The following is a 57,671-nucleotide window of genomic DNA, read 5'->3' as shown; positions in this document are numbered from 1 at the left end:
CACCAATCAATTAATAGCAAATTCAACCTATTCACCATCCAATATTATGTTTTGTTCCCACCCCTCCTTGTTAATATTACAGAGCTACGCCCCATATTTTCACGTGGTTTTATTACCTTTTCGGGCATCAAACCTTTATAATTAATTCCTTGTAATATTGATATCGTCCGTGCCTATGACACTGTTGATACCTAAATTCAATCTTTGTTCCCAGCAATAAATTGCCAGGCTATTATTTCGGTCATACCTACAGCATTTTCATCAATCCATTTCAGGCATCTTTTTCCTAACAACGCAGTCAACCGATAATTCCCCCCCCAATCGGTAATTGTTTAAGGGTTTAGAGAAAATAACTTTTCATAGCCTATTATTGACCAATAACATATAACTAAATTAACTTATATCACTAGCTAACTCCTCAAATTAGATTACAGGGCTACGCCCCTAAAATTCATCCAGATACACATTTTTTTTCTACGAAGATATGTGGGCTATGCCCCCAATCCCTACACATTAGTTATTTAATATATCAAGTTCCCTAGTAAGCTAACTGCTAATTATTCGCACTTCACCAGGGGCGTTAGCCCTGTTTTCTTCGTAGAAAATCAAGGAACAAGCCAATCCAAAAGGGGCGTAGCACTGATTTCTTTTCCGGGAATTCACAGGGTCAATCCCCCCTCCTTCGTAAGATTACAGGGCTACGCCCCTTATTTTCACGTGAACTATATTACTTTGCTACGAAGATATGTGGGCTATGCCCCCATTAACTTAATCAACTATTCCCCTAATCAACTGAAAACTAACACACTGAACACTTCAGCTTCTATTGACCGTTGACCGTCGTCTGTTCATCAGTTTCAATTTAACACCAACACCCAGTCGTTGCCATCCTGCACCTCCCCGTCTGGTTTGAACTTATGGGTTCCTTTGTTCTCGATTTTTCCGATTTCTGAATATGCTCCTGTTCTTGGATCGAACCATTTGGCTTCAATGGTATATCCACCGAATGTCCCCAGTTGCAATTCTATTTCCCTGCCTGTATAGGTGTAAACCAATGCATAATCATTTCCTCTGGTCGCTACCAGGTAATCATATTTTTCCCCTTGATTGAGAATCAAAGTTTGGTCTGGAATTCTTTCGAAATAAGGGAAATCAAGCATCAGTTTTTTGAGGTGAACCATTTGTTTTGCTCCCGGAGCATCCATGGCTTCTTCCCAAAGAATATTGTTTCCATAAGCACTTGACTGATCAGTTGATCTATGCATCTGCATCACAGCACTGTGTCCATAAGTGTAACCAGCAGCTCCCGCAAATACCGACCAATAGCCATATCTCCTAACAGCTGCATCGTCCCATAAGGGTTCTTTTGGGTCATGAAGTCCCTGTGGAATTCCTTCATAGGAAGGTTCGGCATCAAGCGTAGGTTTGGTAGGATTCAATGCATAATCCACCTCTACATATTTCCAATTGTCCTCCCCATAAGCCTTGCCCGAGGTATCTTGGTCATATCTTCTATGTCCAGATTGGATCATATTGAAATCGAGCCATTTTTCATTGTGAAACCAATCCGATGACTGGGTTCTTCCCCTGGGATGGAAAGTGATCAAGTGGTCAGGATTCAATTCCCGGAGATTATGACCAATCGTTTGCCATACTGCTGTGGAATCAGCACCATTGATGTCTCCACCATTGAGCCAAATCACGTGCTTACTATCCTTGTATCTCTCGGCGAGAAATTTACTGTAAATTTCAGCTTCACTGCTCGTCACCTGACCTGCTTTGACTGGCGATCCCCAAATAGGAACGAGCGCCATATACAAACCCTTTTCCCCAGCAAGATTGACCACATAGTCTACATGATCCCAATAATCATACTGCCCTTGCTCCATGTCAGTGCCCTCTATAATTTTCGGTGTAGCTACATTTCCATTGACTAAAGCAGTGTCTCCATAAACGTTTACAGCTTCTGTGGTATGTAAAACCATCACTTGGATCACATTGAATCCCTTTTGCTTTCTGTCTTCTAGGTATTTCTCAGATTGCTCCCTATCCAATTTGCTAAACAACAACCAGCCTGTATCTCCAAGCCAGAAAAAAGGGTCTCCATTTTCAGTTTCAAAATACCTTTGGTTTTCGGAGATCTTGAGTGCGGTAATACCTTCATGGGATTTATCTACCTGATCTTCAATGTCTTTTTGTCCACAGGAAAGAAGAATGAATGCTGCTCCAAACAGCATGGTGATGATGTTTATTTTCGAGTTTTTTAAGATCATGGTTTAATTATTTCAATTTTGTTTTCATATTCATTTCTTAGGTCTCACAAAGACAGCAGAGGAGCAAAGGGTGCAAGATTTTTTTTAATTCTCACGTGTCACGTGCTGATTTTACTTGAGACTTTTTCTTTAATTCTGAATAATTTTCAATAGCCTCCCGAAATTATCGGAACAGGCTCTTCGGGGTTGTGATGGGGTTTCCATTACTCCTCCGGGTTTCAAACTGGGGCTTCTCCACGACCACCTTTTTCAAGATTCAACCACTTCGTGGTTGGTAGAATCGTGCCTGAATTTCTTTTCATATTCCCCGCATTTCATACGGGGCTAATCGAGGTTTAACCCCTTCGGGATTGGTTCTTTCGCTTCTATTATCATTCCCTTTCCCCAGGTTGTAACCCGGGGCTATTCAAGGTTTAACCCTGCCTGCAGCAGGCAGGCACTTTGTGGTTGATCTATTCTTTGTCTTGAATCTCACGTCTTGTGTCTTGCATCTTATATCTCGCTTCTTATCTTCCGATATTTATCGGGACAGGCTTCGCTTCACTTAACTCTGACTTCTTCTTCCCCAAATCAAACTTTGCATATCTCTGCTCCTTTGCGATCTCTGCGTGAAACCTTTACTCTTTAACTATCCATAGTACAAGTGTTTGCTCTTTTGGCTTTTTTAGATATGTTTTGCCTTTGAGTTTCTGCTTTGAATTCGCTACTGTTGCTCCGGAACTTGGATCAATCCAGCGGAGGACATAAGTGGTCTCTTTTGTTCCAAAGTCAAGTTCGACATGGTCTTGGGCGTAGATTAAATATTGATTGTCAATCCCTTCCATTTTCCAGTTGGTATCTTCGATCTGGGCATTGTAAATGGGTTTCATATTCGCCAAGCTCTTTGCAAATCCAGGTTCTTGTATCTGTGGAATGGGAGGCAAAGAACCTCCTGCAAACAATATCGCCCAGCCGAAATCGGGTGCTTTTGGGGTATTGTAAACCACTGCCTTTTTGGGATATTTTTGCCTGTATTCACTGATAGCGCGGTAAACCTCCACTGGCGTTTCTTTGCCTGATTTGAGTTGCCGGGCATGCTGTCTGGGGGCTAGATTTTTCCCACCTTCTGGGGCATATACATTTCCATCTTGGCTATAATGCCAATAGCGGATATCAATCACATCAATGTGCTTTGACCGCTCCGGATCCTGTAAAATGGCGTCCTGTACATCTTTGGTAGCACTCAATCCCAAAAGTGCATTTGAGCCAGTTTCCTTTTCCCATTGGATCACCTCATCTACCCAAAACTCCATAAATGACAAAGGACCGGTATATTCAGCACTGGTAAATTGAATCACATTTGTATTATTAGCGAAGTTTTCCAGCCCTTTTCTGATATATGCCTGATGCAATTTTCTCCGCTCAGGATGTTGGACATCGTAAAATTGTTCGGCGAGAAAAATCCTTTTGTCACCAGCATAGGGAGGTGGCTCAGGAAATCCTGTTTGGTTGACATTGTTGGCTGGTCGCCATGGGGAATCCGACCAATGGGCTCCTGCTTCCAAGATATTGTGCTGAAAGTATTGCTGATGAAATAATACCAGCCCAAGCTCTGAACCCAGATCAGCAAAATCCTTGAGTCTTTGCCAGTACCAAGTATTGTATTTTGTCAAGTCATATTTGCTCAATCCATCCCAAGCTTTTCCCTCGCCAGATCTGGCAAAAGGTTGCTCGTAAAATGGTGCCCAGACTTCTCCATCCATTCTTCTGACCCTTTCATGATCATCTCTCCTTCTGTCATACCAAAGACCATAATTATGATCCAAGGTCACAATGCCCTCTTTTTTCAATTCCAAAGTCATGGAACCCAATTCATCGGTCAATCCAGGGCCATCCTTGCCTGGCACAAATCGCGTCACGTGCGGTTTGGCGGACTCTACATCCCGATCCCTCAAGCTTCCTCTCCACCAAGACACTTCCTGTCTCTTTCCGACCAACAATCCAAAATCGGCAACCAAAAGCCCGTTGGATAAGCGGATATTTGCATTTTTGGTTGATTCTGAATTGGGTTTCTTTGATTTAGGTTTAAAGACTTTGCCCCCTTGGGTGTTAATACGATTTCGCTCTGAAGCCAAGGAAATCCATTCCTTCAAAGTAATCAATTCCTCTTGTGCTGCACGGGTCAAATCTGCAGCTTGCTCATAGCTTGGGCTTGTAGATGCCTCAGAATCCATGGGCAACAAATCAGGCTGAAAAGGCAATTTCCCAAGCCTTGCTTCCAACTGGGCATAAAACAGGCTTTTGGGATTGATGTGGTTGTTGGTGTTTTCCCAATTTCCATTGCCTTCGAACTGTCCCCAAGTTCCGTAAGCCCAATTTTGGGCAGTTGGAGGGGAAAAACATGAAATAAGTGAAGCCGAACATTGCCAAAGCATACTATTGCCACCCGTCCAGCCTGCTCCTCTTTGCCTTTGTCCGAGATTCTTAAAGCCTAGTCCATGACCATCTATTTTTACATTGTCAAACAATGTTCCTGATGACCAGCCATCTATTCCTCCACTGTGTCCATCAGGCAAAAATGACTCGCAAGAAAGGAATACATTGGGACCGGCAGCATTCAGCCCAACCGAAAAGTCATGCATGCCATATTCAGCATAACATCTTTGAAATAGATTTTGCTGACCTTGGGTATAAAAAGTGCGGCGTCTATGTCCTCCAATTTCGGATATGGGATCCAATGAAATACAATCTTCCACGGTGATCCTTTTGCCTGTTGGATGAATAGCTACCGCCGAACCTGCAAAATGCTGGAAACTCAACTGTCTTACCCAAGCATCCTGGACATTTTCCATTGAAATAGCCGTCCATCGATGGGCTTCATCTTTGTTGTTTTCAACATCAAACGTGGAAATCAACTGCATATTCTCTACACCAATATTGGCTGTTCTACCTTCCCATTTGTAGGTCTGAAGATATGCTTTGGAGTATTTGGGATCCAAAGCCATGGTGATTGGCGCATCTAAAAAAACAGTATCTCCCTTGATTTGGAGGATTTTTCTATCCCAAACTTGATCATGATCACCCGGCTTCCAGCCTATCCATCCCGTCTCTCCACCAAAGTCAACCATCTGCATAATATCAATCCACTCTTGCATAGCTGGTCGGGTTATAAAAATATCTTGCCCAACTTTGAGTTTCCCCGCTTGATCTACCAAGATAAAATCATTGCCCAAAGGATGATAAAGTTCTTTAACATCCAACTTTTCTTCTACAACCGCATCACCTGTCCCATGTACTTTGATCAAATCATTTCTTTTGGTACCAGCCCCGATCAATCGAGTTCCACCTTCACCAGCGCCACTTCCCCTCAATACAATCCCATCATTTCTTAAAAACAATGTGCCTTCAATCTCAAAATCACCTTTATCCAATACAACTGCTCCCCGTAAACCATTTTTGTCCAATGGCATGGTCGCCACCTGATCCAATGCCTCTTGGATCAATGCGGTGGCATCTCCTTCAACCGGAGAAATTATGAAAGCAGGTTTGACATTTGGTATTGGGACTTCGCTCAATCGATATCCAGCAAATGAATAATCCGGAATCTTATTTCCCAAATCATCTGCCCCATAGACCAATTTGCCTTCCACGAGCGAAAGTTTAGGCTGTACATCCTGTCCAAAAACTACTTGGCAGCATGTGAAAAAGGAAAAAAGAAATATGGATTTCAATTTATTCATTGGAGGAAAATAAGTGTTAAGGGAGTAATATGTTGATTTTGGGTGAATTATAGGTTAGTTGATATTTATAGATATTTGGATATTGGTAGATATTGTTTCTTCTACATAACTATTTGATAATTAATCACTCAAGATATCAAATTACATTTGATATTGATCTTTTTTTGATATTGGATACTGCTTGAGAACTTATTCGCTGAGGTGTTTTGTTTTGGACGCTAAGAATATTGAATTGACTAACAGGGAAATCACTTTTAACAATTTCGGAACGAGGCTTCCTATATTTAAATTGATCTCTTTTGGTCTGTGGGGACACAAACCAAGGTAATGCTTTTGGTCTGTGGAGACACAGACCAAGGAAATGGAATTGTTCTCAGTGGAACTTTTCCAAAGTTGACAATTGGCTTCACAGTATACCCGTTGATCTGAATTTAACTTTGGAAAAGTTGTCCTACCTACTGTCAACTTACTTATTTTTATCCCTCATTTTGGCTTCCATAATTTCAGATGCCTCTTTCAGGTTGTAGCCTTCACTAGCCAGGTAATTATTGATTCTTCCTTTGTATTTGCCAAACCAGCCATGTTTATCTTTTGAACTTCCTGCCATGAAAGCATGCTCTCTGGCTTCTTCCAAGTTCTTCTTGACAAATTCCTTTTGGTCGGTAGTCAAGTCAGGAAGCATTTCCAAATATACTTGGTAGGTATTGGGAGCCACGTGATAAGTCAAGCCATTTTTCACTTCAGTTACTTGCTCATCATTCAGGTCTTTTTTCAGTTTTGACAAAAAAGACTTTCTCAACTTATTCAATTCCTTTTGTGACTTCTTTTCCAAAGACTCTTTTTTCTTCTCCCACTTTTCAGGACTGCCTTTCAATGCTTTCTTTTCGGCATCCAATCTAGCAGATTGCTTGTCATGAAGGCTGCTCAGATTTCTGTATTGCTTGGCTATGTTTTGCTTTACACGCTCCTTTTTTGTCTCCTCAGAAATATCCAAAGTTTGAACGATCTTATCAGCTCTTTCTAATGTCACCTTGATGTATTCAGGATCTGTATCCTGTGCATTTGCCTCCAATATTTGGAAAAAGCAAAAGGCTGATAAAAGCAAAATTAGGTTTCTTATATTTTTCATTAGTTCATAAATTAAGTAAAACTATTATGCTGATTTTGGGTCACTTATTTGGTATCAAACTTCCGAATTTCTTATACCAATCAGCCAAGGTATCGGAATTGTTTTTGAGGTCTTTCCAGTCCACTTTTTTCTCAGGATCGATTCCGTTGATGTACTTTTCCAAATTGGTATAACCATCTCCATTGATATCATTGTTGGCATCAGAAGGATCATTTGGATTGAGTCCATATCGTTTTTCCCATGCATCAGGAATTCCATCTCCATCTGAATCCAAATATGGATTCCCTTTGTATTCTGGATAGCCACCTACCTGAGATATTTCAACGATTATTCCTTTCTTATAAGAATCCGGCAGAAGTCTTCTCTTAACATATTCACTTCCTAAGCTTGATTCCATGTTATCTTCGTACTCGACTTTTCCGGTTTTCACCTGCTTGACAATTCTTTCATCCACAGGATCTCTTTTTGGAATGGTTGCCCCTGCATTTTCCAATACAAATTCATATGCTTCCTCCGCATCCATGATACTCAAAGGTGACATTGCAAAAGGCTTATCCACCCTAATATAATCAATGTAATCTTTCAAATCACCACTTCCAATCTGTACTCCTCCAGCCCAGTTATCTTTGGAAATTTCTGGGTGTCCGTCTGCTATATTCCCTGCTACATAAGCCCTTCCATATACAGCAGTATCACTTTTGGATCGATCGGATTCGGGTTTGAGAAAACGGTATCGGATTGCTCCTTCTTCAGGTGTGATGGGACCTGGTTTGAGGTAGTTGTTGATGATGTTGAACAAAGACCTGTGGTCTCCACCATCCACCGTCCTGTTCCAATAATTGAACAAGACATTGTTGACAAAGGTGAAATCTCCATACATCCCTACCGAAGGATTTCTGCTGATATTACTTGCCCAAAGATTCCTCATAAAGGTACTGTTATAGCCACCTATGGTACTGCCAAAACCATGGTTGTACACGTCCAATGCTTCGGAAGAAATGCTGTTTTGGATCGTAATATTGGAAGAAGGCAACTTTTGCCTGCCTTTTCCATCACCTGCATCATACATATTTCTGTACATGGAAAGGTTCTCATCCAGTCCCCAACTGATGGAGCAATGATCGATGATCACATTTCCCTGTGTATCACCACCCAAAGCATCGTCACGTCTTGTGACATCAGTCGCTCCCCTTCTAAACCTCATGTGTCTAACAATCACATCATGTGTATCAATTGCAAATGTCTCACCAGCAATACAAATACCATCACCAGGAGCCGTCTGTCCAGCAATGGTTAGATAAGGGGCTCTGACAGATATTGGGGTTTCAAGCTGAATGATTCCTGCCACATTGAAGACAATCGTACGTGCGCCACCAGCTTCACATGCTTCCCGTAGCGTACCTGGTCCACTGTCAGCCAAACTTGTAACCACAAAAACTTTCCCTCCACGTCCTCCAGGAGTGTACATCCCTCCACCTTCAGCACCGGGAAAAGCTGGGATATCAGCTTTCACCAAATTAAGTGGATAGGCTGCCCAGGGAACATATGGTCTACCTGATTTGGCTTCTGCATCGATGATTGGCAAAACTTTCTGGAATTGGGCTTCCAGCCTGCTTTCTTCCAGTTCCATGATAGAATCTGTCTTGGCCTGAAGCTCAGGTGGAATAACCGGATATTGTCCGTATGTAGGGGAGACGAGTACTATTGTACAAAATAGATACAACAGTCCTGCCATCTTATATTCAAATCTCATGGGTGTTTTTGGTTTAGTCAATTGCTTTCAAATGTAAAATTAACACATCCTCCAGCTTAACATACCTGAACCTACCTGCCTCAGGGGGACTTGGTTTATTGAGTTATCAGTTGATTTAGGAATTGTTAATTAGGAGAAAGTGATTAGGTAATTAAGTTATTGGTCGAATAGTAAAAAGTAGATAGGTATTTGGGATGTAGTTTTGCTATTTGAAAAAACCAGAAAATTAACCACAAGGGACACAAAGGTTTTCACAAGGGGCACAAGGAATTTAAACTATAGCACCTCGTGTCCTCCGTGCAACCTTGGTGTTCTCCGTGGTGAAATCACCTCAATACCTTTTGGATATCGAAATAAGAAATCAGGGGCGTAGCCTATACTTCTTGGTAGAAAATCACGAATCTAGTGGGGTTTTTAGGGGCGTAGCCCTGCCATCTGAAATACCAGGAAATGATTAACCACAAGGGACACTAAGGTTTTCACAAGGGGCACAAGGAATTTAAACTATGGCACCTCGTGTCCTCCGTGCAACCTTGGTGTTCTCCGTGGTGAAATCACCTCAATACCTTTTGGATATCGGAATAAGAAATCTGGGCTGGCGCTCCTAAGGGAAGAATCTCAAGAATGGTTGAATAAGTTATTAAGCTATCGGTTGAATTGGTGGTTTTGTATGGCATATCAATCCCGAATGCTAAAGAAGGATTAACTTGCAATAGAATTTCTTAAATCTAAGATTTAGATTTTCGTCCTCCACAAAAAAAAAACAAGCCGTAAGTATCAACCTACGGCTTGTTACAAATTTTCTTGAATAGCTTGTTTTAGTATCCTGGGTTTTGACCGAATTCAGCGCCATTGAGGAGTGCATCTATTTCGTTTTGAGGAATTGGTCTGAGATAATGATGATCCCTGAATTCTGTAATATTAGGATTGTAAATTGCAATTCTTGACCCAATAGTCCTTGTTCTTTTCAAATCATACCATCTGACCATCTCACCACAAAGCTCTCTAGCTCTCTCATCCAAAACAAAATCCAAATCAACCTCTGCTGCTGTTACTGCCATCTGCCCTTCAGCCCCATCCTTTGCTGCTCTGTTACGAATTACATTCAAGTAGGTCGCTGCTGCTGCAGCATTGCCCAATTGAACTTCAGCCTCGGCAGCTATCAAATAAATTTCTGCAAATCTCATGACAAATACATCCAAGAAGCCTTCTCTTTGATTTTGATTTGTTCTTGTAAGTGGATCTCTAAACTTCCATAATTGCACGAAATTATCCGGTTGGTTCAAAGATCCATCAGACTCGTTATACGTTCTGTTTCGATCATAAATCACATAAGGTTTGAATTCCTTATTGGGAACACTCTTTTTTGTAATGTACAAAGCTGTATCTATACCTGCCCTTACCTCTGTACCAATCAGACTTGGATCTTTTCCATGTGCCTGAACATCTTCGGCTGTCCATGTATAAGATTCATTTGCTATCCAAACTTCCTTAAATGAAGCCTCATATCTAGCATCAATATCATCATCATAGAAATCCAATAATGCCCTTGTAGGCATAAGCCTCCTTGTATCTTCATTTCCATATTCCAAAGTTCTAACAAGTCCTTTGAATCTTGCATAATTAGTCATGTAAAACTGGTGAAGTCTATTCGCTCCTCCTCTATTTAATGCAGGATTCAAAGAATAGCTTACTGTGTGCAATGATTCCTTATTGCGTTTGTTGTTGGTAGGATCCCAAAGATCATTGACATCATCCCATAACTCAATACCCAACTCTCCGCTCCTAGCGATTATTTCCTCAGCCAAGTCCCTAGCCAAAGTGTAATAAGTGGCTCCATCACCATAGTAACCCCGTGTCAAATATACTTTTGCCAACAAGCCCATGGCAGATTTTTTGGTAGCCCTACTATATTCATCACCATAACTTATTGGAAGGTGTTCAGAGGCAAAGAGCAAATCTTCTATCATCAAATCATAAAACGCTTCCACTGGTGATCTTTCTGCCGTCAATATTGGTTCTCTTGTTTCAGTAGTTCTCAACATCACGCCTCCCCAAGTTTCTACGATATGGTAGTAATAAAACGCCCTTAGAAACCTCAACTGGCCTTCCATTTCATTCTTAGTGGCCTCAACCGTAAAACCGGCATCATCTATTCTATTGATCCCAGCATTGCATTGATTGATGGCAGCCCACATTCTTGGCCACTCCCCTATATTTGGGTTACCTTGGGTAGGAGTTAATCCTGCATATCTGGTCAATTGGTTAGCATAGTTTGCATTCTCTCTGTTAAACCATAGATCAGTACCTGACTCACCCAAAAATATCCCATTTTCTCTACCGTAAAACTCAGTGCGGTAATCATAAGCCGCATTCACTGCTGTAGCAAAACCCTCTGGAGTACTCCATGCTGCATCCGCTGTTGTTCCCGTAGGATTAAATTCATCAAGATCGCAGGACCACATTATCAATGCCGTACTTGCGATTATTCCTATATTTTTAAATTTGTTAAATTTCATGTCCCTAATGTTTTTGGTTATACAATTGAAATAACTCCCCATTTAAAAGCCAATGTTGAGCCCCACTATGACCTGTCTATTCAAAGGGAATCCCTCTGGACCGCCTCTTTCAGGGTCATATTCCCTTAGCAAATGACTTCTTGAATAGGTAAACATGTTATTGGCAGTCACATAAATCCTCAATTTCTCCAAGGAAAGTTTATCTGTCAGATTTTTTGGCATAGTATAACCCAAACTCACATTTCTCAATTTGATAAAAGAGCCATCCACAAATGTCAAAGTCTGATATCCTGCGTAATTTGATAGCGATGCATTTCTCGATGGTCTTGGATAATCATTTGTTGGATTTTCAGGTGTCCAATACTCCATAAACTCAGGACCATTTCCTTCTCCTCCAGGATTGTACCTCCCCAAAACTTCAGCATGGATCATCTGCCCTACCCTTGCAAATAAAAACAAACTTAGATCTACATTTTTGTACCTAAAAGTGTTTTGGAATCCACCATACCATGAAGGCACATCAGAACCTATGACCATCCTGTCGTCTGCGTCTATCACGCCATCTCCATTTACATCTTCCAACTTAATGTCACCAGGTCTGAAAGGAGTTCCTCCAAAAGTCAATGCAGCTGCCTGATCAGCTTCATCAAGCTGCCAAATACCAAGTTTGTTCCAAGTAAAGTATGATTGTACTGGATGACCTATCATCAGCACATTTCTTTCATCTGTAATAATGTCTTCCCCATCTACCAAGTCAGTTATTTTTTCTCTGTTGGCTGATAAGGTTAAAGTTGAATTCCAAGAGAAATTTGCAGCTCTGACATTTTCAGAGTTAATGGTTAATTCAACACCCCTGTTTTGTGTAGAGCCTACATTTTGGAAAACCCTTCTCACTCCTGTAGAAAATGGAAGTGTTCTAGCCAAAAGTATATCAGTGGTGTTCGTATTATAGACTTCCAAGTTGGCATTGACTCTGTTATTCCAAAGTCCTAAGTCTATCCCAAAATTTGTTGTAGCTGAAGTTTCCCAGCCAACATTTGCATTTCCGATTTCCTGACCAAACATAAACCCTGGCGAAGCAACTTCACCAAATGAGATCCTATTGTTGACAAAAAGTAAACTTTGGGTGCCGTATGCTGGAATAGCTGAGTTACCTGCGAGACCATAACTTGCCCTCAGTTTCAAGAAGCTAATTCCGGATGCATTCTGCATGAAGTTTTCATCACTCATAATCCAGCCACCAGCAATAGATGGGAACATCGCCCATTTATTTCCTGGAGCAAGTCTTGACGCACCATCGTATCTATTGGTGACAGTAAATAAATACCTTTCCTTGAAGATGTAATTTAATCTACCCGCAAAAGACATCATGTTGGTCCCTGTATAACCAGAGGCAATATTTCTACTTTCAACATCTGTACCTCCCAAATTATAGAACAACTGTGAAGGAAGTACTTGATTGATTCCACTGGCTGAAACAAAATCTATATCTCTTTGGATGTAGTTAGTTACTCCAGTTATGGTAAATGAGTGATTTTCAATTTCCTTATTGTAGGTTAAGATATTGTCAAAATTAAAAAACCTATTGTAGGTCATTTCACTTGAAGCTTCGGATCGAAGAACATTCCTTTGTCTAAAAGAGGTTGCATCATCGTATCTTCCTTGTCTGTCATTAGTGAAATTTGTCCCAAAATTAGATCTAAATGACAAGCCTTTGATAGGTTTGTATTCCAAAAAAGCATTTACCATAATATTGGTCCTGATGGTGTTGTTTCGTTGAATATTTGGCCCTCGTTCGTCAGTCAATGGACTTACTGTACTTTGATCAGCAAAAATCGGGAACCTATTAATTTCACCATTTTCATCATAAGCTACGCCAAGCGGACTGGTATTCATCGCATTCGACAGCACATCTTGCCTTCTATTGATATCAAAATAGGCTATTTGACCTAATGTTCCAACTTTTATTTTATTAGAGATTTTGTGCTCGACATTCCATCTACCTGTATATCTGGTAAAATCGTCATTTCTCAGCAATCCAGTTTCCTTGAAATAACCAGCAGAAATAAAGGCTTTGGTTTTTTCATTACCACCGCTTATAGAAATATTATGGCTTTGTTGGGTTCCATCACGAAGCAACAAATCCACCCAATCTACATACTGATTGTTTTGCACAGCTTCCCATTCACCAGGACCTTGAAAAGCAATTGGATCATCTGAAGGATCATTCCAATCACCCGAAGTCCTGAATGCTTCCCTACGTAGATTGACATAACTATCTCCTGTCCTAACCTGTGGAAAAGCAGTCAAACCATTGACGCCAAAAAACGAATCGTAATTGATTTTTGTTTTACCTTCCTTACCACTTTTTGTGGTAACAATGATGACACCATTAGCACCTTGTGCTCCGTAAATGGCCGTTGCCGAAGCATCTTTTAACACTTCTACAGATTCAATGTCATTTGGATTGAGGTTATCGATATTTCCACCTTGAAATCCATCAATTATATAAAGAGGTGTACCTGAAGCGTCAATTGATCTATTACCTCTCAATTGAATATTAGCACCAGCGCCAGCTTGTCCGGATGCACGTGTAATATCTAATCCCGAAACCCTACCTTGGATGCCTTCCAGGGCATTGTGGGTAGGTGTCAATATAAGATCTTCTGATTTCACTGAAGACACCGCTCCAGTTAAATCCCTTCTTTTGGATTCTCCATATCCTATCACAACAACCTCCTCCAATACATCAATATTAAAAGACATTTGCACATCAAGTTGAGTTTGATTCCCAACTTCAATTTCTTGTGTGACAAAACCGACAGAAGAAAAAACCAACACCGTTCCTTCTTGTACACTTAAAGAATATCTTCCATCAATGTCAGTAACAGTTCCCGAAGTAGTACCTTTAATTAGGACATTGACTCCAGGCAAAGTTTCACCATCTGAACTATCAGTCACAACTCCTGATACCACTTTAGCTTGTTGTTGAAAAGCCATCGAAGGACTAATCAACATCATCATCAAAAGAGTAAATAAGAATCCACTCTTAATTAAGACTTTTGGTCTAAATCGTACTTTTTTAAACATATCAAATGTGGGTTAAAATGGGTAATTTGATTAAATCGGAATTTGTCAACTAGATCCTGTGACACAATGATTTAATCCTCTTAAACGTAAATTTAAGACCCTCAAAAAATTAACCTACCTGTACTTGCCTGACTTGAGATTCTGAAAAATCAAAAAATATTGAAAGTACGGCTTCTAAATCTTTCGACTTAGAAGCGTACTGACAATACAACTAAATTAACCCCTACTCATTTTCTTTTGGTATTTTTCCCACTGAAACCACCCTGTATTACCATTTGGAGGCGGTTTCATTATGTGGTTGCTAGTAGTCTATCAAAACAGACTCTTCTTGCCCTCAAGTGTGTCTTTGTTGTTTGAGAGATTCTTCCAATCCACTTTTTTCTTGGGATCGATACCATTGATATATTTTTCGATATTCGTATATCCATCTCCATTGAGGTCACCGTTGGCATCGGATGGGTCATTTGGATCCAATCCGTATTTGATTTCCCATGCATCTGGCATGCCGTCTTTGTCTGTATCTTTATATGCTTTTCCCTTGTACTCAGGATAGCCTCCGACCTGCCTGATATCCGTGATGATCCCTAGCTTGTAAGAATCGGCTGGCAATCTCCTGTGTTCAAATTGGTAGAATGATTCTGGATCAAGTCCCTTTACATATTCAGCCTTACCTGTTTTGACAGTCCTGATCACCCTTTCATCCACCGGATCCCTGCGAGGCAAGGTTGCACCGGCATTTGCCAGTACATATTTGTAGGCATCTGCTGTAGGTTTGATTGTCAAACTAGGCATTGGAAAAGGTTTGTGCGATCTGATTCTTGGAAAATAAACTTCCTTTGCTTCTTCAAAAGGAACATTTCCATCTTTGTTGTTCAGCTGGATTCCTCCTTCCCAGTTATCCGCAGTCACATTTGGAACTCCTTCTACAATATTCCCCTCTACATAGGCTCTACCATAGATGGTAGTATCCAACCTAGTCAGTACAGCATCCGGCCTCAAAATCCTAAATCTGATATCGGAATTTTCAGGAGTGACTGGCCCTGGCTTGTAGTAGTTGTTGATGATGTTGTACTTGGCCATGTAATCCCCACCGTCGGTAGTCCTGTGATTCCAATTGAAAACCACATTGTTCACAAAATTGAAGATTCCATTCCAGCCAATTGATGGGTTTCTACCTGCATTGCTTGCCCAAAGATTTCTCATAAATGAGCAGTTTTCACCTCCCAAGGTACTGCCCAGGGAGTGGTTGAAGGTATCGAGTCCTTCAGAGAAAATACTGTTTTGGATAGTGATGTTTACTGTTCCTCTTTTTTCGGTAGGATAATCTCCTCCAGGACTGTACATGTGTCTGTAGATTGACATATTTTCATCCAAGCCCCAACTAGCGGAGACGTGATCTATCATAATATTTCCAACGGGATTCCCTCCAATGGCATCATCTCTTCTGCCTACAAAGGTCTCCCCTCTTCTGAATCTCATATGTCTGATGACCACATCATGTGTATCGATCCAAACTGTCTCACCAGCTACGACCACCCCATCTCCGGGAGCTGTCTGGCCTGCTATCGTAACATATGGTGCCCTGATGATCAATGGGCTTTGGAGTTTGATGATTCCAGCTACGTTGAATACGATTATCCTTGCACCACCTTGCTCACATGCTTCCCTTAGGGTGCCGGGACCTCTATCTTCCAAACTGGTTACGGTGTATATTTTCCCGCCGCGACCACCATAAGAATACATCCCTCCACCTTCAGCACCTGGAAAAGCCGGGATTTCGGCTTGTTCCAAATCAGTAGGCCTAAATGCCCAAGGAACATAGGCTTTACCTTCGGAAGCTTCCTTGAGTACAATTGGCAGGGCTTTTTCCCAAGCCAAATCCGAAAGCCTTTCGGCCTCATTCATGATGGAATCTGACTTTGCTTTGGCTTCTGCCGGGATTTTGGGATATTGGGCAAGTACTGGGCTGCTTAGACCCATTGCCAAGGCAATGAGCATATACTTCATTTTCATAGAAAATCTGATTTAATCTTTTTCTTTTTTTGTTTCCTTATTCGATTGGTGGACGAGGAAGTTTGGGTCACAATTTTAGACTTTTCGTTTATCTACCATTAAGGGGAAAAAAGCCTTGAAATCTCATCACTGGTTTTGAAGGAATTTCTTGGAAATTGTAAAGAAACCTAATGGCAGCTTATAAATACCCCGAAAAAGAGTGGTGCCATTTTCAAAAATCAATACCACCAATGTCTCACCAAATATTATTTTTCGATGCAATCCAGAAAAGAAAAAAGGGATGAGAAAAAACAAAAGAAGTTATTCCTTTTACTTTTTTCCTCATCCCTGCCCTCCAGAAGTATTGATCACAGCATATTATCTTTTGAAATAAAGTAATTGCTGCTTATGGGACTCCTATTGGTAAAATAATTATTCCCTTTTACAACCAACGAGGATCTCCCTGTCCGGCAGCTTTCACTTCTGCACTTCCGACAGTGAAGTTTCCACTTTCGGCATTCGCATATTGGGGATCTACAGCAAGACCATTGGTAATGGTAGCACCTGCTGTAATATTGCCTGCATTGGAACCGAATACATTGGTATTTATCAATTGCAATGAAGCTCCATTTTGCATTCTGTTACCATGGTTTGTGATTTTGTTTGTAACGATTGAATTTCTTACAATCACACTCCCATTTGTCCTCAAATCGACGAATCTACCACCGTTACCAAAGTTATTTATGGTAGAGTTTTCCAAAGTCAAAGTGGCTGTCGCCAGGAATACCACATCGGCATCTGCCCGGAATAATGCCCTGGCACCATTCCAGAAAGAAGAATTCTTAACCAGGATATTGGAAATAGCACCTGATCTGAAATCTATAAAGTCACCACCTGCATTTCCGAAGTCATGGAGTAGGCAGTTTTCAACCACAAGGCCAAAAGTAGCTGAACCAGGTATAGCCTCTGGTGCACTTCCTGCCCCTACAGTCTGTGAGAATATCAATCCGGACTCAGCACCGCTCAAATCACAGTCCGTAAGTTCCAGGCTAAAAGTCCCTGTCACATAAGTAACTCCAAACATGTGTTTGTTGTAATCAGTATTTCCATCGGTTACTGCTTTGCTGTTAGAGAGGATTTTGATTCCTTTGATTTTCAAATAACCTATATCCCCTTTTAAATCAAAGTTTTTGAACCTAATCTCGGGCATATCCCCAGCCGTATTGGCAGGCTCTATGGTAAGAGACTTTCCATCGATGAAAATGGTTGAATACAAAGGATCGGTAAAATCGTAAATGGCAGCACCGACTTTGATCACATCTCCTGACACAGCATCATCAATAGCGTCTTGTAGGAATTCATAGGTTTTGGAATTTCCCGATATGGAAATAGCCGCATTTATATCCTTTGTCGTAAATGTAATTGTACCTTTATTTTCATCAGCATCAAATATTTCAGCTGAATAATTCCCTGCTGAAACCAACCCTTCTATCACTACGCTTCTCGAACTTATTTCAGAAGTGCCCAATTCAATTGTCCTTACATTTCCGTTGTCCAATGAAGTCAACACTATATGAGACACACCTCCTTGATTGGGGGCTTTCCACGTCAGCTTGACAGACTCCACATTTATATCAGAGGATTCGAGGGGCAAAAACAAGCTTTCAATTTCAGCAGATCTGAAAACCAATATTGCTGGGTGGGGATCTATCAGACGGTTTCCTGTACGGCTTTGTACTCTTACATGGTATTCCACCAGAGATTCCAAGCCCTGAAATCCGTACTCCCTTATATCCACACCGATGGTGTCGGTTACAATAGCGTTTGCAAATGTTGGTTCTTTTGAAAGGTTAATTATAAAGTACTGTACCTGATCCTGATCATACTCCCATGAAACAGTGGCTGTCCTTGCTTTTTTATCTTCCACTGAAAGGTTTTTTGCTCCGGGTAGGGCATAATTCATTTCAGTTTCATGATCCACACAAGCTCCGATTATAAATGCCATAAGCACTATAAATGCTAGGTTGTATATTTTTGATGTCATAGTTTTATTTTTTTGCTAATCGATAAGTTATTGGTTCATTGTAGCCAAAAGCACATAGTCTTTTGAAATGTTGGCCTTGGTATATATTTGGCACATTTAAACTATTTCGATTTAGGGAATTGGGTCCACAATGCAGCTGTATCCACTGGAAAGAGGTAAAAGCCTATGAGGCATTTATCTATATACGCGATTTTTACAAGTAGCATTGTGGACTATAACCCTAATTATTTTGCTAGTCTAATGGATCAAAGTAACCTGCCTCTGTTACCGGATCCCAACCCAAAGTCTGTTGGAGATTCTCATTTCTGGCTATATGGCTAGTCGCTATCCCATAGAAGTAATAATTCTGTTGGAAATTGATTGGAAACTGTGTGTCCAAAACTGCGTAAGCCGGCTGGAAATAAGTTTCATAATCAGTATCTAAGTTTAACTTCTCCCTGAGCCTAACACCAAACTCATCCGGAGCTTCCAATTGGGCTGCTGTAAAAGGAGCTTTGACTTGTATAAGCAATGCCTCCCTACGCTGGCCGTTAAGCAGGTGGAACCTTCTCGTCCTTCGAAGATCATCATATCGCTTACCTTCAAAGGCAAATTCTATCCGTCTTTCCTCCATAATCGCCTCATCCATTTCCTCTCTTCCCATACCTGCTTCCAAACCGTAATTACCATCTTCATTCGTGATTCCGGCACGCTGTCTGATCATTTTCACCAAATCATATGCTTCCGCAATTCTACCGGTTGCATTGGCTGATTCAGCAAGATTCAAAATTACTTCCGCAAACCTCATTTCCACCCAATCTGTTGTACCTCGATTGGAATCCACTGCCAATGTACTTGGATTCACCCCTTTTCTGCAGTAAAACCCTGTACTGGTCTGTCTATTCCTATCTTCTGCCACATCACGGTAATTCCACTGCTTTCTGTTGGATTGATTGCTCAATTCCCAAATGGCTCCATTGTAGGCAACTGTTGCATAGAACCTAGGGTCTCTGTCTTTCCAGTAATAGAGTGTATCAAAACCATTCAATGCCTCTCCATCTTTGTATGCAGGCTTACCGTTTTTCATTGGGAATGCCTTTACCAAATTCCAAGTCGGATGATGTTGCCCACCTCCATTTGCTGTCTGGGAAAATGGTCTGGCCTGATGTTCAAAGGTGTTGGGAACACTGGCTCCATCATATGACCTTAAAAATATCACCTCTCTGTTGTTGGCACTGCTGTTGGTAAGAACCCCTTCAAAGCTGGGGAACAAGGCATAACCTGTCTGGGTAAGTTCATCGTAAGCTGCCTTATTGGCCTGATAAGCCCTTTCCCATCTGGCTTGGTCAACCTGGGGATTAAATTGGGCACTTGCCCAATAAAGTAAGATCCTACCTTTCATCGCCAGAGCGGCATCTCTAGTCACCCTGCCTCTATCACTTCCCATAGTTGCCGGCAATCCATTTTGCAGGAGCTGGGCAGCCATATCCAGATCTTCTATGATGAAGTCGATACACTCAGATGTCTTGTTTCTAGCAACCCTCAAGTCATCCTCTTGCCAATCTTGGGGATGTGTTATGATTGGAACACCTCCATGGACTTTTACCAAGTTGAAATACACCCAAGCCCTTAAGAAGTAGGCCTGTCCTTTAATTCTGTTTTTGCCATCTTGAGGTATTGTGCCAGCTTCAATATCCTGAAGGATGATATTCAGCCTGCGGATAAACAGGTAGGCATTGGAATTGTTAGCCCCCATAAAATCGTTCACCTGCTCCACTCCAACTGTCCCATATAAAGGCCTGTTATCTCCAAAATTGGATTCATCCGAAATATTGTGGATTGGGGTAGGCAATGTGGCCGCACTTCTCATATTAGGCCATGCGGGCATGACCATGGCGTAGGTCTTGTTCAGAAACAAAGTAGCAGTGGCTTCATCATTCCAGATCAGCCCTTCATCTACCCCAGTCAAGTCTTTTTTGTCTAGATAATGCTCACAGGATGTCAGCAGAAGACAAATCACGATGAATTTTATTATATTTTTCATTTTATGTCTTTTTGAGTTTATAGGCTAAAGTTCAAACCAAAGGAGAATGTCCGCATAGCTGGATAATCAAAGGAATTGTTCGTCCTTGAATATTTATAATCTTGTTTGTTGACGATATCCCAAAGGTTGGTACCTGTAGCAAATACCCTGAATTGCGGTACCCCAAATCTTCTGGCCAAACTTTCCGGTAAAGAATAAGATAAGTTCATGTTGTTGATCCTCATCATTGTAGCACTGGTGATCCACAAATCGTAAACCTGGCTAGCAAACCTGGCATCGAGAGCCGGCATGGTTCCTTCTGGGTTCAAGACTGACCATGAGTCATTCCATATAGCTAATGCAGACCTGTTGTGCGTAGGTATCTGACGGGCATTATTGTCATATACCCTGTAGCCACCGACACTCCAACTCCAGTTGACACTTAGCTTGACTCCTTTGTAGGATAACCCCATGTTATGTCCCATACCAAATCCGCCACCTTGTCTGTTGACTATCCTGGTACGGTCTTCACTCGTGATACGCCCATCACCATCTATATCTTCAAACAACATCCAACCCACCCTTGGTATCTGACCATCAATGGTATACCCTGGATTTTGCTCCAAAAATGCATCAAGTTGCTCTTGGGAAGTCACCAAACCAATAGACTTATAACCTTCAATACCATTGTCTGTCCTTCTTCCATTGGTATCTCTCCAAGTTCCTGCATCCCTGTCACTGATATATCTTCTCAAGACCCTATTGTCACTTCTCCCTGTGATTATCCCGATATTATAGTAGACATCTCTACCTATTTTACCATTGTAACCCAAATTCACTTCAAGCCCCCATGATTTCAACCTTCCGTAGTTCTGATCTGAGATCACCCCACCAAAAGTAGTCGGTACGGTTGCAGTAGGTGCATTAAACATATCGTAGTTCAATCGATCATAGAAATCAAAACCAAAATTCAGTCTGTGGTTGAATATCGTACCATCCAACCCCAAGTTTTTATACAATGCTTTTTCCCATGTGATCTGGGAGTTGGGGGTACGTGCATTGTCCAAACCATTCGTCATTGCATTGCCAAACAACATCCCCGTAGTCTGGGTATACCTGGTTCTCCACTGGAATGCCGCAACTTGATCGTTTCCGGTAAAGCCCACCTGAAACCTTAGCTTTAGGTTGTTTATAAAACTCACATTGTCCCTGAAGAAATTTTCCTCTGAAAGCTTCCAACCTACTGCCACTGATGGGAAATATCCCCAATCAGAACCTGGAGGGAAATTTGGAGAAGCATCAGCCCTAAAAGACGATTCCAAAAGGTAACGGTCTTTAAAGCTATAGTTCAATCGACCAAAATAACTCATCCTGGCATTTTCATTCCCACTTCCTCCATTGTCCCAGTTGTTTCTGTCCAATGAAAATGCAAAAATCTGATCCACGCCGGGCACACTTTGATTGTCCCTTCTGGTGAAGAAATTGTCACCGTAGGTTTCACTTTGCTCAGCAGCAACCATCACGCTCAAATAATGCTCCCCAAATGACCGTGTATAAGATACAGATTCATTCAGCTGATAATTCATTGAGTTATTATGGCTTAGATATATCTGGTTGCCATTCCTGATTTCCCTGATGGCATTGATCTGATTGGTGAAAATCACATTTTCAGTTTGTCCCGCACCAGATGTGGGGTGATTCCCCTCCCGAATAAATTCATATAGATTATAGGAAGCATAATATTCCTTTCCGAAATTATTCCTTACGTTTTGGCCATATTGCACCCTAAAAGTCAAACCTTCGATTTTTTGGGGCTTATATTCCAAACTGGCATTTACAGTGATCCCATTAGATTTCGAACGGTTATAGCTACCAGAACCTGGCAATTCCTGAGGATGCCATCCTGGAGTTGAAGAAAATACTGGTTTTCCATCAATGTATGGAGGAACCCAGGCTGGTGTAAGCAACAAAGAACTAAAAGTCTCACTCATTGTCTCGGCATTTGCGGTAATTCCTTTTGGCTGGGGTCTGTTGACCAATGAGTTGTCAGTAGCCAATGAAACTGTGGCATTTAGGCCTTTGACGATTTCGGCATTCATCCCAAAACGGAATCCAAACTTATTCACATACAAATCCTGTAGATTACCTGTTTCCTTGTAATAGTTGGCTCCAGCGAAATAGGTTACTTTGTCTGATCCCCCACTTAGGTTGACCGTATGTCTTGAAAGGTGTGCATTGCCCCAAAGCCCATCTAGCCAGCTATTGTTGGTGTTTCTCAAATATTCCAATTCCGATTCTGTATATAAGCTGTTTTCGGGACTGTTATTGGACAGATTCAACCCATTCAATAACATAGCATGATCATATCCAGATAACATTTGGGGCATCTGGGTTGCCGTAGAGATACCATGGGTCCCGCTATAGTTTATCTTGATTTTTCCTGGCTTCCCTTTTTTTGTGGTTACCAATACAACGCCATTTGCACCTCTCGAACCATAGATCGATGCTGCTGCATCTTTCAGGAAGGTAATGGATTCCACCATCGTAGCGTCTAGGTTATCAAAATCCTCCTTGCTCATTTGGAACCCATCTATCACATATAGTGGCTCTGTGCTTGAGGAAGCACTGAAAACCGCGGCATTTCGAATATTTATGCTGGTATTTGCACCAGGACGTCCGGAGGCTTGGCTTACTCCTACACCCGGAACCCTATTGATCAAGGCACTTCCCAAGTTTGCCATCGGCAGATCTTCTATGTCCTCTGCCATTATGGTCTCTACCGCTCCCAGTACGTTAGCTCTCTTCTGCTCCCCATATCCGATGACTACCACTTCCTCCAAAGCCGAATCATCAACTTCCAATTTGATTTCATAAATGGTCTGATTTGGCAATACTTTTAACTTACTGGTTATAAAACCAATATACGAGACTACCAAAGTCGCATTTTCTGGGGCAACTATGGAAAATTCGCCATCCAAACCTGTGGCGACACCATTGTTAGTACCTTCCACCCGCACAGTCGCCCCTGGAAGTGGTACACCTTCATTATCATAAACCTTCCCCGTAATAGTCACATTGACCTCTATTGGGTTTTGTTTATTTGGCTGAAGGCTTTTGACACTGATCCGCTCATTTACCTGTTGGAAAGATAACTGATGGGATGCGGATAACTTTAACAACACATCCTCCAATGACTCTCCGTTGCTTTTTAGGCTAACAGGTGTTAGGTTGTTTACACTTTTGCTGTCATAAACGAAAGAAAACTCGGTTTTTTCGTTCAGGATAGAAAATACCTGTGGTAGGCTTGCATTCTCAACTTCAATATTCACAAAGACCTGCTTGAGGCTTTTTGATTGGGCAGTCAGATTTGCTGCCAATAGGATTGGGATGCAGCAAACCTGCAACAGGAACCCATACAGATAGTATCTGCCTATCATTTTCGAATAGTAAAGGATTTTTTTCATAATTATTAGGTTGTTTTGGTTTATGTCAATTGTCTATTTATACATTTAATTAGCTTTGCAGACTGCCAATCTGCAGATTGTCATTGCGCCATATGCATTTGGGTTCCTTTTAATTCCAGTTTCCCCAATCACTTCATTTTGATGATTACTTTCTTCTTGTCGATATTAAAATCAAAGGCTGAAGAATATGCAATACTTCTCAGTACATTTTCCAGGTTATCCTTTCTGAATTCCCCCGTCACTTTGCTATTGGCGATTCCCTTTCCCGAAACTGAGATCTCAACTCCATACCATCGTTCCAAGACCTCCACCACTTCCGGCAATGGAGTTTCTTCGAAAAACAATATACCTTGGGTCCACAATAATGCCTTTTCAGTATCAAAAAGCACTTTCTTGAAATCATGGTTGGTCAATAGAGCTTCTTCACCAGGGATCAAATAAATGGCATGGGTTAAGTAACCATCTTCGTTTTTATGCTCCACAGATACTTTTCCGGTGAATAATTTCACCTCCTGTTTTTTTTTATCAGGAAATGAGCTGACCGTAAATGATGTCCCAAGAGCAACCGTGTGAAGGTTTTTGCTTTGTACACTAAAAGGCAACAAGGTATCGGAACTAACCTCAAAGTATGCCTCCCCTACCAATATCAATTCTCTATGCTGTTGTCCAAACCCGGTTTTGTACTTTAGCTCGCTATCAGAATTCATGATTACCTTGCTGCCATCCGGCAAGTGGATTTTCTTCTTTTCTCCCTTATTGGTGGTTTTTGTGACCCAATTGTCTTCAAGGACTTCAGTAAGGCTGTCGTTGGATTTCGGGAAAAAATTGCTGGAATTGAGAACCAAAAAAGCACTGATGACAGAAGCAATCAATATCATCGCAATCCGAATTGGCGTATATCCCAATACAGACCGGAATGACTTCGATTCACGCTCAAGCTTATCATCTTTTGATCCAAGAGAATCTCCATCTAGAATGTCCGGTACTTCCATATTGTCAGTGATGGCATCCCAAATCCTATTTTCAGAATCCTCTTCCAATTCAGGCGTATTTCCTTCCAATGCCCACACCAACTCTTTGGCTTCCTGCAATAGACCAGCTTTATCAGGATTAGCCTTGACCCAAGCATCCCAGTAGAGGCTACGCACTTCTTTCTCATGCAAAACCCAATGCCTAAAGGAGCTATCAGCTAAAAATTCTTCTATATTTCTGAATTGTTTTTCCAAGTCTATCTAATTATAAATAGAAGAGGAGCAACCCATTATAATCTCATCGTAAAATATGGGATTTTTTAAAAAATATTTTGATTATTCAGAAAAATGCTGAGGAAACTTGAAGCCTCAACACTTAAAAGCTGCTTGCAAAGTGGTCTAAATGCAAAAAATGCCAGGGATACCCCTGACATTTTTTTGCATTAACTTCAATCCCCAATCAGAACCATCTTGGGTCGCCGATTGAAAGTGCTTTTACTGTTGCGTTATTCACTGTAAAATCTCCGTTTACGGCATTTCCATATTGCGGATCCAAATCTATTCTGTCAGTCAGGGTAGCTCCCGCTGTAACATTATTGATGTTTGTTCCAAACAAGTTACTGTTGTGGATTTCCAATGAAGCTCCATTCTGCATTCTGTTTCCTTGGTTTGATGCTTTATTGCTAATGATTGAATTTCTTACCACAGTCTTACCTTCTGTCCGCACATCTACGAATCTTCCTCCATTACAAAAGTTATCAATTGTAACATTTTCTAGCAAGAATCCATTGGTGCCAGTAAATATAACATCTGGGTCTGCCCTCAAAAGTGCTCTAGCACTATTCCAAACAGTTGAGTTCTTCACTACTACTCCAGAAACAGATCCAGATCTAAAGTCGATAAAATCCCCTCCTGCATTACCAAAGCCAAAGAGCAAACTGTTTTCTATAGTGACACCGAATATTCCTGTTCCCGGAATTGGTTCTGGTGCACTTGCTGCACCTACACCCTGTGAGAAAACCAATCCTGATTCTGCACCAGTCAATTCACAATCAGTGATCTCCAAACTAAATTGTTCCGTCACATATGAAACCCCAAATATATGTTTATTGTAGTCAGTGTTCGCTGAATTTTCCGCCTTACTGATACTTTGGATTTTAATACCTTTTATTCTCAAATAGCCAACATTTCCTCTCAAATCAAAATTTCTGATTTTGATATCAGGCTTAATACTACCCTCAGTAGCGGCTTCGATCGTCAAGGACTTACCATTGATGGTAATGGTTCCATTCTGCAATCCACTAAAGTCATAGGCGGATGCCCCTACCCTAATAATACTCCCCGATGAAGCAGCATCAATCGCAGCTTGCAGGTTTATGTATGATTCCCCATCTACAGTAATTGCAGCATTGATATCCAAAGAAAAGAATCTTAACTCTCCCCGATTGATCTCTCCATCAAAAATCTCAGCAACGTATTCCACTCTGCTTTCACTTAATCCTTCTACCCTAACCTCTCTTGAAACTATTTCTTCTTGGGTCAATTCAACAGTGATTTGATCCCCATCTTCAATTGGTGTCAATGTAACTCTTGTAACCGAACCTTCTGAAGGTTCATTCCAACGCAGCAATACCTGACCAACTCCAATATGTTCATTTGTCAGAATTCTGAAAATATTCTCTATCTCATTCGAAGTAAATGAAATAGATGAATAATAGGAATTGGTCAGAGGATCGGGGTTCAATGCCCTGACCCTCGCTGCATAAGTCTGCTCCGATTCCAAATTTTCAAACAGAAAACTTTTTTCACTCACAGCTATGGTATCAATGGACAATATGGAAGAAAACTCTGAATCTGTCCCCAATTGAACCTCATAGCTATCGATTCTTGTGTCTGGACTCTGTGTCCAAGACAAAGTAGCATTTCTGCCATCTTTGGTGATCTCTAGATCTGTTGGGCTTGAGATGGTGTCCAAGGAAAACTCATCTAAATCCCTACAACCAGAATATATGATTGTAGATAACACTAGGAAGGTAAGCTGAAAAGCCAGTTTTCCGAGATAGATTTTATAATTCAAATATTTTTTCATTTTTTAGATATTTTGGGTTGGTAATCATCAGTTCCATATTGGAAAATGCTACTGATGATACTCTTGAATAACTCTTTGATTAATTCAGTTTCTATATGATGTTTAATAATCGCTTTAGAGATATTTACAATCATAAAACACTCTTTCAATCTTAAATCAATCTGCAAGTGGGTCGAATGTCCCATTCTCCCAACCGATGGTTTGTTCTACTTCTGGGCTTCTATCCCGGACATTTTGAGGAATACCGAAGAAGTTGTACAATGGCTGTGGATAATTGATGGCAAACTGCTGATCTTTCACCCAAAGTTCCATCTCAAAATATTGGTCATAATCATTTTCCAGATCAATTTGGTCTCTTATCGTAGCAAAGTCGGTAGGATTTATCCCTGGTTTCAACCTGGTAATAATACCGTGTCTTCTTGTTCCGTTCAGTTTTTGCTCAAACAGATTTCTCCTTCTCAAATCCCAGTACCTTTTATCTTCAAAAGCCAATTCAATCTGCCTTTCATGTATCACAGCATCAACCAATTCAATCTTGGACATAGCTTCCTGTAACCCAAAAAACCCATCCCCAGAAGAAATCCCTGCTCTTTGCCTTAATGCAAATAATTCATTATACGCTACATTCAATCGGTCTGTCTCTGCTGCAGCCTCAGCAAGGTTCAGCAATACCTCCGCAAACCTGATTTCTACCCAATCTGTATCTGCTTCGCCAGTAAACTGCTGCTGGATATTCGGATTGGTCGCCTTTCTACAGTAAAAGCCTGTAGTCGTAGCTCCTGGATTATCAATAGGGTTATCACCTACATAATATGACCATTGTTTTCTATCTGGATCAAATCCAGTTGCTGTATAATTTACTCCATTATATGCTATAGTGGCATAAAACCTTGGATCCCTGTCTTTGAAATAGTAAACTGAATCATATCCCGAATCTGGAGAATCTATGGCTACTCCATTACTCATAGGAAATGCTTTCACCATTTCCCAAGTTGGATTACTGCCTGTACCTCCATTATTGCCAATTTCCCTTGGCCTTACGGAATTCTCCCATCCATGCGTCTTTCCTGAATTGAAATCAAATAATCTTGCAAAAACAACTTCTCGGTTACCTTTGGTGGTAAATACCTGTGCAAAATTTGGATGTAGGCCATAACCATCCTGCATCAATAATTCTTTAGCTTCAAAGTTGGCTTGATACGCCCTCTCCCACCTGCTTTGATCATTCGTTGGATTAAACTGGGGACTGGCCCAAAACAGCAAAATCCTACCTTTCATCGCCGCAGCTGCACCCCTGGTGATTCTTCCGCGTTCATTATTCGGCCAAGAAGCAGGCAAACCCTCAATAGCTTCATCCAAATCTGCTACCAAAATTTCGATACACTCCCTTGCAGAGTTTCTAGGCAAGTTGATTGCTTCTGTTTCATAAGGATCTTGATCCTCCAAAACCATTGGGACTCCTCCATAAAGTCTTACCAAATTCCAATGATCCAAAGCTCTCAGGAATGTCATTTGGCCTTTTAGGCGACCTATTGCATCTTCTGGCAATGTACTTGACTCCAATGCTTTTAGCCCTATATTCGTATCCCTGATTCTTCTGTAAAAATTCACACTATATAAGTCGATGTCATTCGCAGTCAAATTTCCATAAATCGTATTGACTATAATATCACCAGTTCCATAAGTCTCATCAGAGAGCGGTGAATTGACACCAAAACCGGGACCTGGCAAACTCATTTCATATAATCTATTGACATACAAGGAAGCACCTTGCTCATCATTCCAAACGTCTGTATTGACTCCTGTGACATCAGGTATTTCTAATATGTCTCCACATGCCCCTATCAAAATTGAACACAAAATAATTATGTATTTTTTCATCGTCTTCATTGTTTAAATTGTGATGTTCAAACCAAAATTGAGTGTACGCAAAGTTGGATAAGAATCAAACCTACTGAGCGTAGGGTCTTTGTAATCAAATGGATTGATGATTCTCCAAAGATTTCTTGCAGTGAAATATACCCTTAACTGTGGGACGCCCAGCCTTTCAGCAAGGTGGTTTGGAAGGCTGTAGGATACGTTTACTATGTTAAGATTCATTGTAGTACCATCCCTCATCCAGAAAGTAGACCTGTTATTTTGTCCTCCATACATGGTAGGTCTGGGAAATGCTGCATTTGGATTTTCAGGAGTCCAGTGATCATTCCATATAGCAGGCATGTTCAGTAGAGAATTGTTTCCCGTAACATTCACAGGGTTGTAAGTTTGTTGATCAAAAAACACCTTGGTGCCAATACCACTCAACCCCAACTGCGTATCTACCCTCAAACCTTTGTAAGATGCTCCCAAGTTAAAGGAGAAGCCTATGTTTGGTACTGCAGGAGCGATCATCCTGACATCATTCCCATCAATCACCCCATCAGGACCATCGGTTCTATCGGGACCTCCTACATCTTCGTACATCATCATCCCCAATTGAGGCTCCATACCAAATATGGTAAGCCCGGGGTTTTGTTCCATAATCTGATCCAGCTGCTCTTGGGTTCTGATGATACCAACCGCAATCAAACCGTCTTGTCCTCCTGTAGCCAATCCCTGCTGATCCACCCATGTCCCTATAACCGCAGGGTTTTGGTAAATTGTCAATTGTCTGTTTCTGCTCCAGCCTCCAACTATACCGATATTATATCCGAAATCTTGTCCCACATTTCCTGAATACGAAAATGATGCATCAAATCCCCAAGCATCCATTCTTGCGAAATTCTCACCAGGCATCACATTGATTCCTGTGCTGGTAGGGACTGTAGAAGCCCTTGTGGTCAGGATATCATAGGTATATCTGTAAAATCCATCTAAACCAATTTTCAACCTGTTTCGCAACAATATATCCATACCTCCATTGAAAAACCTGGTCTTTTCCCAAGTTTGACCATAAAGTGCTAACCCACCATGTCTGGGATTGAGTCCATTTGTCATCCCATTTCCACCCAAATAAGCTCCTCCTGTCTGACCATAAGTATATTCCCATTGTCTATTGCTAATATCATCATTACCCAACAGACCACCAGATACGCGTATTTTCATGTCGTCAACAAAATTGATATTGTTCCTAAAAAAGTTCTCATCAGAAATCCTCCAACCAACAGAAGCTGATGGAAAGAAACCCCAACGGGTTTCTGGCGGAAACTTAACCGACCCTTCATACCTAAAAGCACTTTCGAAAAGGTATTTCCCATCGTAAGAATAATTAAACCTACCTACAGTACTGAGTCTTGCATTGTTGTCTGCCCATCCATGGGTACCATCCCGTGCCTCATTGAAACCCGGCTGCAGGTCATATCCAGGAATCAATTGGTTCTCACGCATGGCTCTGAAACCATGGGACTCTCCTTCCGCAATCTCATATACCAACAACCCACTCACATCATGCTTTCCAAAAACCCGATCATAAGCCACATGTGCATTGAATTGATAACTTTTTGCATTGTTATAATCCTCCTGCAATCTTTCCTGGTTATTGATCAAAGTAGAACCAGTTGGCACATTTGTAATCAAATTCCCCCTGCTTCCAATCATTTGGAAATCATACAAATGATAGTTTTTCCTCAATTGTCGGTTGTATCCATGGGTTTCACTCTGATTATAAGCCACTTTCAGCCTCAAACCTTCTACTATTGGCACCCTATATTCCAAAGCTGCATTGATAATCAAATTACTACCAGTGTTTTCAATGATGCTGTTTACATTGCCAATCTCTATTGGATGGGATTGGATAGCCCCTCCATACCTTACTGGAAGTCCATTGACGTAAGGTGGAATCCATTTAGGTGTACGCTGCAGTTGTTGAAAAGCACCATTCAATGTAGCCGCATTCCCATCATTTCTGTTGTGTGGCCTGGTATCATTTCTTTGGTCACCACTTAACGTCAATGAAGCAGTCAAATCTTTTGTAATATCTGCATCGATTCCCATTCTTAGGGAATACTTGTTCAAATCAGTACCTGGTAGATTTGCATCTTCATTGTAGTAAGAAGCCCCTCCAAAATACCTTACTTTATCACTTCCACCACTGACATTGACAGTATGTCTCATTACCATGGAACTTTTCCAAGCATAATCCATCCAATTGAAATCGTAATTCTTAAATGCCTCCAGTTCGTCATCTCCAAAGAGCCTTAGTCCATCGTTGTAGTCATCAGGGTTTGATATCCTGTATTGATTGTTTTTGAATACAGCCTGGTCATAAGCACTCATCAGCTCCGGAAAACTGGTGGCATCTGCAAAACCGATCGATCCCGAATAACTTACCGTGGCCTTCCCTTCTTTCCCTCTTTTGGTAGTCACCAAGACTACCCCACCGACCCCTCTGGCTCCATAAACAGCGGCTGCGGCATCTTTGAGAACTGATATGCTTTCCACTTCTGTAGGATCCAGCACATCAAATGCTGCCTGATCTCTGATAAAACCATCAATCACAAACAAAACGGGTTCTTGATTCAAACTACCACTGCTTCCACGAATATTGAAAGAGGATGGCGTTCCCGGCCGACCAGTTGGTCCACCTACATTGACGCCTGCCATTCTGCCTTGTAACAAGGATGACATATTGGCCGCAGGGATATCGACCAATTTTTCTGTAGTGATACTTTCTACTGCTCCCAGCAGATTTGCCCTCTTTTGTTCTCCATAACCTACCACCACTACCTCTTCCAGGGCTGAATCATCAAGCTTGAGTGTGATTTCGTAATTGGTTTGATTTGATACGAGTTTTATTTTCTGTGTCTCGAACCCAATGTAGGAAACAACTAAAGTTGCATCTTCGGGGGCATTGATAGAAAACTCTCCATCTATCCCCGTTGCTGTACCATTGGTGGTACCTTCCACACGAACTGTAGCGCCGGGAAGTGGGTCTCCTTCACTATCATACACTTTTCCCGTGATAGTCACATTGACTTCTATGGGATTCTGTTTATTTGGCTGAAGGCTTTTGACACTGATCCGTTCATTGACCTGCTGAAAGGACAGCTGATGGGATGCAGAGAGTTTTAACAGCACATCTTCCAAGGACTCGTTGTTGCTCTTTAAGCTAACTTGCTTAAGGGTGTTTACATTTTTGCTGTCAAATACAAATGAAAACTCGGTTTTCTCATTCAGTATAGAAAACAGCTGTGGCAATGTCGCATTTTCAACTTCAACATTTACAAAGACTTCCTTTAGGTCTTTTGACTGGGTTGTTGGGTTTGCTGCTAATAGGATTGGAATACAGCAAACCTGCAACAGGACTCCATACAGATAGTATCTGCCTATCATTTTGGAATAGTAAAGGACTTTTTTCATAATTATTAGGTTGTTTTGGTTTATTTCAATTGTCTATCAATACTTTCAATTTGTCCAAACAGCTTTTTTGCGCGTCCAAATTGCCCCGAATTCACTTTAAGATTCTTCTTCTCAATGTTTCTCTATCACTTCATCTTGATCATTACTTTCTTTTTGTTGATTTGAAAATCAAAGGCTGAGGAATATGCGATACTTGTCAGTACATTTTCCAAGTTATCCTTCCTGAATTCACCCGTCACTTTGCTATTGGCGATTCCCTTCCCTGAAACTGAGATCTCAACTCCGTACCATCGCTCCAAAATATCCACTACTTCAGGCAAAGGGGTTTCATCGAAATACAAAATCCCCTTGGTCCACAGCAGTGCCTTATCTGTGTCGAAAAGCACTTTTTTGAAATCATGGTTGGTCAATAAGGCTTCTTCACCGGGAGTCAAGTATAAGGCATGGGTCAAGTACCCATCTTCGTTTTTGTGCTCCACGGAGACTTTTCCAGTAAATAATTTTACCTCTTGTTTCTTTTTTTCAGGAAATGAGTTGATGGTAAATGATGTCCCGAGTGCAATAGTGTGAAGGTTTTTGCTTTGTACAGAAAATGGCAACAAGGTATCGTAGTCCACCTCAAAGTATGCCTCCCCTACCAATAACAATTCTCTATGCTGTCGTCCAAAACCAGTTTTGTACTTTAGCTCGCTATCAGAATTCATGATTACCTTGCTGCCATCCGGCAAGTGGATCTTCTTCTTTTCTCCTTTATTGGTGGTTTTTGTGATCCAATTCTCAGTTGGGATCTCGCCAGGAGGCTTGGAAAAATGGGGTGAAAGATTGGTTGAGTAGAGGGTAACTATGGCTATTAAGCCTGAAAAAATCAAAATAAATGCAATTCGAAGGGGAGTAAAATCAAAGGATGGGAACCAGGGCTTTTGTTTATTATCATCTATCCCATCCTCCGGTTTCAAATTTCCGTCATTGGTGACATTTGAATCTTCTATGTGTGTGGAAATAGCGTCCCAAATCCGGTTCTCTGACTTCTCTTCCAATTCAGGATTGTTCCCTTCCAATGCCCAGACCAACTCTTTTGCCTCGTGAAACAACTCGTCCTTGTCAGGGTTCGCTTTAAGCCAAGCATCCCAGTAGAGGCTTCTGACTTCCTTTTCATGCAGAACCCAATATCTAAAGGAGCTGTCAGCCAAAAAATCTTCAATATTTCTAAATTGTTTTTTATCCAAACCTACTTGCTTTATATATAGTAGGGTAACAGCTCGTTACAATCTCATCGAAATCTGGGGGATTTTTGAAAAAAAACATAAGATTATCCGTATTTGGTGGTATGGGATAAAAAAATTGTCAATAGAGCGGGTTATAGTAGAAAACTGTATCTAAGAGCTTGAGCTTTTAAAAAAGCACAAAAAATGGGATAGAGTCTAAATACTTTCCAATCCTCCCAGGGAAACCGCTTTGAAGAATTTCAAAACGAAGCTCCTTTGTGGATTGACCATTATTAGGTTTTTCTGTGAGACACAGAACAAGGTCGTCTGAACTTTTCTAAAGTTGTGAACTTTAGAAAAGTTTAACCAGCTTGTACAAAATAACCTGCAGCCAAAGCAAAAAATTGAAACAGGACAAAATGTCCCCCTATTTCATTTCACATTCAATATCAATTTCTCTTTTTTCATGATCGTTTTTAAAGACTTCATTGCCTTCATGATCAAGTTGTAGAGAGAAGGGACTTGCATGTCCAAAGTTGCTGCTATCTCTTCATAGCTCAATTCCACAAAGTATTTGAGGTAGATCGCTTCCCTTTGCCTGGAGGTCAATTGTCCGATGGCTTCATGAAGGTCATTATCGGTTTGGAGTAATTCCTGATTTCGAAGATTCAACTCCATCTGGGAAATCTGCACAAAATGATTTTCAGAACAATTTTCCAGTCCCCCAAACTTTCTTTCCGAGGAAACCCTTCTGATCAATTCTCTCCTAAAAGCAGTAATCAGATAAAACTTGATGGATTTTTCAATTTTTGCCTTTTCCCTACTATTCCACAAACCAATAAAAACATCCTGAATTACATCCTCAATAAGTGATTTGTCCGAAGTGAACTTCCACCCATATTTAAAAAGATCCTTGGCTAGTGTTTTGAAAACAAAACCAAATGCAGTCCGATCCCCTGTGGATATCAGCTTCCACAACTGTTCATCTGTTAAGGTTTTATAATCCATGATTATTGGGTTTAATTGTTGAAAACTGAAACCATACTAAAAATTGAATAAATAACCTATTCAATTTAAAATACCATCAATCATCTCTTTGATAAAATAAGTTTTTATCAAATCGAAGTATTTACAAAATTAAAACACCTTAAACAGGAACTTCCCTGTACCTCCCTGCAACCGGAAAAAAAGTCTTAGGATTGAAAAATTTCCCCGACCCAGTTACAATGTTTTTTATTGCAAAAAGCTCAAGGGTATAAAAAAGTGTGTTGTCTGATTAGATTCTTGGAGCCCTCTTATGTTCTTTGTAAGACCATTGAGTTCCTTGCGGTCAAAAATGGTTAGAGTAGTTCTAGCTGTCAAAAACACAGGTAAACACCACAAAAGTTTTATAAAATTAAGAGTCATGAAATTAGTTGACAGTTTTTGTATTGTTTTTCTTTTGTTTTCAATCCTCTTAAATACCTCTTAGTCCAAGTAAAGAGACCTCTCCTGCCGTCGAGGTGACTTGGTGGTCATTTCGAATCTACCTCCCGTAAGGGAGGCGTGGAGCCTGCCCCGTAGAATTACGGGGAGAAATCTCGAACTGAAATTTATATATACTTTTCATTTTCCCACTTCCTTGTCCATAGACGGAACAAGACCTCTCCTACCGTCGAGGTGACGTAACCGCAGAAAGCATACTTTGTCTTGAATCGTGGATCTTGCTTCTTTGTCTTTTTCTTCACATATCAAGCTTTGCTTTCCATTGGGGATAATCTTTTTCCAAAAGTTTTTCGGCATAATTTCCCAAATAGCTATACCCTACCCTCCGTTCGTGTTCTATCTCTGAAAGATTATACTTCACGATTCCATTTCTTCCCACAAACATAGGGCGGTTGGTGTCAATTTCATAGAAACGAGCCCAAAGTGGTTGGCTGTTTTCCGCATCTTCCACTACTATTCTGTCATAGCCTCTTTCTAATGTTTTGTCTTCTTTTTTGACTACTTTGATCCCTTCGATTTTTACTTTTTCAAACCAAGCTACAGCACTTTCAATTGCCTTCTGAACCTCAGGACTTGGATCATCCAGGCTCATCAAAAACCCAACGACACCAACACTTTCTCCTCCGCTGATAGATGGTAGCTCATAAGCTCTAGCTTTGGCTGGCCTTAAGTCATGCCTATTGTGCTGTGCACACCAAGCGGTCAATTCACCATCCACTTTTATTTGCATTTTCAATATCACTTCCACTCCTTTTTCCAATGCCAAGTCAATCCTTTTCTTATAAGAAGCTTCTACAAATTCATAAGGAGAAACTTCATCGCTTATGTCTTTGAGAATACTCATTACTCCGATCATTGCATGGTCATTGAAAGTAATATGTTCATAGTAACCTTTTCGCTCGGGGTAGTATTGAGCCCAACCACCATTCTCATATTGTGCTTCCAACAAATAATTGAGCCCTTTTAAAAACCCTTCTTTAAATTCCTCCTGTCCAGTTTCCTGATACACTTTTGCCAAATACCGCATCTGCGTGTGGGTAGCGTTGTTATCTATGGTAGTTCCTATTTTCTTTGATTTCTCTTTTTTCAACTTGCTTCTCTCTTTGTCATCCAATTCATTTGCCATATCAATGTTTTTCAACCAACCTCCGTTATTGTTCTGATAAAGCAACACATTTTCTGCAATTCTGACGGCTTCATCACTCCCATACCATTCCTGATTTTGATGCTGTGCCTGGCTCCAAGAAACTTTCTTCGAAGATTGCGCTAGACTCTGGGTGACAACAAACAACACCATTGGTATCCATAAAGCCCAATTAAAAATTATCGATTTGTTGAGGGTTTCTTTATTGCTTATTTTAAAGTTTAAAATTTTCATGTTTGAAATCTTTTTTGTTTTACTTTCAAATTTTAAGAAATCTATTCAACCACTTCTAGTTATCATTCTTTTGAAATTTATCACTGTCCCAGCCTGTGGGTCTTTTCGGAAAGCTATTGACAAACTCAATTTTATCAGTCAAGTCTCCCTCTTTTTCCACGTATATTTTTCCTTCAGGATTATTGAATGAAACTTTTTGGAAACGTATATCCCGTGCATCCAACAAATACAAGACAGAGTCTTGGCTGGTTATTTCCAAGTTGCTTAACACCATGTTTTTGGCATCATCTGCCCTGAAAAGTTTTTCGCTGTTTACAATCGCATTGTCCAAAGTAAAATCTTCCAAAGGAGATTCTGGAATTCCCGTTACATTGATAAATGTTGCCGCATTTTCGATAATAATGTCTTTGGCATAAATATGCTTGAAAGCAGGTGTAAGTGCATCCTTTTTCCTTAGAGGAAATCTTGAAGCCAATTCACCAACATACATCTCACTTCCCAACATATCCCACCTGAAAGCCGTGTGTCGTAAGTTCATCCTGATCCTTTCGTAATGCAAATTTTCACCACCTCCACCTCTTGGTCTTCTGGTTTTGAACCTGATGCCTACTCCTGTATTGTCAAACACGCAGTCATGGACGTATAAATTCCTGATCCATCCGGCTGTTTCACTTCCTACTGTCACTCCTCCATGACCTTCTTGGGCCAAGCAATATCTGATGACCACATTTTCTGTTGCCCTATTTACACGAACACCGTCTTCTCCCCTTCCTGCTTTGAGTGTAAAGCAATCGTCTCCATTGTTCAGGGTAGAATATTCAATCAGGACGTTTTTTGAAGATTCTATATCAATCCCGTCACCACGTGGAATCCCAACAGAATTGACGGTCACGCCCCTGATAATGACGCCATCACAATACACAGGCACAATATTCCAAAAAGCTGTCCTTTCCAAGGTGATTCCTTCAATGAAAACATTTGTGCATTCAGTAGGAGAAATAAACATCGGAAGGAAAATCGATTCTCCATCAAACCCTTCATAAATGCGCTCTTCTACTGGCAAATTCAAGGGAACAAAATTTTCCACCACATCTTCGGTCATCATCTGTTCACGAACATTACCTTCTTCTGGACCATAGAGTGTTCCTTTGCCCGTAATGGCAATATTATCTTCTTGATAAGCATAAATACAAGCTCCCAAAGACATCACCTCTACACCTTCATGTCTGGTAAAAACAGCTGGTCGGTAATCCGCCAACTCTCCACTGAAGTAAAGTTTTGCACCATCTTCAAAATGTATATTCACATTGCTTTTGAGGATGATTCTTCCAGTTTTCCATGAACCACTTGGAATGATCACTTTTCCACCCCCTACGCTATTGACCGAGTCGATGGCTGTTTGAATCAATGTGGTTATTTTTTCCTCTGGATTAGCTCCTAGGGTAGCAATATTGATGGAAAAATCTGGAAATTCTGGTCTTTTGAAATCAGGCATCCCAAATGGTGCGTGAACAGGTGCTATTTCCTTGGGAAGATGCAAAGCACCAACTTCATTGGCTTGGGGAATATCATTCAACCTTTCTTGATCTACCCAATCTACTTCACTAGAGCTACAGGAAGAGATACCCATAACCAACCCTAGGAATAACCATTTGTATTTACCTATCATTTTCTGAATTCTCATCTTCTGAATTTTTCACTGATTTCTAATGAAGTTTTTTAGTACTTCAAATACTATTAACCACAAAGGACTCTAAGGTTGCACAAAGGACACTAAGATTTTGACTCTAGGACGAAGCTTTGTGAATCTTCTGAAACCTTTGTGCTCCTTGTGGTTAAATCGAAATATGCATTAGCTCTTTATTTGAACACCTTACCAAAGGTTAATTCAAGTAATAAACCACCTTAACCTGACTCCTTTGTTTTCTCAGGAGAACAAACCACTAAGGACTCTAAGGTTACACAAAGGACACTAAGACAAAGCTTTGTGAATCTTGTGAAACCTTTGTGCTCCTTGTGGTTAAATCGAAATATACATTAGCTCTTTATTTGTACACCTTACCAAAGATTATTTCAAGTAATAAACCATCTTAGCATGACTCCTTTGTTTTCTCAGGAGAACAAACCACAAAGGACTCTAAGGTTGCACAAAGGACACTGTGGTTTTTACTCTAGGACAAAGCCTTGTGAATCTTCTGAAACCTTTGTGCTCCTTGTGGTTAAATCGAAATATCGATTGGTTCTTCTATCTTCCCAATTTCAATCTTTTGGTATTCACTTCACCACCATTGATCAGGTGCAATAAAGGCACTGGTCTGTCTGTTCCCTCCACAAATGCCGGCCTGGCTTGCCAAGGTGTTATGGACAAGACATTGGTGAAATCCATCCAAAATTGCAATCTGGCAGGTTTTAGTCCCCAAGTCATGTGAAAATGGTTGGATGGAGCATACTGCTTGTACTCGGTCATGCTGGCATACTTTGGCACCACAAATGTATGTGGCCAAGTAGGGTTTGCAGTCTGTCGGATAGCTTGGGCGATATCATGTGGCAGTTCCACCGTCTTTGCTTCATCCCAAACCATGGAGAACATTCCTGACAGAGAACTGTATGCCAACCTAGCTGCTATGCCTTCGATTCCGCCTGGAGAAATGTAGTGGACAGAATTGCCCAAATAATAGAAATAATCCACGGCTTTGGGGAAGGAGATTTTGGACATGATCGTATCCTCATCCGAACCTGGTAATGCCGCCCAATCGAAAGAAGCCGAGCCTGAATTCACTCCATCCACAAAACCTTTTTCAATCCAATCATCTTCTTTGGAAACTGGAAGGTTCTGCTCTTTTGTAAACTCTATAAGATCATCCTTTTCCCAGACTTTTCTGAAATCCATAAACAAAGGAGGATTTCCACCCGAAAGCCAAGTCATAAACAACTGTGTCAACAGTGCCTGTACATCCGCTTCGGTTGCAAATGGAATTACGGGCTTGGGACCATTATGGTCGAAAGTTGAATTGAAAAGCGACTCCATGATGTCCGCTACAGGTTGCTGAATAGCACGGGAATCAGATCCCCATTCCAATTGGCTCATAAAGCCACCACCCACAGCATCCAATTCCACCATCAGATCCCTTACGATAAGGTATAAAGCCAAACTTTTATCCAACAACTCACTGTCTTTCTCCAATTCAGGCAATTCAATCCTGTCTTTTGCATGCCCTTCGAGCCATAATCTCAGTTTCTTGAGCTCTTCTTTGTCATAGGATTCCTTTTGGAGCATATCAGAAAGCAGCTTCATATCGAGCCTGGTAATCTCCAAACCAAATTGATTTCTGGTTTCCAACACATGCGCCAAGGCAGTTTCCATTCCCATGGAATCATGACCAAAAACCACAACCCTTCTGCCTCTCAAGCCTATAAAAGTAATTGCTGCATAACACCAATCCACCAAGTTTCCCAAAGTCTGATCATCCATTTCAGGTGATTGTCCAGTATCTGGCCATTTGCCTACATTGATATGGGTCAACTTGCCAAATTGGGCAATAGCCCCAGCAGTCGCATGGGTATAAACTACACCTGGTCTTGGTGCGCTGTTGCCTGTGGTAAAATTGATCGGGGTATCCTTTGGAAAATGCGCCATCAGGGATAATGTAGTCAATTGGGGAAAGGACCAGGTATCGGGAACACACACCAGAATGTTCACTCCAGCTTCCTTGAACTGACGTGCTACCTGATCTGCTTGGCTTTCTGCATCTATCAAAATATCAGAATAGACGATCTCGACAGCTTTTCCATCAGGCTGTTTGATTTTGCTGGCCAACTTCTGTGCAGCACTTTTCACGATGTTGATGCTTCGTTCCCTGCTGGCTTGATCTATTCTTGGATCACAAGGAGCAAAAACCCCGATAACCGGTGCACCTGTGCCTTTATTTACCTCTCTCGATAATAATTTAGCGTTCATATATGTTTCTTTTGATTTTTTTTGGTTTTGGTGATATTCAGAAATGCCATTAGTCAACAGTCATCGGTTGACCGTTAAATCCACCGATCATATTATGCCACATCCAGAAATAGATTGACACTTTTTTCTTTCAATTAGAGGAGTTCAACCCCTTTGGGGTTGTTGTTTCCTGTATCTTCATTACTCCCCGGGTTATAACCCGGGGTTATTCAAAGTTCAACCACTTCGTGGTTGTAGTTTTCGTCTTGAATCTTGTGTCTTATATCTTGTGTCTCGTCTCTTGCTTCTTATCTCTTATTTTTTTCTCGTCTCCCCCTTCTTTCTCCCAATTCCACTCAGGAGAAATCCAACAAGAAATATCACCAATGTTCCTACTACAATCGTCAAGTTGGCGTGGAGAGGGTTTTTGAATTTTTCCAGCATTTCACCTTCCAAGAGTATAGCTGATAAACTCATCCAAGAGATCACCAACACACCGATAATGACTCCTATAAGCGCTTCGATTTTTTTCACATTCTTGGCTAAATATCCCAGTAGAAATAAGCCCAATACCCCTCCACTGAAAATGGATGACAATGCCCACCAAGCATCCAGTGCACTTGTGACTCCTGTCATCGCAAGGGCAACAGCTATGCTGATCAAGCCCATAAACACCGCAGAAATCCGCAATACCCTTAAACTTGCCCCCATACTTGGGTTTTTGGAGATGTATTTTTTATAATGATCTGTGAGGATTATTGTCGAGGAACTGTTTAGGCTTGTGGAAATGGTACTCATCCCAGCCGCAAAAATCGCAGCGATCAACAAACCAGTAAATCCTGTTGGTAGGCCGTTGACAATGAAGTATGGAAATATCTTATCTGCCGCATCCAAAGTCCTTAAGCCTTGGGGCAGTATCGTTAGATCTGATTGATAATAGACATACAAAGCCGTCCCAATCATAAAGAATAAAAGGGAAACCGGAATATAAAGCAAGCTGCCAAACCATGTGGATTGGATGGCTTCCTTTTCGTTTTTTGCACTCATATATCTTTGGATGTAGTTTTGGTCTACTCCGAAGTTTTGGAGATTGATCACCAATCCATATACCAATATCACCCAAAAAGTAGAGGTGGTAAAATCCAATTGGAAGCTCCCCAGACTAAGTTTGTCATGGGCTTTGGCAACTTTTATAGCCTCTGTTGTTCCACCGGGGATTTGATTGAGGATTACCAAAAGACAAATAACCGCTCCAGCAATCAGGATAATGCCCTGTATGGCATCTGTCCAAATCACTGCCTCAATTCCACCCAAAGCTGCATAAATGATCACGCAAATACCCGTGATGATAATTATCCAAGCAATATCCCAGCCCAATAAGGCATTCATTGGCAATGCTAGAAGGTACAGAATAGAACCCATCCTTGCCAATTGTGTCAGCAAGTAACAAATGGAGGCATAGACCCTGGCCCAAGAACCGAACCTTACTTCCAGATAGTAATAGGCAGAAACACTGTTGATCTTTCTGTACAGTGGGATAAACAGCTTGATCGCAATATATGCTGCAATGGGAATCGTCAAACTAAAGACGAAACTATTCCAATTGCCCAGATAGGCACTTCCTGGCAACGCCAAAAAACTGATGCTACTCACAAAAGTTGCAAAAATAGACATTCCTATCGCCCAGGTTGGCAATTTCCCACCACCTGTCACATAATTTTCGGGAGATTTATTTTTTCTGAAGTAGAATGAAATCCCAAACAAAAGAATACCTGCCATGTATCCAAAGAAGATAATCAGGTCAAGTATTTCGATTTGATCAGCCATTATCCTATCATAGACTTGATGTTCTCGACGGCTTTTGCAACCTGGTCTTTCTCAGACTTCCCAAAATTATGCAGTGGCGAAGCCATAAAATCACTGCAAATACCCAATACAGAAAGTGCAGCTTTCACTCCCTTCAAATAGGAAGATCCATACTTCCCGATTGTGTACAAACTGTCTGAAATCAACATCACCTGATCGTGGAGTTTTCTGACTTTTTCCAAATCCCCTGATTTTGCTGCCTTGTATAAAGCCACATATAATTCAGGGAAAATATTGGCACCTCCATTGACTCCACCAGAAGCGCCCATCAATACTGCTTCTGCCATGATTTCTTCCGGACCTACCCATAGGGAAAAGTCAGGCTGACCTTTCATGGTATGGATAAGCTTGTTGAAGTACACACTGTTTGCGGAACTGTCTTTTAGGCCTATAACCCCGGAAAGTTTGGAAAGCTCTGCCACAGTCTTGGGTTCTATCACTGTCTTGGTATGAACAGGCATGTTGTACAAAAACAAAGGCAAAGGAAGTCTTTGGTTAAGGTCCGTGTAATATTCCAAAAGCTCCTGCTGGGACAAAGCATAATAATATGGCGGTGCGGCAACTAAAGCCGATGCACCTGCTTCCTTCGCAGTATTGGCTAACTTCACACTTTCTACAATAGACGTGTCAGTGATTCCCACCAAAACAGGAATCCTTCCATTTACCAATTCACAGGTTTTCTGGGTAAGTTCATGCTTTAGTTTATTGGAAAGGTTTGTCGATTCGCCTGTGGTTCCGAGGATAAACACCCCATTGACGCCCCCAGCAATGACATGCGCTATCAATTTTCCCAATCCTTCCAAATCCAAGCTGTCATCATCCAGCATAGGCGTGACTAAAGGAGGAATGATACCACCGGAAAAATCAAAATTGGACTCAGTATTCAGTTTCATGGTTATAAAGTTTAGCAGCGAATAATTCTTTTTACAAACTTAATTTCTGATTGGCTGAAGCCATCCTGTACTTACTTGATTGATGATTAGCTGGTCTCTCGCAAAGGCCACAAAGGTGCAGAGATACGCTGAAAATTTAGTGAAAGTGAGAGGCTAGAGGTTAGATACGAGTCTGCTTTCTCTTGTCTCTTTGTCACATCCTGATTTTACTTGACACTTTTTCCTGTTGTTTTTCTTTTGTTTTCAATCTTCATAAATGCCTCTTAGTCCAAGTAAAGATAACTCTCCTGCCGTCGGGGTGACCTGGTGATCATTTCGAATTTACCTCCCGTAAGGGAGGCGTGGAGCCTGTTCCGTAGGATTGCGGAAAGAAATCTCGAACTGAAATTTATATATACTTTTCATTTTTCCACTTCTTTGTACAAAGACGGAAGGAGACCTCTCCTGCCGTCGAGGTGACGTAGTCGTATAAAGCACACTCATTTCTGTCACTTGTTTCTTTCCTCTTGTTTCTCGCTTCTTGTTTCTTGCCTCTCGCTTCTAGCCTCTCACTTCTCTCCAATCACTTAAAAGGCATCCAAACCAGCATTTCTCCTTCTCCTCGGTTGGCCCAGGCGAAGTATGGGATGAGGGTGAGGGTTGCTTTGTCTGTTTTGCTTTTGTTCAGTGGACTGTAGAGTTTTTTGTCCCAGTTTCTTTCGGATTGGAAGATGGCTTCGCCTTTCAATGCCAAAAGCTTGTTTCCATCAACTTCCATCCATTCTGTTGAAAATTCACTATTTGTATCAAAAATTAAATCATCAACTTTTTTTCCTTCAGGCAAATCCATCGATTCTGCACAGTACACTATCGGTCCTCTTTTGACTACTATCTGGTTTTTGCTTTCTTCTACCAATGGATGGGATTCGAGCAATTGAACAGGCATTTCCAAGACCAATTCTACCTGATCTCCTTTTTTCCAATTTCTGGAAATAGCGAAATAGCTTCCCGATTCCAACTTTTGGTTTTGGAGCTGACCATTCACTTTAAGGGAGGCTTTTTCACACCAACCGGGGATTCTCAAATGCAGGGAAAATTCATCTTTGGGTACCCTATCCATTGTCAATTTGATGGTTTCATCCCATGGATATTCGGAAGTTTGGGTTAGGGAAACCTTGTCTCCATTGGCAAATTCCGTGTTCAGGGTATTACTTCCATAGAGATTGACAAAAATCCCCTTTTCGGAAATGCTATAAGCATAATTATTGACCTGTGCGAGGGTTCTTGCGACGTTTGGAGCACAGCAATTGCTTTTGGAAATGTAGCCCTCCCTGATATTTGGCCACCTCAGGTTGTAAGGCAAATCCAGCTTGGCACTCAGGGGGTTGTTGTAGAAAAACTCTGTCCCTTTCAAGCTGATTCCGGAAAGGATGCTGTTGTAGAAATTCAATTCCATGACATCTGTATGCTTGGCATCCTGGGTCAATTGCAGCATTCTCCAGTTCCAAAGCATGTTGCCGATATTGGCACAAGTTTCATTGTGGGCTGATGCGTGGGGCAATTGGAAAGGTTTCCCGAAAGATTGATGGGTTTTTTGGACTTGTGAGGGATCATAGGATGTGCCATCGGGGGAAACTCCATCGTACAAAGCGCCACATCCACCGTTGACGTACATTTTTCTATACACCACATCTTCCCAGATCGAAAGGAGATTTTCCAACAGGATCTCCTCCCCAGTTTCTGCATACAGATCTGCTACCCCAGCATAGAGATAAGTTGCCCTGACTGCATGCCCCATAGACACTTTTTGTTCCCTAAAAGGATAGCGGTCTTGGTTGTCATCTGTTCCATCATCGGTCGTTCCCCTGATATCGATCAGATTTTGGGATAATTCCAAATATTTTTCATTTCTGGTAGTCCGATACATTTCTGTCACCCCCATGTAGTGGGAAGGACAAATGGCATTTCTAGCCAATTCGGGCGAAGCATCTTTGTAAAAATCATACAGAAAATCTGCAACTCCAATGGCTACATCCAAGAAATTCCTTTTTCCCGTAGCTCTATAGTGAACACAGGCAGCGGTCATCAAATGCCCCATATTGTACTTCTCGAAACTCAACTGCTTCTGAACCTCTTCAGGTCCGAGCGTTCCCCACCTTTCCTCTATCAATACAGGTGTATGGAGATATCCATCTTCCCTTTGGGTTTTGGCTATCAATGCAATCGCCCTGTCCATTTCTTTGTCTATATCAACATCTTTGGTCACGGCATATAGGGAAGCCATGGCTTCGAATACCTTATAAAAATCCCCGTCGTGGAAAGAAGGTCCTTTGAATTTCCCTTGGATTTCTCCCGCTGCTATCTCAAAATTCCGCACCGCATGGTTGATATCAGCATCATGATACAGACTCCACATAAATGGGATGGTTTTTTCCTTGGTCACATCAAAACGTTCTTTCCAAAACCCACCAGTCCAAACCACGTCCTGCATGTCCACACTTTTGAGCTTGGCAAAAGGACTTTCATCGGTATTGACCAAAGCCCTCTGCTGGGCAATTATCTTGCTGGAAAAAAGTAGGCTTCCCAGCATTCCTAAAATTAAAATCAAAGAAATTTTATTCATTATTTATAGTTTTATGATGGTCTAAATTTGCTTTTGGTTGACTGGTTATTAGTTGAATTAGTTAATTGGTTGATTAGGTTATCGGTTAATTGAGTTATTGGTTGAATTGGTAATTGGTTGATTGGGTTTATCGGTTATTGGTTGATTAAGTTATCTGTTGGCTTGGAACCTGGTGAGCTAATAACTGATAACTGATCACCGATAACTGTTAACTAATAACTGTTAACTTCTATCTGAAAACCGATAAACTATCCCTCTATCAATATCTAGTAAAAACCAGTATCAAATAATATCCAATCAATATCAATCAATATCCCCCAACTCATTCTTTTCTTCCAGGCTGAAATCCAAGAGGTTGATTATGTCTTTTTCCCGATGTGCTGGAATTACTTGCAGGTTTTCCAATTTTCCGTTTCGCAAACTTCCTGTGATAGTTGTCAGATAAGCAGCATGTAGCTTGAAGTCTACATCCCAGTCCTTTGGCCATGCGGGGAAAAGGTAAATTTTGTCTTCCAATGTCTGAACAAGCATTTCCTGAATGCCAATCATGCCAGATCCCCCCCAATTATGATCCGGAACCCAATCGAATCCAGGTCCCCAAAATGCAGGAAACCTCCTGCCTGAATCAGCCATTTTTTTCAGTGTCCATTCGGCTGCTTCACCCACCATGCCCATACGGGCTGCGAAAATATTGTCCTGCTTCCAGCCGACATGGCTTCTGAATTTTTCCACATCGGGATCATGATGCCAGGTGTTCCAAGCAAAATCCAGATTGGGCAAACCCAAGCCATACAGCTTCCAAGGATAAACTGGGTACATCTGTGGAGATTCGGTATTGTTGACCCTTTCCCAGAGTTTTGCAGGGGAAAGGACGGTATGTCCGTTGATTTTCCGTAAGTTCAAAGGTGGAATCGTAGCCAAGAATTTTTCCCAATGGGATTTCTGATCCTCTCCCAAGTATCCTGCTGGCAATTCCAATAGTCTTTGGGTGATGACTTTCAGTCCTGAAATGGTCGAATTGGCATTGTAAGCCATCTTGTAGGTTTCATTCGCAGTGCCGGGATAAAGCACCAAATGCCCATTTTGGTCATAAACCTTTGCTCCGCGATTCCTTGCGAGGTATTGATAATGTTCGTCAAAGAATGTCAAACAGCTTTCTATAAATGGGATGTATTTGCTGATATCCTGTCCATCATATCTCTCCAATTCGAGCATCATCAGGCAAAATTCCAATACGGTATCCCACTGATATTCCAACCATGCATTGTACTGCATACCCGGATCGTATCCTTCAGGTCTTTTCCAGCCATATTCTGCCGGATTGGGCAAAGCGAAATTTTCCAACTGCTCCGTGAAACTCGCCCCTTCATGTCCCCAGTAAACCTTGCTGCGCAATTCTGCATTTTTCAGCAAATTCAAGTAAAAATCAAGTTGGGAAGGCATCATGTCAAAATCCCCGCTTGCCAACATGGGGAAATAGACCAACCGCTGGTTTTGGGCAGTCATGGTTCCCCCACCCCAATTTCTATGGTCGGGGGTAAGTCTGTAAGTACTGTCTGTGTAGAATGGATCTACCGTGAAAAGTCCCCCATTGAATTTGGTCGGATAAGCTCCGTAAGCATTGCATGCCAACATGTAGCGGAAAAGCTGATAATTCTTGCCTACATTCCAGACTGAGTCATCTTTGCGCTTATCCGGATCTATCACCACATGGCTTCTATCCCAAAAATCCCTCCACCACTTTCGGGTTTCAGCTTTGTTTTTCTTCCATGTGTTGGGTTTATTTTCAGCCTTGAATTGTGCCAATTCGTCCAGCCATTGTTTTTGGTCAGTGGTCTGATTGGTATGTAGGTAAATAACCATCTGATGCTGCTTAGATGGCTTCTCGCTTTTCAACTCCCAAGCTTCAAAGTCCGTATCCTGATATACTCCGCTGCTTTTTTGGGATGCAACCAAGCCTTTTCCCTCAATCCATCCACCAAAAGTGAGGTTCGATATGGGATTGTACAATTGTTCTTTTACCTCATCCAACTTTTGTTGGGCAACTACAATGTCAAAAACAGTAGGTTCCGCTTTGTTTCGGTGAAAAAACAACACGCCATTTTCCACAAAATCTATCTTATCGGCATAAGTGATCACCTCCCCTTGGGGCGCCCATTTGTAGCTGTTGGCATTATTGGCTTTGCCTGTAACCGTGCGGTCTTTGTACCTCCATGATTCATAGCTAGCCGTCATGCTGATCGCTTGCTTGGACTCAAGTTCGAGGTGGATAATGGGCCGATGAACATCTACCCATATCTCGATTTTGGTATCCCTGGCTTTTATTTCGAGGAAACCATCTTTCAAAACCAGTTCCTGCTTGAAATTATCCGAGTTATCAAAAGGATTTGGAGATAGCTTGATTCGGGTTCTACCCAGTTTGAGCAACGTATTGTTTTCATCAAAAGCACCCGATCTTCCGATATAAAAAATCAGTTCCCCATCCTCTACCCATACATTCAAGCCAATATCTCCCCCACCCACAGGCATGGACTCCCCGGCATTCGCACTGGGCGAATTCCAGACAGGATTGTATTGATCCAAAAATGACAAGTCCTGTGAATATGCATTTCTGCACAGCACAAGCACCAAAACCAAAGTACAGTAAAAGCGGAACGATTTCATCGAAGGTCAAATTATCAAAAGCGGTTTGCCTTTCTTTCCTGTGGTGTGCTGTATGGGGGATTCAGGTATACTTACTTATGGTGGGATGATTCACGCAAAGGCGCGGAGAGAATTTATGGTTTTATGGTTGTTTTTGGATTTTAGGTAAGGGGTGATTTACTGTTCGGGAGATTATTCCTATCTATATTGCATTGATGTCCTTTTCAATTAGCCTATACTTGTCTTTTACATCTTCTCCTGAATAAAAGTCTAGTAAGTCTTTTTTGGTTAGAGTTCCTTGGTTTAGAAAACGTTTCAAATATTCTTGGTTGAATTCCATTAAAAGAATTGATTTTTCTAATTGTTTTAAAATCGCTTTGTTGTTTTCAATGTTATTGTGAACCAAAGATTTTATTGTCAATACTTCATTGATGTCTTTGATGATTCGGTTTACCATCATTGCCAAAATATCTTTGTCGAGTTCAATTTCTTTAGCATTTAAAGCAATGTCTCTTGCTAACATATACGCAATAGCCAAATTACTGTAATCTCCTTTTTGTGAATTAATAATGGCAACAAAACCAACTCCGGGAATGTAACCCACATTTTCGAAATTCCTTAGAATCGAGTTTTCTACTAAGGAAATGTCAAAAACAATTAAACTTACTTTACTGTCTCTATTGGCTTGTGCTTCTATTAATTGACTCCAAGCAGTATCAGATTTACGAGTAAAAATATCTTTGCTTTCAATATTTCCTAAACGAACACTTTTGTCAAACTTACATTCAATAGCTATTTTTAAATCAGGCGTTCCGTTTAATTCACAAATTATATCACCTGTTTTGTTTTTCGGTAAATTCCCTGCTGCATTGCCAGTTAAAAACGCTCTGTCTTTTAGTTTTTTATCTGCAAAATATTGGTTTAAAAACTCTGCAATTTCATCCTCCGCTAAAACACCTTTTATTGTTGATTTATAGAAAAGTTCTTTCTTCATTTCAAAAATCATCTTCAAACTTTCGAGTTCTGTTCCTAACTCATTGGATGTTTTTGAAAGAAAAGAGGAAATTCGGTCTTCCATTAGAGCCAACACTCCAATGTAAATTGCTCTTAGCAATTTATCATCTCTATCACTTGCAGGAAGATTGTCAAAGTAATTGAAAACGATTTGATTTTCGATTTCAAATTCTTTAATTTCAATTCGTTTGAGTTGTTGATTTATTTTTATTGTTGCCATTTTTAAAGAGTAATTGCATTTTCTAGTGCTTCAAAATGAAGTTTGTCTTTCTTCTTTATATGTTTTATTAATTCCCTACAAGCAACAGGAATATCCGCCACATATTCACTTTGTTTGCCAATTCTATCTATGTTGTCTAAATGACTAAAATAATGGAATGGCTTACAAATTCTCTTGGAAATTTCAGGGGAAAAAATCTTGTCAGCTCTTCTATCTACATTTTGATCACTTGGATATTTAGTTAATGTGTACATTTCCAAAAACCTTCTTAAGGTATTTGGTATTAAAAATAGCTTGTCTGATTTTAGAGGTTTTTTTAGTTTGTTAAATTCGTAGATTTCTTTAAATAAATAATGATACTCAGATTTATACTTGTCTAAAATGGCAGGCAATTCCTTGATAATGGTGGTATTGTCAGTAAAACTCCTTTCAATATAGTATTTTGACTCTTTGCTAGGCTTCTCCATTGGTAATTCTCTCAATAAATTGAAAAATTCGAAGTTATGAGTTGAAAAAAATAATTGAAGACATTTAAGTTTCCACTCACCTCCAGGATTATCATTGGAAAAGAGCATTTCTTTTAAAATCGAGTTTATTTGAAAGATGTGATTCCCATCTAAACTTGAGATTGGATCGTCAATAAAAACGATATAATCTTTAAAAACCCCTTTAGACTCTAACGATTTTATGGTAACTAAAAAATGAGAAAATGCTATTGAAGTTTTTTCGCCCTCACTTAAATTTGATGCATTCTCACTGCCTCTAAGTAGCAAAAACTTTTTAGATATTGGCTCTAAAATTATTTCTATATCATTTCGATTTAAAAAGCTCTGAATAAAGTATGTATATCTTAAAGCACCTTCAGCGTCACTAACCTTTTTCGATTCATAAAAGTGAATTTGCTTTTCATAATCACTTACTTGGGTATTTAGTTTCTCAATTTGTTCAATTGCAGAATTGCATTTCTTTTCCTTATCAAGGTATTTTTCTCTCATTAAAAATGAGGCAATTAAATGATTTTTGTAGATGTTTCGTTCATTTTCAATACGGTGTTTGAAACCTTTTGAAAAATCATTATTGCTTCTAATTACATTGTTTAGCTGTTCAATTTTATTTGTAATTAGCGAAAAATCAAATTCCTTTATTGCATCTACACTAACGTGTAAAGACTTGCTTAACTTCAAATCCAGTTTTGCAGCAAGAGTTTTTAAGTGCTTTTTGTAGGATGTAAAAATTTTATCAAGTTCTTTTTTTAAACTTAAATATTCGTCAATGTACCCTAAGTTTAGGTCATTACTACTTGAAGGAAAATTAATTTGTTTTGAATTATCTTCTTCTTCAATGATTTGGCTTTTTAGATTGTTAATACCTTCTTTTGTAGTTGAAGCTTCACTATTGAAAAATTCAGTTAAATATTGAAACCTATCGGGTTTTATTTCATTATCACAAAACAGACATTTATCAGATTTTGAATGAAGCTCCTTGCCCTTCTTTACCCAAGTATATACTTCTGAATTACTATTCAATATTTTATCTAAATGCTTTTTATCAGGAATTTTTACTAATAAATCATTTACCGATTTTATTAATATTTCATAGGTAGAGTTGAATGAAATTTCTTCCAGAACCTCTTTGGGTTCTTTTGATAAAACTATGGCTTTGAGTTGCGCTAATTTCTTTTTGTCGGTTATTATAAACTCAGATAAATTGTATTTTACCTTAGATACGATTGGTTTTAGGTTTGCCTTGGTAAAATCAATTTCGCTTCCAAAATGATCAATTTTGATCTCTTTTGCGAAATGTGTAAACTTGCCTGTTGTTGATCTGTCATAAATTTCGAACTCATCAATAGTTTTCAGGTATGGGCTTTTTTTACCTACGGTAGTTTCAGTACCATTTATTAATTCAATTTTGTTTTTTAGCTCTATTATTTTCTCAGTGTATTTTGCATTATCCCCAACTTCAAATAGAATGGTCTTGGATTCAGAAATTTCATCCTTATGAATACTGAAGTTAAGATTGTCTTTTATATAATCAGAGTTAAAGACAAGGATTTCAAATGGGAAGCTTTGTAAGGTTGATGAATCAAAATCACCAGCAGATGTATTTACTTTGAAAAAACTATTATTATAGCTATTGTGTAATTTTTTATCACGTAATGAACTAAATATTCTTGATATAGTTGTTTTACCAGAATAATTCCAACCATAGAATAAGTTTTTATGATTGAAATTTTTTAACCCAGTAACAGAACTCCAAGAAAAGTTCTTGTAAACACCAAAATCCTTTATATTGTCAATTCTATTTATCATATAGATTCTTTACGTGTATATTGATATAGGAATTTAAACCGCTTCCACTTTTTGCAAGTCGTTTCAAATTCTCCACGTGATTTTGTCCAGCCTTTCGATAACTATATCTATATGTTCTAGCTGTACCAGAAAATTTCACAAGGATATAATCAGAACCTATTTCATAGGCTGAAACTCCTGAACCACCACTTGAATTTCTATATCTTTCCATAATTACATTTTTTGAAACTCATATCCTGCTTTTTTAATATTTCTGTCAAAATATTGACCGTGCGAACTTGCACTCATCAATTCTTCATAAACATTTTCGGGAACATCAAAATATTGATAAACACCACCGTGATTAAATTCTATTTCAAGAATTTCGTTTTCTACATTATATCCAACAGATGCAAGATTTGAGGATTCTACTGATTGTCTTTCCATATTGCTTAATTTTTATTACTAAAACTATAATCATCTTTGATTCCATATGCAATGTCTGCAAAATATAAAGAAGCATTTAGCTTCTTCCCACTTTCTTTCAAAGCAACTTTTCTACAAAAAAAATTAGTAAGTTTATTCAAACCGATTAAACTTCCCAAACTTACCCATTCCAACCCATATATAAAATACCAACTACAGGGTATTTTTTAAGAAAAATCAACATTTATTTGTGCGGAATGAAGGTAAGAGACCGAAAAAAGTTGATGTTATCAGAATTCTATTTTAAGCGTGTAACCCAATTATCAAATTTTCGCGGATCATTTCTAAAGTCAGTTTTCGCTTTTTGTTCATTATTTCGCTTACTGGACTTTTGAAACCAATCATATCAACCAATTGCATCGGGACCTTTCACACTGGGGCGTTAGTCCTTACTTCTTCGTAGAAAAACAACACAAAGCAAACCTAGAGGGGCGTAGTCACTTGGTTGGAATGGTTGTGATTACGTTTCATTTGAAAAATGTGAAGAATGTAAATAGGTTAAATATCCTACACCTGCATTTGTCATTTGATGGATGCTCTCAATCTTTGGTATCAGGGGCGTAGCCCATCCTTCTTCTTAGATAAAAAATCCGACGTGATGGGATTTAGGGGCGTAGTCCTGTGATCTTGGGTTTGAATCCAATTTGCTGAGATTTCAGGGCTAACGCCCCTCATGGGAATAATGACATTTCATTTTTCTACGAAGATATATGGGCTACGCCCCTATTTTTCGACCAACTGTCTTCTCTTGCTTCTCGTCTCTATTGTCGCTCCTGAAATTAGTTGACACTTTTTTAAACTTACCTCCTGGTTTTATAGCCAAGTCATATCGACCGCAAGGAGCCTGTCCCGAATTGCGGAAAGATATCTCACTTCGTTCGATATGACCCTGTCGCATTTCGGTACATGACACTTGACAAATGCTTCTTGACTCTTTGTCTCGTCCTGAATTTACTTGACACTTTTTGTAATCACAATCGTCATTTGAACTCGACCCTAAATATATCGCCGAAGGCTTTTATCTATTTATATCGCGAAGCTTATATCGATTCTTTTGTCTCACATGACACTTAATTTTTTGTCTCTTGTATCTTGCGTCTTGACTCTCTCTCCTACTTAATCCCTCCAAATGCCCCAAAGCACATGTTTTTGTGCAGGATTTCTACTTTTTTGAAGCCTACTTGTTTCATCAGATCCAATTGGTAGTTCATAGACCTGGGGGAATCTTCTTTTTCTACATAGTCCAGAACATTCTGACGGTAAGCTTTTCCGCCCAAACCTTCCAAATAATCCCCGTACCGTTCCCAGATATAGTCGTTGAGCAATTCTGTGTCTTGTCTGATCAAGTCCGAAATCATCAGACAACCTCCTGGCTTGAGCAATTGAAACAGTTTTGCAAAGGTTTTTTCCCAATCGGTATCATCTCTAAGATGATGCAAAACAGCACCTGCCAAAATAATGTCATAATGGTTTTCCTTTAACCCTACTTCCCGAATATCTCCCTGCAAAATCGTGACTTCTCCATTTGTTTTCTGAGAGACCCGTTCGAATGCCTTGTACAGCATGGGTTTACTCAAATCTACCAGGGTACAGTTGAGCCCTGGGATTTTTGTAAGCATCATCAATGAATAATTCCCTCCGCCACATCCTACATCCAAAAGATTTTGGGCATTGGGAACAATCCTCTTTGCAGCTTCTGTAATGAGTTCCAATGAAACCCTGGCATCGATTGTGGACTGCTGTCCCGTATCCAAATTTGAGAACCGCTCCACATCATTGTCAAACCGCTCTTTTATCTCTTCTATAGTTGATTTTTTCATTTGTTGTTTTTTATGTATATCCGTTTTCATACCACTAGCCACTTAAATAACGTACTTTATTTGCAGCTGCTGTTGACAGTTAACGATTATCCGTATCATTCCGAGTGTTAAATATGCATACTGGTATCATTTCGGATAATCATATTTTGTTTAATCAAATCCGCCTGATACGCATATTTTTTGCCCTGTAATCCAAGAAGCATCATCTGATGCTAAAAATACAGCTAAGTTTGAAATATCTTTTGGCTGTCCAATTCTTCCCAATGGGGTTTGTCCAACAATAAAATCTTCCATCTGAGAACCTATGATCTGGTTGCCCTCAGTTTGAGTTGGACCGGGCAAGATTGAATTTACACGGATATTTCTTGTCCCAAGCTCTTTTGATAAGGTTCGGGTAATTGCATCTACGGCACTTTTACTTGCAGAATAGATCAAAGACATGGGTGTTGCCTTAACACTTGCCACTGAACTGATATTGATAATACTACCTCCATTTTGATTAAAATATCCCAAGGCTTCTTGGATGGATAAAATCGTTCCCAAGACATTGCTGTTGAATTGGCGATGGAATTCTTCTTCGGTGATGATTTCTACAGGTTCAAATTTGTAGACACCTGCATTGTTAATTAATGTGTCAATCTGCCCAAATTTTTTCCCAACTTCTTCAAACAATCTTTTAACATCGCTTGCCTTTGTAACATCTGCTTGGATCGCAACAGCAGTCCCTCCATTCTTCACAATATTTTCAACAATGGCTTCACCGTTTTTTTTGTCAGACGAATAGTTGACTACCACTTTCGCTCCATCATTTGCCATAGCCTTGGCAATTTCAGCCCCTATGCCTTTTGACGCACCTGTAACTACGATTACTTTGTTCTGTACTTTGTTCATTTTCTAGTTTTATTAAGGAGTAACAAAACTAGAGGGTTGAAAATTGGAATTTTTTGCCTTATGGCAAAAAGTCATTTCTTAGCCCTTATTCGACTTAATGTGTGTTGGGTAATACCCAAAAATGATGCGATTTGACTTTGGGGAATGCGTTGTATAATCGAAGGTTGTCTTTGAACCAGTTTACTGTACTTGGTTTGGGCATCATCGACAAGCATCTCGCTTTTCAGCAAATATTTTTCCAGCAATGCTTTTTCTTTTATTTGGCTTATGATTTTGGGAAAATTTGGGATTGATTTTTCCAACAATTCATACTTACTAATTGTCAATGTGATCAAAGTGCATTTGGTCAGTGCTTCTATATATTCCTCCGAAGGTGTCTTGTTTGTGAAACTTTCCAAAGCAACTGCAAAATGTCCTTCACTTGTAAAATACTGAATAAAATCATCTCCCATGGCATTGGTTCTTACCACCTTAAAAACGCCTTCCAAAACGAAGCCCATTTTTTTGCAGGTTTGTCCTTGCCCGCAGTATTTTTCTCCCTTCTCTAATGTTTCAATATAGGTGTTTTGGATGATCAATGCTTTATCGGCATCTGAAATTGGCAAAATCGATTCAAATAATTCTATTAATCTATCCATTGGATGATGGGAATAGGGTTTTTCTACTGATGGGAAATTTGGGCAGATGACAGTTGATGAATCCTCTGTGTCCAAAGTATCCAAATTTAGTGTCTAAACAGAACTTTTTCCTGCAATACCCATGAAATTTAGCAATGAAATATAAACTTTAATTCAGCAAATGCTTTCTCTATGCCATTCCTACTCACCAATCATCCGTCCGAAATGAAGACAAGGGCAAACCTGCTGTGCTGAAAATCTCTGCTGCTACATAATCTTTGAAAGCGTATCTGACTGCTACTGGGTTTGGGACGTTTGGACTGGATAATTTGATGGATTTTCTTCCCAATACAGCTTGGGCTGGGTGGAATTTCCTGTCTTCCCCTGCTATTTCAAAACCAAGCACTTCTTTGCCATAAGATGTAATCCCGCTTGGAACTTGGTCAAATGATACGGTCACAACACTTCCTTCTGTAGCAAACTCTTTGTACACGGGGCCAGCAAACTCAAAGCCTTTCAATCCATAAGTATTCGCCAAAGCCCAGTAGGCAAAGCGATGTCCTACTTCTTTCTTTTTGGCTGGATGGATATTCTCCTTCTCTCCCACATCCAATAATACGACCATGCCACTGTTTGGGATTTTGTCTGTTGCCTTTCTCTGTGCATCCCTGATATAGGCAGAATTATTCTTTTCTATCACTTCATTTGGAGTGAATTGGGCATAATTGAAGGGTGCGATCTGTGCATAGTAGAAAGGGAATTCCCCCACTGACCATTGGGCTCTCCAGAAACTGACCATTGTTGGAAGCAAGCGTTCATATTGATCGGGTCTGTCATAATTGGACTCTCCTTGATACCAAATCACGCCCGCAATCCCATAGCCGATGATGGGCGAAAGCATTCCGTTGTATAGGGCTGTGGCTGTTCGATTGGGTTCTTTGATATCAGTTTTTTGCTTTGGTAAATTAATCTCGGGGAAATCTTTCAGCATTTCGGAATCCATCCAAGCCTCGATATTGGAACCACCATAAGACACGTGGATCAAGCCCACTGGAACATCCAAAACCTCCGTCAAGAGATTCCCGAAATACCAGCCTGTTGCACTGAAATTGGAAACTGTTTCAGAACTTGGTGATTTCCATGCTCCTTCGAAATTGTCTGTTGGCTCCAATTCAGCTTTGCGAGGGACGGTGATCATTCTCAACAATGGATTTTTGGCACTGACAATTTGCTCCTGCCCTCCTTCTATATGTTGCGCAGGATAGCCTTTGAGGGGCATTTCCATATTGGATTGACCGGAACAAAGCCAAACTTCACCAATCAAAACTCCCGAAAAAACGATTTCCTCACCTGTGTTATCACGAATTTGGAGTTTATAAGGACCTCCTGCTTCTGGAGTTGGGATTTCTGTTTTCCATCTGCCATCAGCGTCTGATGTAGTTTCGACCACATTTTCAGACCAAGTTCCATGAATTGAGATGCGCTGCTTTGGTGCGGACTTGCCCCATATTTTGACATTGGAATTCCTTTGCAATACCATGTCATTGGAAAAAATCGCAGGCAAGGTAACCTGTCCAAATACTCCTTCTATCATGCAAAATGCCAGAAAGACCGATAGGATCATTGAGAATTTTATTTTCTTCATGCTTATAGTTTTTCAATTTCAAATAGTGACTGGTTATTGGGGGAATTATTGATTAGTTGATTTGGTTAAATTAGTAATTGGTTAATTTAGGAATTAGTTAATTTAGTTAAGTATTTAGTCGATTTTACCACGGAGAACACCAAGGAGGCACGGAGATCACAAGGTAAACTAAGTTAAATAGAACAATCTCTCTGTGTCCTCCTATGTTGAAAAACAAGCAAAAGGGCTAAAATTTCACATAACTATTCCACTCTGTTTCTTTTTTCTCTTAAATGCATTCTCAGTTTTGATAGACT

31 protein-coding genes are annotated in these 57,671 nt (G+C 40.3%); all 31 read right to left on the bottom strand.

The features are described from left to right. Positions 1 to 857 precede the first annotated feature (857 nt). Positions 858 to 2,273: a glycoside hydrolase family 140 protein gene (locus ACFSKL_RS03555; RefSeq protein ID WP_376883538.1), complete on the bottom strand. Its 1,416-nt coding sequence runs from the start codon at positions 2,271 to 2,273 to the stop codon at positions 858 to 860. A 617-nt stretch (positions 2,274 to 2,890) separates the two neighbouring features. Continuing rightward, on the bottom strand, positions 2,891 to 5,992 hold the full coding sequence (locus ACFSKL_RS03550) for a DUF6298 domain-containing protein (RefSeq protein WP_376883537.1): 3,102 nt from the start codon (positions 5,990 to 5,992) through the stop codon (positions 2,891 to 2,893). 466 nt (positions 5,993 to 6,458) lie between these two features. Beyond that, a complete protein-coding gene (locus ACFSKL_RS03545) occupies positions 6,459 to 7,121 on the bottom strand; it encodes a DUF3826 domain-containing protein (protein ID WP_376883536.1) in 663 nt (220 codons plus the stop codon). A 40-nt stretch (positions 7,122 to 7,161) separates the two neighbouring features. Then, positions 7,162 to 8,874, bottom strand: coding sequence for a polysaccharide lyase (locus tag ACFSKL_RS03540; protein WP_376883535.1), 1,713 nt, complete (start codon positions 8,872 to 8,874; stop codon positions 7,162 to 7,164). An 818-nt stretch (positions 8,875 to 9,692) separates the two neighbouring features. Next, complete coding sequence (locus tag ACFSKL_RS03535) at positions 9,693 to 11,393, bottom strand: RagB/SusD family nutrient uptake outer membrane protein (protein ID WP_376883534.1); 1,701 nt, start codon at positions 11,391 to 11,393, stop codon at positions 9,693 to 9,695. 42 nt (positions 11,394 to 11,435) lie between these two features. Further along, positions 11,436 to 14,393, bottom strand: coding sequence for a SusC/RagA family TonB-linked outer membrane protein (locus ACFSKL_RS03530; protein ID WP_376883533.1), 2,958 nt, complete (start codon positions 14,391 to 14,393; stop codon positions 11,436 to 11,438). 402 nt (positions 14,394 to 14,795) lie between these two features. Beyond that, the gene (locus tag ACFSKL_RS03525; protein ID WP_376883532.1) at positions 14,796 to 16,496 is read right to left on the bottom strand and encodes a polysaccharide lyase; all 1,701 of its coding nucleotides are present in this window, start codon (positions 16,494 to 16,496) and stop codon (positions 14,796 to 14,798) included. 421 nt (positions 16,497 to 16,917) lie between these two features. Then, entirely contained in the window at positions 16,918 to 18,519 is a 1,602-nt protein-coding gene (locus ACFSKL_RS03520; RefSeq protein WP_376883531.1) for a DUF5123 domain-containing protein, read from the bottom strand. A 232-nt stretch (positions 18,520 to 18,751) separates the two neighbouring features. Continuing rightward, on the bottom strand, positions 18,752 to 20,542 hold the full coding sequence (locus ACFSKL_RS03515) for a RagB/SusD family nutrient uptake outer membrane protein (protein WP_376883530.1): 1,791 nt from the start codon (positions 20,540 to 20,542) through the stop codon (positions 18,752 to 18,754). Positions 20,543 to 20,559: 17 nt separating this feature from the next. Continuing rightward, on the bottom strand, positions 20,560 to 23,985 hold the full coding sequence (locus tag ACFSKL_RS03510) for a SusC/RagA family TonB-linked outer membrane protein (protein ID WP_376883529.1): 3,426 nt from the start codon (positions 23,983 to 23,985) through the stop codon (positions 20,560 to 20,562). Positions 23,986 to 24,113: 128 nt separating this feature from the next. Beyond that, entirely contained in the window at positions 24,114 to 25,211 is a 1,098-nt protein-coding gene (locus ACFSKL_RS03505; RefSeq protein ID WP_376883528.1) for a FecR family protein, read from the bottom strand. A 205-nt stretch (positions 25,212 to 25,416) separates the two neighbouring features. Then, complete coding sequence (locus tag ACFSKL_RS03500) at positions 25,417 to 27,045, bottom strand: DUF5123 domain-containing protein (RefSeq protein WP_376883527.1); 1,629 nt, start codon at positions 27,043 to 27,045, stop codon at positions 25,417 to 25,419. A gap of 156 nt (positions 27,046 to 27,201) precedes the next feature. Continuing rightward, positions 27,202 to 28,926, bottom strand: coding sequence for a RagB/SusD family nutrient uptake outer membrane protein (locus ACFSKL_RS03495; RefSeq protein WP_376883526.1), 1,725 nt, complete (start codon positions 28,924 to 28,926; stop codon positions 27,202 to 27,204). Positions 28,927 to 28,938: 12 nt separating this feature from the next. Beyond that, positions 28,939 to 32,382 carry a TonB-dependent receptor gene (locus ACFSKL_RS03490; protein WP_376883525.1) on the bottom strand — a complete coding sequence of 1,148 codons (3,444 nt, stop codon included), beginning with the start codon at positions 32,380 to 32,382 and terminating at the stop codon, positions 28,939 to 28,941. A gap of 125 nt (positions 32,383 to 32,507) precedes the next feature. After that, entirely contained in the window at positions 32,508 to 33,608 is a 1,101-nt protein-coding gene (locus ACFSKL_RS03485; RefSeq protein ID WP_376883524.1) for a FecR family protein, read from the bottom strand. Between the two features lie 411 nt (positions 33,609 to 34,019). After that, positions 34,020 to 34,595, bottom strand: coding sequence for an RNA polymerase sigma factor (locus ACFSKL_RS03480; RefSeq protein WP_376883523.1), 576 nt, complete (start codon positions 34,593 to 34,595; stop codon positions 34,020 to 34,022). 715 nt (positions 34,596 to 35,310) lie between these two features. Then, positions 35,311 to 36,450 (bottom strand): pectate lyase, encoded by a 1,140-nt coding sequence (gene pelA / locus ACFSKL_RS03475; RefSeq protein WP_376883522.1) that lies wholly within the window; start codon positions 36,448 to 36,450, stop codon positions 35,311 to 35,313. A gap of 55 nt (positions 36,451 to 36,505) precedes the next feature. After that, positions 36,506 to 38,134, bottom strand: a complete 1,629-nt coding sequence (locus ACFSKL_RS03470; RefSeq protein WP_376883521.1) for a glycoside hydrolase family 28 protein — start codon at positions 38,132 to 38,134, stop codon at positions 36,506 to 36,508. 561 nt (positions 38,135 to 38,695) lie between these two features. Beyond that, positions 38,696 to 40,408 carry a hypothetical protein gene (locus tag ACFSKL_RS03465; RefSeq protein ID WP_376883520.1) on the bottom strand — a complete coding sequence of 571 codons (1,713 nt, stop codon included), beginning with the start codon at positions 40,406 to 40,408 and terminating at the stop codon, positions 38,696 to 38,698. A 294-nt stretch (positions 40,409 to 40,702) separates the two neighbouring features. Further along, positions 40,703 to 42,214, bottom strand: coding sequence for a sodium:solute symporter family protein (locus ACFSKL_RS03460; protein ID WP_376883519.1), 1,512 nt, complete (start codon positions 42,212 to 42,214; stop codon positions 40,703 to 40,705). Then, a complete protein-coding gene (locus tag ACFSKL_RS03455) occupies positions 42,214 to 43,146 on the bottom strand; it encodes a dihydrodipicolinate synthase family protein (protein WP_376883518.1) in 933 nt (310 codons plus the stop codon). The genes ACFSKL_RS03460 and ACFSKL_RS03455 overlap by 1 nt, the downstream gene beginning before the upstream one ends. 562 nt (positions 43,147 to 43,708) lie before the next feature. Further along, positions 43,709 to 45,748: an aceric acid hydrolase gene (locus ACFSKL_RS03450; protein ID WP_376883517.1), complete on the bottom strand. Its 2,040-nt coding sequence runs from the start codon at positions 45,746 to 45,748 to the stop codon at positions 43,709 to 43,711. Positions 45,749 to 46,051: 303 nt separating this feature from the next. Next, positions 46,052 to 48,412 (bottom strand): DUF5703 domain-containing protein, encoded by a 2,361-nt coding sequence (locus tag ACFSKL_RS03445; protein WP_376883516.1) that lies wholly within the window; start codon positions 48,410 to 48,412, stop codon positions 46,052 to 46,054. A 181-nt stretch (positions 48,413 to 48,593) separates the two neighbouring features. Further along, the gene (locus ACFSKL_RS03440) at positions 48,594 to 49,625 is read right to left on the bottom strand and encodes a hypothetical protein (RefSeq protein ID WP_376883515.1); all 1,032 of its coding nucleotides are present in this window, start codon (positions 49,623 to 49,625) and stop codon (positions 48,594 to 48,596) included. Between the two features lie 2 nt (positions 49,626 to 49,627). After that, positions 49,628 to 51,937, bottom strand: coding sequence for an AAA family ATPase (locus ACFSKL_RS03435; protein WP_376883514.1), 2,310 nt, complete (start codon positions 51,935 to 51,937; stop codon positions 49,628 to 49,630). Then, a complete protein-coding gene (locus tag ACFSKL_RS03430; RefSeq protein WP_376883513.1) occupies positions 51,927 to 52,148 on the bottom strand; it encodes a hypothetical protein in 222 nt (73 codons plus the stop codon). Before ACFSKL_RS03430 ends, ACFSKL_RS03435 begins: the two co-directional genes overlap by 11 nt. 2 nt (positions 52,149 to 52,150) lie before the next feature. Next, positions 52,151 to 52,363, bottom strand: coding sequence for a KTSC domain-containing protein (locus ACFSKL_RS03425; protein WP_376883512.1), 213 nt, complete (start codon positions 52,361 to 52,363; stop codon positions 52,151 to 52,153). Between the two features lie 1,151 nt (positions 52,364 to 53,514). Beyond that, complete coding sequence (locus ACFSKL_RS03420) at positions 53,515 to 54,222, bottom strand: class I SAM-dependent methyltransferase (protein ID WP_376883511.1); 708 nt, start codon at positions 54,220 to 54,222, stop codon at positions 53,515 to 53,517. 150 nt (positions 54,223 to 54,372) lie between these two features. Further along, complete coding sequence (locus ACFSKL_RS03415) at positions 54,373 to 55,113, bottom strand: SDR family NAD(P)-dependent oxidoreductase (RefSeq protein ID WP_376883510.1); 741 nt, start codon at positions 55,111 to 55,113, stop codon at positions 54,373 to 54,375. 71 nt (positions 55,114 to 55,184) lie between these two features. Continuing rightward, positions 55,185 to 55,751: a Crp/Fnr family transcriptional regulator gene (locus tag ACFSKL_RS03410; protein ID WP_376883509.1), complete on the bottom strand. Its 567-nt coding sequence runs from the start codon at positions 55,749 to 55,751 to the stop codon at positions 55,185 to 55,187. Between the two features lie 184 nt (positions 55,752 to 55,935). Then, positions 55,936 to 57,375, bottom strand: coding sequence for a sialate O-acetylesterase (locus tag ACFSKL_RS03405; RefSeq protein ID WP_376883508.1), 1,440 nt, complete (start codon positions 57,373 to 57,375; stop codon positions 55,936 to 55,938). Positions 57,376 to 57,671 lie beyond the last annotated feature (296 nt).

Source organism: Belliella marina, assembly GCF_042682445.1.
Classification (GTDB): domain Bacteria; phylum Bacteroidota; class Bacteroidia; order Cytophagales; family Cyclobacteriaceae; genus Belliella; species Belliella marina.
Note: the sequence above shows the minus strand (reverse complement) of the source record. Positions and strands in the feature narration are given on the sequence as shown.

Bases quoted from the DNA above. Each gene is read 5' to 3' on its own strand.
- ACFSKL_RS03555 (WP_376883538.1), bottom strand. From the start codon at position 2,273: ATGATCTTAAAAAACTCGAAAATAAACATCATCACCATGCTGTTTGGA.
- ACFSKL_RS03550 (WP_376883537.1), bottom strand. From the start codon at position 5,992: ATGAATAAATTGAAATCCATATTTCTTTTTTCCTTTTTCACATGCTGC.
- ACFSKL_RS03545 (WP_376883536.1), bottom strand. From the start codon at position 7,121: ATGAAAAATATAAGAAACCTAATTTTGCTTTTATCAGCCTTTTGCTTT.
- ACFSKL_RS03540 (WP_376883535.1), bottom strand. From the start codon at position 8,874: ATGAGATTTGAATATAAGATGGCAGGACTGTTGTATCTATTTTGTACA.
- ACFSKL_RS03535 (WP_376883534.1), bottom strand. From the start codon at position 11,393: ATGAAATTTAACAAATTTAAAAATATAGGAATAATCGCAAGTACGGCA.
- ACFSKL_RS03530 (WP_376883533.1), bottom strand. From the start codon at position 14,393: ATGGCTTTTCAACAACAAGCTAAAGTGGTATCAGGAGTTGTGACTGAT.
- ACFSKL_RS03525 (WP_376883532.1), bottom strand. From the start codon at position 16,496: ATGAAAATGAAGTATATGCTCATTGCCTTGGCAATGGGTCTAAGCAGC.
- ACFSKL_RS03520 (WP_376883531.1), bottom strand. From the start codon at position 18,519: ATGACATCAAAAATATACAACCTAGCATTTATAGTGCTTATGGCATTT.
- ACFSKL_RS03515 (WP_376883530.1), bottom strand. From the start codon at position 20,542: ATGAAAAATATAATAAAATTCATCGTGATTTGTCTTCTGCTGACATCC.
- ACFSKL_RS03510 (WP_376883529.1), bottom strand. From the start codon at position 23,985: ATGAAAAAAATCCTTTACTATTCGAAAATGATAGGCAGATACTATCTG.
- ACFSKL_RS03500 (WP_376883527.1), bottom strand. From the start codon at position 27,045: ATGAAAAAATATTTGAATTATAAAATCTATCTCGGAAAACTGGCTTTT.
- ACFSKL_RS03495 (WP_376883526.1), bottom strand. From the start codon at position 28,926: ATGAAAAAATACATAATTATTTTGTGTTCAATTTTGATAGGGGCATGT.
- ACFSKL_RS03490 (WP_376883525.1), bottom strand. From the start codon at position 32,382: ATGAAAAAAGTCCTTTACTATTCCAAAATGATAGGCAGATACTATCTG.
- ACFSKL_RS03480 (WP_376883523.1), bottom strand. From the start codon at position 34,595: ATGGATTATAAAACCTTAACAGATGAACAGTTGTGGAAGCTGATATCC.
- pelA (WP_376883522.1), bottom strand. From the start codon at position 36,450: ATGAAAATTTTAAACTTTAAAATAAGCAATAAAGAAACCCTCAACAAA.
- ACFSKL_RS03470 (WP_376883521.1), bottom strand. From the start codon at position 38,134: ATGAGAATTCAGAAAATGATAGGTAAATACAAATGGTTATTCCTAGGG.
- ACFSKL_RS03465 (WP_376883520.1), bottom strand. From the start codon at position 40,408: ATGAACGCTAAATTATTATCGAGAGAGGTAAATAAAGGCACAGGTGCA.
- ACFSKL_RS03460 (WP_376883519.1), bottom strand. From the start codon at position 42,214: ATGGCTGATCAAATCGAAATACTTGACCTGATTATCTTCTTTGGATAC.
- ACFSKL_RS03455 (WP_376883518.1), bottom strand. From the start codon at position 43,146: ATGAAACTGAATACTGAGTCCAATTTTGATTTTTCCGGTGGTATCATT.
- ACFSKL_RS03450 (WP_376883517.1), bottom strand. From the start codon at position 45,748: ATGAATAAAATTTCTTTGATTTTAATTTTAGGAATGCTGGGAAGCCTA.
- ACFSKL_RS03445 (WP_376883516.1), bottom strand. From the start codon at position 48,412: ATGAAATCGTTCCGCTTTTACTGTACTTTGGTTTTGGTGCTTGTGCTG.
- ACFSKL_RS03440 (WP_376883515.1), bottom strand. From the start codon at position 49,625: ATGGCAACAATAAAAATAAATCAACAACTCAAACGAATTGAAATTAAA.
- ACFSKL_RS03435 (WP_376883514.1), bottom strand. From the start codon at position 51,937: ATGATAAATAGAATTGACAATATAAAGGATTTTGGTGTTTACAAGAAC.
- ACFSKL_RS03430 (WP_376883513.1), bottom strand. From the start codon at position 52,148: ATGGAAAGATATAGAAATTCAAGTGGTGGTTCAGGAGTTTCAGCCTAT.
- ACFSKL_RS03425 (WP_376883512.1), bottom strand. From the start codon at position 52,363: ATGGAAAGACAATCAGTAGAATCCTCAAATCTTGCATCTGTTGGATAT.
- ACFSKL_RS03420 (WP_376883511.1), bottom strand. From the start codon at position 54,222: ATGAAAAAATCAACTATAGAAGAGATAAAAGAGCGGTTTGACAATGAT.
- ACFSKL_RS03415 (WP_376883510.1), bottom strand. From the start codon at position 55,113: ATGAACAAAGTACAGAACAAAGTAATCGTAGTTACAGGTGCGTCAAAA.
- ACFSKL_RS03410 (WP_376883509.1), bottom strand. From the start codon at position 55,751: ATGGATAGATTAATAGAATTATTTGAATCGATTTTGCCAATTTCAGAT.
- ACFSKL_RS03405 (WP_376883508.1), bottom strand. From the start codon at position 57,375: ATGAAGAAAATAAAATTCTCAATGATCCTATCGGTCTTTCTGGCATTT.